The sequence below is a fragment of the Polyangium fumosum genome (assembly GCF_005144585.1).
In the GTDB taxonomy this organism is placed as follows: Bacteria; Myxococcota_A; Polyangia; order Polyangiales; family Polyangiaceae; genus Polyangium; species Polyangium fumosum.
Genome location: NZ_SSMQ01000080.1, coordinates 1 through 57,642, shown reverse-complemented (window position 1 = coordinate 57,642; position 57,642 = coordinate 1). Strand labels below are relative to the sequence as shown.

The window sequence follows — 57,642 nt, the reverse complement described above, 5'->3', positions numbered from 1 at the left end:
CTGCATCGTCATTGATTGGAGTTTGGAACATGCCCAGGGTAGCAACAGGCAACGTTTACGAGCGGCGCGGCAAGTGGTTCGCGCGGCTCACGATCGGAGCGAAGAAGCGGCAGAGCTTCATGCTCGATACCTGCAAGGACGAGGCAAGCGCGATGTCTCGCCTCGCCATTTTGGCGGAATTGGCCGCGAAGCTCCGCAAATGCGGACGCGACGACATCGCACCGGACATCATCAAGCGCGCTGCGGTGCGTGACGGGAAGGCGCTGGACGAGGTGCGCAAAGCCGTGGACATGATCGCGTCAGGGCAGGTGGTACAGAAGAACCGCACGCCGACGATCGAGGAAATCGGCAGGCGGTGGACGAGCGGCGAACTGGCGGATCTTCATCCCGACCGAGTCAAGCGACGACGAAGTGCAAGAACCAACAGGTACGTGCTCGACAGGTACGTCTATCCGATGGTCGGGGACGTGGCGATCGACAAGTTCACTCTCGACCACGCGGAAGCCGTGATGCGGAGCCTGCCCGCGAGTCTCGCGCCGAACTCGCGGCGCTCCGTCGCGCAACTCGTGTATCGGATCTGCTCGCTGGCGGTCCTTCCCCTGCGCCATATCGCCGTGCATCCGCTCCCGCGGGGATTCGTGCCGCGGTATCAGACAGGAAAAGCGAAGGGCTGGCTCTATCCCGACGAGGACGCGACGTTGCTGGGCTGCACGCAGGTTCCGCTTGAATGGCGGTTGTTTTACGGCTTCCTTCATCGGGAAGGGATGCGCCGCACGGAAGCCCTCCACACGAGGTGGTCCGACATTGACCTGGACCTCGGAGTGATCGTGCTCGACGTGAACAAGACGGACGAGCCCCGCGCGTGGGCATTGTCGCCTGGGGTCGTCGCTGCGTTGCGCGCCTGGAGAGATCACTGCGCGGCGAGAGGCGTGCGCGTGTCAGGAGACGCGCCCGTCTTCGTGTACGACGAAGGAAGCCAGAAGGGACAGCGGCTTGCCATGAGCGACACTGCCGGCCGGTTCCGCGGACATCTGGAGCTGGCAGGCGTTCGCCGGCCGGAGCTGTTCGCGCGGACGGAGACGAGGATGCGGATCCGGCTGCACGACACGCGGGCGACATTCGTCACGCTGGCGCTCGCGAACGGACGGACGGAGGCGTGGGTGCAGGACCGAACGGGGCACAAGTCAAGCGACATGATCAACCGCTACCGACGTGCCGCACGCACGGCGGCCGAGCTCGGGCTCAAGGAGTGCCGTCCGCTCCATGAGGCGATTCCCGAGCTGGCTCCCCGGATGGGCGCCGAGCAGGCCCGTACGAAGGAAAGGGCGGCGGAAAGGGCACCACGCTCGCGGCGGGGGACCCCTCTGTCTGTCGAGATCCAGCCAAGATCCGCGGGGTTGGCGACCCCGGGTCAGGATGATCAGAACTGTTCCCCGAGGCGAGCTCGCTTCGCGATCTCGCAGAGCATCGAACCGTTCGATGCTCTAGCAACCCGAGCCCGACGGGCGCCGCGAGGCCCGGCGCGCGATCCGGGCCTCAGGAATCGAAGATGACGAGCGTCGCGGCGTCTCATGTCCGAGCTGCCTCGCACCCTCAGCGACGTGCTCGACGCGAAGCGGCCCACCCGGCTGCACGAACCTCGCGCACCCGCCGTGAGAGCCGCCGCTCGCTGCCGTTCCCGAGGAGGCCGCCGAGGCCGTCCTTCAAGAAGGGCGGCCATGAAGGCCTACGGAGGATCCCTATCGGCAAAAGCCGTCGAGGCCAGGCGCCCAACCAATCGTAAAACTTGGGAACAAGCACCGCATCCGTGCCCCGAAAATTTCGGAGGATGAGGCTGCCTTCGTCCTTGACGAAACAGGCGACGGCTCGATGAATCGAATGCACCTACGAATTCGCGAAATGAATCGCGCATTTCAAAGGAAGGCATCCACATGGCCACGCACAAGAGCATTTTCCAGATCAAAGAGGTCTCGACCAAGGTGAACGCTGCGGCAGGGACGCAGAAGACACTCGACTGGGAATCCTGCAAGTGCGAGTGTAAATGCAAGTCGTTCAACAGTTGAAAGGGAGCTAGCGTAGCGTCGTGAGGGGAGCGGCTGCGCCCTGGACCTGCCGCACAATGCGTTGCGCGACACCATGAGGATGCAGCCGCTCGTTCCTCCTCCGAACTGGAAGAGGTGGCTCGTGAGCCTGAGCGAGATGCAGCATTACCTCGTCCGCCTGTACACGGACGATTGTTTTCGGATGTTGGCCCAGATCGCTCCAGAAAAGACGCTCCCCATGTACGCGCTCTCGCCTGAAGAGAGCCGGGCTGTCACGGAGATCGACCGCGACATGCTCGAAACGTTCGCAGCCTCTTTGAAGGGAAAGCGACTCGAGCGGGTCCTGGAGAACTACGCGCTCTCTGGCCGCCTCGTCCCCGCTGCAATGGATCGTTATACCGATCGATTTTACCAGCTCTTCCCGGCGAGACCTCATGCCTCCACGCAGGAGTACCTCGTCGACTTTGGCACGTTTCTGGAAGAGGCGCTCCGGGGGGACGAGGATGTCCCGACATACGCCGCGGAGCTCGCCCGGTATGAGCGCCTCTTTTGCGCAGCCGGGTTCCCCCCGACGCGAGCGGACGAGGACGTCGAGGACGCAGGGGCGCCCGCCGGCGACATTCCAATGGCCGCCTGCCCCGCCGTGAAGAGCGGCGTTTATTTTGGCGAATTCGAGTACAACATCACGGACATCGTCGCCTCGCTGCGACACGATGAGCTCCCCAGCCGCATCGAAGAGGCCCCGGGTTGGATCGTATTCCAACATCTGGCAGGGTCTTCCTCTCCGCGCGTCTTCGAGGTGAACCAGGCTCTGGGGAGCCTGCTCGACCTGTGCGACGGCGTGAGGACCGTACGAAGCATCGTCGCTGCGCTCGAACATCAGCTTGCCATCGAAGGCCTCACGGAGGATCTGATTCAGGCGCTGGGACACATGGCGTCGATGGGGATTCTCAGGAGCTAAAGCAATGTCGCAGTCCTCCACGCATGCGATCCCCCACCTCGGCTCCGGCCTCGGATTTCGGCGCCGCATGAAATCAGACATCCTGGCGCATCGGAGCTCCATCGATTTCATCGAGGTCACGACGGAGCATTTCATGACGCCGCGCCAGCTCGACGAGCTCGCGGCGCTCCGTGTCCTCCTGCCCTGCGTGCCGCACGGGCTCCAGCTCTCGGTCGGTTCGACGGCGCCGCCTACGACGGAATACCTGCGGTGTATCAAGAGAGTTCTCGAAGTGACCGGCGCTCCCTACTACAGCGATCATCTAGCGGTCACCTCCGCACCAGGCATCGATCTCGGACACCTCTCGCCGGTCGCGCTCACCCGAAAGAGCCTCGAGAGCGTCGTGCGCAACATCTCGACCGTACAGGACCATACGGGCAAGCTGTTGATTGTCGAGAATATAACCTATTTCTTCGACATCCCTGGAGGCGAGCTCTCCCAGGCGGATCTCTTGAACGAAATCGTGGAGCGCACGGGTTGCGGGCTCCTCCTCGATGCGACCAACCTGTACACCAACGCGACCAACCATGGTTATGATCCCATTCACTTCCTCGAACAGATACCACTCGACAGGGTCATCCAGGTGCACATGGCCGGCGGCGTTCGGGCGGACGGGCTGCTCTTCGATTCGCACTCCCATGCGGTCGAAGAGGGGAGCTGGGACGTGCTTCGGGCGCTCGCGCTGCGGACCGACATCAAGGGCGTGATCATCGAGCGGGACGACAACTACCCGCCGATAGAGGAGCTGCTCCTGGAGGTGACCCAGGCGCGGGATATCCTGGAGACGGCGCGCAAGCAGAGAGAGGCGGCCTCGCGGCTCGAGTCTCCAAGGCCCAATGTTCCACGCGACGCCATGGAGGGAGTCCCATGAGCGAAACGCTGCGCAGCGTTTTCCCTCCAGTTTACTGGAGCTTCCTGCCCTCGTTCTTCACCAAGCCTGCGCCCCGGGAAGACAAGGCCACGTGCGACCGCTGTGCCATGGCCTCGCCCGCTGAGGGCGGCCATGCCTTGCCAGGCGCCATCCATTTTCGTCCCGATGTCAAATGCTGCAGCTTTCACCCCAGGCTCCCCAACTATCTCGTCGGCGCGATCCTGTCTGACGACAGCCCTGACATGGACGAGGGCCGCCGCCGCATCCGCGCCAAGATCGCCGCGCGCTCCGGCGTGACGCCGCAATGGATCTCGCCTCCCGAAAAGACGCAGCTCCTGCTGAAGGCCACCCGCCGCACGAGCTTTGGCCGATCGCTCGTGCTGCGCTGTCCCTATTACGAGGTCGAGAGCGGCCTTTGCACCGTATGGCGGCACCGTGATTCGATTTGCTCCACCTTCTTCTGCCGTTATTCGGCAGGCGCGGATGGCGCGAATTTCTGGACGGCCATGCGCAGCTACCTCTCTCACGTGGAGCGCAGGCTCGCCGAGCACGCCCTCCAGCGCGTCGCGCCGCAACTCCGCGAGCCCGAGGCGACGCCCGGCGAGCTCACCCTGGAGGACCTCGAAGACCGGCCGCCTGCCCACTATTCCGTGTGCTGGAGCGAGTGGGAAGGACGCGAGGAGGAGCTCTATCTCCGCTGCCACGAGCACGTCGCCGCCATCGACCGCCATGAATTCGAGGCCATTGCAAACAATGGCGATGGCCGAGCTCTGCTCGACGAAGCGGTCCGAGCTTACCGGCAGGCCACGGCGCCGACCTTGCCCGACCGCCTCGTGATGAACGCAGCTATGGTCTGCATCCCCGGGGACGGCGGCATGTACGTGAGGAGCCACAGCCGCTATGAAACCCTCTTTCTACCGCTGGAGCTTCAAGAGGTCCTCTGCGACTTCCGGGGCGACCAGACCGTCGCGGAGAACCAGGCTCGGCTGGCGCACGACAAGGGCGTACGTCTCCCCGACGACCTCCTCCTCACGCTCTACCAGGCCCGGATCCTCGTCGCACCATCCCCCTGACTCGAGCAGGCGGTTTCGCGTCGGCGAGCCTGGAATCGTAGCCCCACAGCGTGATGTGCGCCGTGGCGGGCTCGTCGAGCGTCAGGGGCTCGTGCGCCAGCGTGAGGGTCGTCCCCTGCGTGGTTCCCATTCCCTCCGTCCCCTCCGTCCCCTCCGTTCCCCCGCACCCGAACAGCGCCAGACCAGCGAGGATCCATGCTTGATATGTTCTCATTCGCGTGCCCCTTTCTCTTCTTCGCGGCCGGCGTCGTCGGCCGGCGGCTGAACGTTCAACTTCGCCACCACGGCCCTCCTTTGCGAGCGAGACATTCTCGCCAGCGGGCGACCGTCGTGGATCAACGCGATCGCCTCCTCGACCGTGCTCGTGATGCCCCTACGGCACAGAAGAAGCGCGACGAAGGAAGCCGTGCGGCCATGCCCCTGAGCACAGTGCACCAGCACCACGGTATCGGGGCCGATCTCCACGCGGGGCATGTCGTGCACCAGCGGCATGCCGTCGAGATTCGGGAGCGCTTCGTATCGATGGGCGAAACGGTACCAGCGCGGCAGCTCGGCCGCGAGGTCCACCACGACGTCGAACCTCGACAAGTCTGGCCCGAGGAGCGGCCAACGACCGAGGTGGATGTTCGTCCCTTCGAGCCGGCTCACCCGCGGCTCCCGAGAAAAGACCGCGAGGACGATCCAGGTCGTCCAGGTAAAGAACAACCACGGGAGGTTCAGCGTCGTCCAAAACCAGGAGATGCGTCCGTCGCTCGACTTCCCGAGGACCAGATGCGGGCGATTTCTCGCGTACGCGTAGGCGAGCACGACACAGGAGAGGGCGGGCCACAGCAGGAGATGACGCGCGGGATGCGCGAGCAGCGCCACGCATACGCCTTGCGCGAGAGCCAGCAGGAGGAAGAAAAAGACGTACTTCATCGCGCCGCTCGGGACGTCCGGCGAACGAGACGGGGATTCAGTGACGAGCACCCGCCGGAGTGAAATGGGCGCCGGCGCCAGTCGCCTTCAGACCGCCGCCCTTGTCGTGAAACGCCCATTTTCCATGGCTGGATGTGCCGCTCATCCGTTCGGCGGCATCTGGGGAGGAAACGCGTCGTACTGAGGGGCATCTCCCCCGATGTGATCCCAGGGCGCCTTCGAACCGACGAAGATATGCATCTCGATCTGAACGCCGGGATCTCCATCCACGCTGCCGAGCGTCACGCCGTGCACCTTCGCTCCGGACATGCCGCACAGCGTACTTCCGCAGGTCCGGCAGAAGCCCATGCCCCATCCCGGCGTCGTTTCATAGGAGGTGAGATTGTCTTCCCCGCTGAGCCACGAGAAGGACCCCGGCACGACTTCAGCATAAGCAGACCCCGTCCCGCTGAATGCTTTTCTGCAACGCGAGCAATGGCAACAGCGCCCGGGTCCAAGCGGAGCATCGATCTGGTATCGAACTTTTCCGCAGAAACAACCACCGGTGAGCGACATGATCTTCTCTTTGGTTTCCGGCGCCCAACGCACGGATGAGCCGCAGCGCGAAGCACCGCGCGCAGCAGTGCCACGTTAGACAATTGTCATGGTAGCAGCGTCCTCTATCTCGCCGAATGTTCGGCCATCTTGGGCCTTCCAATCCTTACGTCCGTTTCTGGACTGACCCGTGACGAATGCCGCGGCGTAGGATGGCGAGTTGAACAGCATATTCTTCTGCACGACCATGGTCGTGCCGTTGCTCGCGAGATCGCCAGTGGCCGTGGCAGTTTCCCAGAGCTCACGCACGACGCCGGGCATACTAGCTGCCGGGGCAGCAGCAACCTCGGACCCCTTGAGGAGCAAGAATCCTTCATCAACCAATCGTCCCCGAGCATTGTAGGACTTGCCGCTCATGAAAAACTGCACCGATGACAGCGGGGGCGGCTTGGCTTGAAGCCCTTGGATTGCAAGTCGAGAAGTGTCTTCGATCGGCTCCAGCACCGGGTATCCAAGCGTGCCAAGGACGAGGCGCAAGTACTCGAGGAACTCCTCCATCGCAGCGAGGTCGGCGCGAGGCAAGCTTGGTGCTGACGAGCCGTCGACGTTCTCCACCTGGAAGCGACGGACTGCGACGGCCTGCTGGATCAGCCGAGCCTCCAGGAACTTCACATGGGACTTCGTAAGGTTCTCGTCCTTGCTGGAGAATACGACGAGCTCATTCCAGAACTCCTTCTCCTTCAGGTGAGCTTTCAACCGGACGAGGACATTCTCCGCCTCACCGATGTACGTGAGCCCCTCACGAGATCCAGTCGGTCGCGAGAGCAGAAAGTAGACACCTGGCCTCGACACCTCTGCCCAATGTTGGAGTTCCGAAAACCGCGCGCGCGGGCAGGCAATGGCTTGACCGGTCCAATTCACGATTTCTGCGTGGCGGATACCTGTCGAAATTCCATCGGCCAGGTAAATTCGTACACTCTTCCCGTGTGTCATAGGGCATCAGTTGCACGCTGCTGGAATAGGCGCGTTTACAAGGGGCACTCGAATTTCAGCGAGCCACGCATCTTCTATTTCAGGCACCAATTGGTCGACAAACTTGTCGCAGACGCGCCTTGCCGCCAGGTATTCCACTTTCATTGCCTGCGGGGCGGCCTTGGCATTATGGTCAAGCGCACCGCAGCACCGCGAGGCGCGGCTCACCCAATGCTCCGAACGTCGCTGGCGTGAGGGCTCGTCTTTGGAAGCAGATGGTGGAAGTGCGGATGCGGCCGGTGGACTCGACGGGGGCACATCCTGCGTCGCCAGAGTTGATTGACCACCCCTCCCGCTGGGTAGCCCCCTGCGGCCTGATGTGTCGATCGCCAGGCCGCCCGCGTGTCCGCCAAAAGGCTTGACACGCGGGCCCTCGCCCTCCCTCACTCCTCCGCCGCCGCCTCCGCCATCCCCACCGACGGCTTCCTCGCCGAAAGCCCCGCGTCCCGGATGAGCGCCGTGTCCTCGTCCGCCTCCGGGTTCGGCGTCGTGAGCAGCTTGTCCCCGTAGAAGATCGAGTTCGCTCCCACGTAGAGGCACATCATCTGCGCCTCGCGCGACAGGTCCGTTCGGCCCGCCGACAGACGCACCATGCTCTTCGGGAACACGATCCGCGCCGTCGCGATCATCCGGACGAACTCCACCGGATCGAGCGGCGGCAGGCTCTCGAGCGGCGTGCCCGCCACCCGCACGAGCGCGTTGATCGGCACGCTCTCCGGGTGCGGCGTGAGGCGCGCGAGTTCGACCAGCATCGCCGCGCGATCCCGCACCGACTCGCCCATCCCGATGATCCCGCCCGAGCACACCGTGATCCCCGCCTTGCGCACGTTGCGCAGCGTCACGAGCCGCTGGTCGTACGTGCGCGTCGAGATGATCGAGCGGTAGTGCTCGCGCGACGTGTCGAGGTTGTGGTTGTACGCGTCGAGCCCCGCGTCCTTCAGCTTCTTCGCCTGCTCTTCCGTGAGCATCCCGAGCGTCACGCACGCCTCGAGCCCGCGCTCCTTCACGCCGCGCACCATGTCGAGCACCCGGTCGAACGCCGGGCCGTCCTTCACCTCGCGCCACGCCGCGCCCATGCAAAAGCGCGTCGAGCCCGCGGCCTTCGCGCGGTCGGCCGCTTCGAGCACCCCGTCGACGTCGAGCATCTTCTCCGGCGACGTGCTCGTGTCGTGGTGCGACGACTGCGGGCAGTACGCGCAGTCCTCGGGGCAGCCGCCCGTCTTCACGCTGAGCAGCGTGCAGAGCTGCACCTCCCCATCGACGTGGTGCGCCCGGTGCACACCACGCGCGCGGTCCATCAAAGCAAAAAACGGCAGGTCGTGAATCGCGACGACCTCGTCCACGGTCCAGTCGTGGCGGATGGGAGCGGCAAAGGGGTGAGCCTCGGTCATGGCCGGCCGGTGTAGCCGACAAAGGCCCGCGCGAAAAGCCATCACCCCCGCCCGCCCGAGCGCGCCCCCTCGCGCGCCCGGAGACTGGCATCGATCTGGCACGTTCTTCTCGGCAAAAACCGCAGAGGAGTGCCCCATGTCCCTCGATCGCTACCGCCGCCCCCGGTTGATCGTCCTCCACCCCCGCTCCACGACCTACGAGGCCGCCCGTGCCATGGCCGACAACCACGTCGGCGCCGTCCTGGTCGTCGAGGACCAGCGCCTCGTCGGCATCGCGACCGACCGCGACCTCGCCCTCGACGTCGTGGCGGCCGGCCTCGACCCGCGCACGACGCCCCTGCGCGACGTCATGAGCGACGAGGTCACCCCCGTGGACATCGACGACACGATCGAAGACGTCGTGCGCGTCATGCGCGAGCACGCCTGCCGCCGCGTCCCCGTGCTCGAAGCGGGCCGGCCCGTCGGCATCGTCACGCTCGACGACCTCGTCCTCGAACGCGCCGTCGACCTCGACACCGCCCGCTCGATCATCACCACGCAGCTCGAAATTGCCGCGCGCTTCAAGCCTGCAGGCGCGACGAGCCCGGCCGGCGTGACGCCGGGCCGCGGCGGCGAACGCGCGCGCCAGCGCCGCGCCGCGCGCGCGGAAAACACGTACGGGCGCCTCCTGCACGCCTGCATGCGCCAGACGGGCCTCTCCACGCGCGAGCAGGCCGAGCGCGCGCTGCTCATCGTGCTCTCGAACCTGTGCAGCCGCCTCACGGAGGACGAAGCGCAGCACCTGCTCGCGCAGCTCCCGTCGAAGCTCGTCCCGCAGCTCGACGCGACGCTCGGCGGCTCGAACAAGGGCATCACGCCCGACACGATCGAGGCGGAGCTGCGCCGCGCGCTCCAGCTCTCGCCCGAGGCCGCGACGGACGTGCTCTACGCGACGTGCGAGGTCATCGCCGACAGCGTCTCCGCGGGCGAGATCGAGGACGTCCGCTCGGAGCTGCCCGCCGCGATGAAGGATCTGTTCCCGCCGATGCCGTATCGCCGCGCCGGCTAGAACACTCCCCCTCGGGACTAGAGCTGCGTCGCGGCGCGCGCGACGTCCGCATGCACGAGCCCCTCCGCGACGAGGCGCTCGACGTGCATCGCGAACGTCTGCATCCCGGAGGGCGTCACGCCCTTCTCCATCAGCTCACGCAGCGACGGGTTGCCCTCCGGACGCTCGATCGCGCCGCGCACCGCGCCCGTCGCGACGAGCACCTCCGACGCGAGCACGAGCCCACCTCCTTCGCGTCGCGGGAGCAGGCGTTGCGCCACGATCCCCTGCAAACACGCGCTCAGCCGCTCGCGCGTCTCCTCTGGCGTCGGGCCCATCGCGAGGAGCCGCCTCACGGTCCGGCCCACGTCCGGCGTGGGCAGCGACGAGAGCACGAGGTGCCCGGTCTCGGCCGCTTGCAGCACGGCCTCCAGCGTCGCCGCATCGCGGATCTCGCCGACGAGCAGCACGTTCGGATCCTGCCGGAGGGCCGCGCGAACGCCCGACGCGAACGACTCCGTGTCGCTGCCGACCTCACGCTGGCTCACGGTCGCGCGCCCACCGTCGTGCACGAACTCGATCGGATCCTCGACGGTGACCACGTGCCGCGGGTGCGCCTCGACGATGTGCGCGAGCATCGACGCGAGCGTCGTGGTCTTGCCTTGCCCCGCGGCGCCCACGACGAGCACGAGCCCGCGGCTCTTGTCGGCGAACCCGCGCGCCGCGGGCGGCACGCCGAGCGCCTCGAACGAAGGGATCTTCGCGGGGATCAGCCGCAGGACGAGGGCGATCGTCCCGCGCTGCAGGTAGACGTGGACGCGGAAGCGCCCGAGGCCTTCGGCCTCGTAGGAGACATCGACCTCGCGGAGCGATCCGAGCGCGCCGAGGACCGCGGGCCGCCGGGCGAGCACGAGCCGCGCGACGGCCTCGGTGTCCTCGGGCTTGAGGGGCTCGGCGCGGAAGTAGACGATGTCTCCGTGCACCCGGGCCCCGGGCGGCTGCCCCACGCGCAGGTGGATGTCGCTCGCCTGGGCCGCTTGCGCCTTGGCCAGGATCTGGTGGAGGAACGCCTCGCTCGCGTAGGGAGTGGTCACGGGGGCGTCACGGTAACGCAAGTCGGGCGAAGCCTCACCCCCGCCGCCGCCTCCCCCAAAGCAGCGCCATCCCCGAAAGGAGCGCGCCCATCCAGGCCGCGCCCGTCGTTCGTCCGGGCCCGACCGCGCACGCAATGCCGGCGGCGTTTTCCTGGCCGACATCCGCTCCCGCTCCCGCTTCCGCTCCCGCTTCCGCTTCCGCCTCCGCTTCCGCCTCCGCCTCCGCTCCCGCCTCTTCCTTGCCCCCGCCGAGCCCTGCCCCCTCGTACGCGCCGATATCGATCGCGCCTGCCGGGACCCGACCGAGCTGCCCTGCGTTCGCCACGACCTTCTTCGCCGGCGGCACAAACAGCGGCGTCACGAGCGGCGAAGGGAAGGGAAACCCGGCCGGGCTCGCCGGAGCGGCCGCGCCTGCATCAAGCAAAGGGCTGTCCGCCGCGGGGCGCAGATCGAACGCCGCGAGGTCCGCGAATTTCGGATTCGTGCCCTGGATCGTCCCCTGCCATTGCGTCGGCACCGTGCTCCCCTGCGGCACCCAGTTCTTCTGGCCGCCGATCACCACCTTGCCCGCCGCCCATTCCACGTCCGTGAGCTTCAGGATCGACACCGCGCCTCCCCCGACCCGATAAAACGCGTTGTTGTGCATCTCGATGCTCTCGATGCCCCAGAAGATCTCCACCACCGGCTTCGATCCCTGCGCGAGGAGGAACGTGTTGTTCACGAAGCGGTAGCGGCCGTTCGTGGAGCCGCCCGTCGCGTCGCTCCCGATCCGCACCGTGTAAAACGTCCCCGTCTTGCGGAAGACGTTCCCCACGATGTCGCCGTCCTCGCGCGCCACGTCCTCGGCCTCGCCGTCGGGCGCCACGAGCTCGAGCTCCCGGTAATACGCGCCCTCGATCCAGTTGTAATAAATCTCGTTCCGCTCGGCCCGGCTCTTCACCGCGTGCCCGCCCAGGCCGTCATGTACGTAGCAATGCTGCATCCGGAACACCGCGCCCGGGTGCGCGTGCTCGTCCGTGTCCATGTAAATGGGGTGGCGCTTGTCGCCTGCCCCCGCCTTGTACACCTCGACGTATTCGAGCGTCAGCGAGCCGGAGCCGTCCATCGCCCCGAGGATGCCGTGCGAGGGACAATCGTGGACCGCCGTGTCCCGGATCGTGATGTCGTGCCCGCGGTGGAACACGCAACGCGAGCTGCCCCCCACCACCTCGAAGCCCTCGATCACGTAATGGTCGGCCCCGACCTCCAGCGTGTTCGTCCCGCCCGAGAGCACCGGGCGTTTGCCGTTCACGCGCACGCCCCGGATCGTGATCTTGTTCGAATTCGTCCCCGACTTCGTGAGCTTCACGTCGCCCGCGTACGTCGTGTTCCCAGAGACCTCCACCACGTCGCCCGGCTGCAGCAGCGACGCCACGGCTTTCACGCTCGTATAGGGTTTGCCCGGCCCGACCTGATACGTCGTGGCGAATGCGCTCGACGAGACCAGGAGCGTCGCTCCGAAAACCCCCGCCACGGCCCCGCGGCGAAGGGTCCATCCGTTTGTCATGCACGGAGCTTCACCCGGCAAACCCGGTCCACTCAAGCGGGACCCGCCTCGATATCGGGCGCGAAGCTGCCAGAAATGTGCTTACCCGCCCGAATGGAAAGCCCGGTCGGCGCGCCAAACCCTGGCGCTCCCGGTCTTCCAGGGTTTTCGGGTCAGGGCGGATCGAGATCGCCGGGGATCTTCGCCGGGTCGAGGATCTTCTTTTCGGCGAGCGCCCGCGCGGCCGAGACCGCGAGCGCCCGGTGCTCGCGCGGCAGCGCTGGGTTCGCCGCGATCGAGAGCAGGGCCGCGCCCGCCTCCGACGCGCCCTCCGGATCGAGCGGCTCCCGCGCCGTCGCGGGCCGACCCGCCACGCCGAGGACGGCTTCGAGCGTGGGCCCGCGCTCCTCGTCCGTCGCCGCGAGCGCCCGCTTGCCGAGCGCGCCGAGCGCGAGATCCGCGTCGTCCGCGAGCGGCAAGGCGAGCAGCGCCGTCTTCAGGATCGCCCCTCCATCCCCGAGCGCCTCCACGAGCCCCGCCGCGCCGAGCGCGTCCGCGAGCGCCTGAAGCCCCGCCGGATCGTCATCCATCGCCCGCTGCCATCGCGGCTCGTCGAGCCGCGGGCTCCTCCGCGGCGGCGCGTTCGCCGATGCCGGCGCGCCCGCGGCCGCCTCGGTCGACCCCGACGAACCACCCGACGGCGAGGAGACCTCCGACGGCGCGGAGCCGCGGCTGCACGCGGCGAGGGTCGCCACGAAAAGCACGGTCCACGGTCTCTTCGGGCGCGTGATCGAGTCCGGCATGGCCCGGCGGCTTACCGCGCCTCGGAGGTCCTGCCAAGCGCCACGGACGAGAGGCCGGTCAGCCCCGCCCGCGCTTCGGTGAATACACTTCGCGGCTCCGCGCGTCGGCGATCCCGAGGAGCGTATCGCCGTCGAATCGCGCGATGTACCCGACGGGCAGCGCCAGCACGTCGAGCAGCCGCTCGCGGCCGAGCCGCACGAGCCCGCAGCTCATGAACCCGGCGAGCTCCTCGGGGGACGGTTTTTCCTTGGCCTCCGCGCGGCCCATGTACCAGCCGGAGTCCCCGCCCTTCGCGGTCCCCGTCCGATGCAAGTACACCGCCGGGGCGTGCAGGGCTGCCCGATCCGCGACGATCTTGTCGTCGAAGCGGCACCCCTCCGGCTTGATCCCGAGCATCTTCACGAGCCCCACCTGCCGCGCCACGACCCGGAGCGACGCGGTCACGTCCGGCCGGAACCGCCGCGGATCCTCGTCGAAGTCGGGCTCGCACACGAGGAGCTGACCCTCACGCCGTTCGAGCCGGTAGGCGGCCCAGCCGAACACGACCACCGCGCCTTCGAGCCCCGGCTTTCGCCCGGCGAGCGGGCCGAACCCCCGCTCGATCATCGTGCGTGCTTCGAGCGCCTGCTCCGACGCACACCGGGCCACGACCGTCGTGCCCCCGATCCCTGCCGAGACCTCGATAGAACGTCCCACCGACTGCCCTCCGCGCCCCTTCGGGCGGGCGCGAGTCTGCGCCTCTCGCCCACCGCTCTGCAAGCCCGGCGAAGCCTCGATCGGCCCTACGTTCGCCGCCGCGTCCGCTCGATCGTCCTCTCCAGAACAGGCGCGCGCGTGGCAAGGTGCGGCCGCGGGAATGCTCTATCCGATCGTCCTCACGCTCCACTCGTGGCTCCGCTGGATCGTCCTCGGGCTCGGCCTCGCCGCCGCCGTCGCGTCAGCCCGCGCGCGCGCGCGTTCCGGCCCGTACAAGCACTTCCACGACCGCCTCGGCCTCTTCTTCGTCGCCGCGCTCGACCTCCAGATCACGCTCGGCCTCGTGATGTACCTGTGGCTGAGCCCCATGACGCACCTCGCCTTCCAGGATCCGGCGGGCGCGATGCGCTCCTCGGCGCTCCGGTTTTTCCTCGTGGAGCACGCCTTCTCGATGGTGCTCGCGCTCGCCTGCGCGCACGTGGGCCGCGTGCGCGTGCGTCGAAGCACGAGCGACGCCGACAAGCACAAGCGCGCAGCGTGGGGCGCGGGCCTCGCGGTCGTGTGCCTCCTCGTCGGGATCCCCTGGCCGTTCATGCCTTATGCCCGCCCGCTCGCGCGGCTCTCCGTAGAGCAGGAGGCGCCGCGGCAGGCGCTCACGGGCGCGGCGCTCGAAGAAACGCGCAAGCTCTACGATCTCCGGTGCGCCCCCTGCCATGGGGTGAACGGGCGCGGCGACGGCCCGGCCGCGGTGAACCTCGTCCCGCGGCCGCGTGATTTCGGCGATCCGGAATGGCAAACGGCCACGAAGGACGAATCGATCGAGCGCATCGTCCGCGAGGGCGGCCGCGCCGTGGGCAAGAGCATGATGATGCCCTCGAACACCGATCTCACGGACGCCGACGTGCAGGCGCTCCGGGCCTACGTCCGCCGCATGGCCCGCTAGAACATCGATCGGTTTGACAACCGCTCGATGTTCTAGCTCTTTTGTCCCGAGAGGGACGCCTCGCGTCCCCCTCTCGCCCAGGCAAAGCCCGGTCGATTCACCCCCCGAGGCGAGCTCGCTTCGCGATCTCGCAGAGCGCCGAACGGGTCGGCGCTCTAGTCCCGCCCGATCAGGCCGGCTCCGCCACTTCTTCCGGCGGTGCGTCCTTCGGGTACGGCACCATCTTGCCGGCCTGCGGGTCCCAGAGCTTCAGCGAGAAGCATTGCACGATGTCGCGCGGCGACAGGCTCGTCTGCGGCTCGACCTGGAGCTCGGGGATCGCGGCCATCGCCTCGCGCAGCCGGTAGAACGGGATCGCCGCGTTCAGGTGGTGCACGTGGTGGTACCCGATGTCCCCCGTGAAATAACTCATGAGCGGCCCGCAGCGCATGAAGCTCGACGACTCCACGGCCGCGCGCGCGAACGTCCAGGTTTGCCGCGGCTGCATGTGCACGCCCGGGAAGTTGTGCTGCGCATAAAAGAGATACGAGCCGAGCGCGCAGGCGATGAAGAGCGGGCCCACGAGGACGAGCAGCGTCATCTCCCAGCCGAAGAAATACGTGATCGTCGCGACGAGCGCCGCGTGCAGCACGAGCGCCGCCGCCGAATCCCAGTTCTCCTTCGGATTGCGCAGGAACGCCGAGATGCACATCCCGGCGAGGAAGATCGTCACGTAACCGAAGAGGATCGTCAGCGGGTGGCGGGCGAGCGCATACGCGATCCGCTTGCTGCGCGGCGCCCGCTTCCACATCTCCACCGTCATCACCGGGTACGAGCCGATCTGCGCGCCCACGATCTTCGCCGTGTGCGCGTGGTGGTAGTTGTGCGTCTGCCGCCAGACCCGCGGCGGCGTCAGCACGAGCGCGCCGTAGAGGCCGAAGATCACGCTGCCCACCTTGGACTTGCGCAGGAGCGCGCCGTGATGGAAGTCGTGCGCCAGGATGAACGCGCGCACGATCACGAGGCCCTCGATCACGCTGCCGACGATCCGGAGCGGCTTGTACGGCGCGGCCGCGGCCACGGCCGTCGCGAGCGCGAGGACCCCGAACGTCGAGGCGACGTGATAAATGCTGCGGGCCCGATTCTCGGAGGCAAAGGGCCGCGTGACGGCGACGAGCTCGTTTCCCTGCATGGTCCGAAAGGTGACCCGTGGATCCGGGCGAAGAAGAAGCTTCGGTGCGCGTGCTCTTATCCAACCTCGCGCGCCGAGGCAAGGTCCGCAAGGGCTTCTTGGCTGCGCAAAAAGCTACGCGCCGAGCCTCTTGGCTCCCGGACGCGGCTCGGCTAGCCCCATGCACACCATGCGCTCTGCCCTCCTCGCCCTCTCCGCCGCGGCGCTCCTCGGCTGCGCCACGCCGGCGATCCCGAACGCGCAGGCCCCGGTCGCCGTCGCCACCGCGTCCCCCCAAACGCTCCGCGCGCGTTGCGCCGAGGGCGATGGGCCGAGCTGCACCGAGCTCGGGACCCGGATCGAACGAGGCGACCTCGTCGACCGCGAGACGGCCGCCTCGTTCTACGAAAAGGGCTGCGATCACGGCAGCGCGGTCGCGTGCAACAACCTCGGGTGGCTCTTCCACAATGGCAAAGGCGTGCCCGTCGACCTGCGGCGCGCGGCACACTTCTATGACATCGGATGCGACCTCCGCGACGGCCGGGCCTGCACGAACATGGGCAACCTCTACGAGCACGGGCTCGGCGTGCTGGCGGATACCTTCCAGGCGGCCCAGTACTATATTTATGCGTGTAAGCTCGGGTTCGCCGTCGGTTGCCGCAACGAGGGCCTGATCCGCGAAACGAATTACGGGCGCATCGGCGAGGACTCGGCCTCGGCCCGCGACGTTTACGAGCGCGGCTGCAACCTCGGCGACACCGGCTCGTGCGTGAACCTCGGCAACCTCCTTCGCCAGGGGCGCGGCGGCCCGGTCGACTTCAACCGCGCGCGCGAGTTCTTCACGCGAGCCTGCCAGCGTGGCGATCTGCTCGGCTGCAACAACCTCGGATTCCTCTATGACAAGGGGCTCGGCGTCGCGCAGGACATGTGCAAAGCCGTCGCCGCGTACGAGCGCGCCTGCAAGGGCGAATTGCCGCTCGGATGCACGAACCTCGGCCACGCCTACGAAAAAGGCGCCTGCCTGCCCAAGGACACGCGCCGCGCGCTCGCCCTGCACACCCGCGCCTGCGACCAGGACGAACCTCTCGGCTGCAACAACTTCGCCGTCTACCTGGAGCGCGGCGAGGAGATGCCGCAGGACGTCAGCCGGGCGCTCGAGCTCTACCGCTTCGCCTGCGACAAGAAGGAGCCGCTCGCCTGCCACAACCTCGCCCGCATCTACGAGCAGGGAGATCTCTTCCCCGCCCCGCAGGACCTCGGCCTCGCCGCGAAGTACCACCGGATCGCCTGCGACAGGGCCCATGGCAAGTCCTGCGCGGCCCTCGCCCGGATGCACCACGAGAGCCTGGGCGGCCTCCGTCCGGACCCGGCGTGGGAGCGCGACCTGCGCGCGCGCGCCTGCCAGCAGGGGTACCTCGAAGCCTGCTCGCTGACGGGCACCACGCTGCCGGAAAATCCGACGCCGCCGTGAACCCGCCCCCGTCCCCCTTGCTTTCCTCCCCCACCGCTGGTGCATCTTTGTAGGCGGTGCACAAATCAGGTGACGTGATCGGCGGTCGTTTCGTGCTGGAGGGGCGGCCCATCCTCGGAGGGATGGGCATCGTCTGGCCCGCCTACGACAAGGACGCGCGGACGCGCGTCGCGCTCAAGTTCGTCGCGGAACCCCGGGACGGCTCCACGCCCAAAGAGAGCATGCTCCGGAGGTTTCGCTGCGAGATCGAGATCCTCTTCCGGCACCTGCGAAACCACCCGCACATCGTCCGTTACGTCGACCACGGGGTGATCGACCACGAGCCCTGGCTCGCCACGGAGTGGCTCGACGGCCGGGGCCTCGACAAGGTGCTCGAAAATGGGCCGCTGAGCATCGAGGACACGCTCAGGCTCGGCCATCGCGTCGCGCAGGCCCTCGGCGCCGCGCATGCGGCGGACGTCGTGCACCGCGACATCAAGCCCTCGAACATCTACCTCGTGGGCTCCGACGTCGAGCGGGTGAAGGTGATCGATTTCGGCATCGCGCTCCTCGCGGGCGGCCACATGACGTCGACCGGCGTGGTCATCGGGACCGTGGGCTACATGTCGCCCGAGCAGATCGACTACGGCGGGAACGTGAACGCGGCGGCGGATATCTTTTGCCTCGGCGCCGTGCTCTTCGAATGCCTCACGGGCCGCAGGGCCTTCGAGGGCGGCCCGCAGCACGTCGTGCTCGCGAAGATCCTGATGGCAGAAGTGCCGCGCGTCGGAGAACTCCGCCCCGAGGTGCCGTTCGCGCTCTCGGAGCTCATCGCCCGCATGCTCTCGAAGGACCCTTCGCAGCGGCCGCAGAACGGCGCCACCGTCGCGAACACGCTCGAAGGCATCGCCAAAAAAGCCTCGACGAGGCCGCCGGAGCGACGCACGAACCCGGTCATCACGACGTACCCGCCCGCCTCGCCGAGCGACCCCTGGGCCCTCAGGTTCACGCCGATCCCGCCGGCGCCGCCCGTCCCCGCGAGCGAGCGGATGAGCCCGCTGGAAAAACAGCTCCACTTCGTGGTCGCGGCGAAGCCCGTCCCCGACGTCGACGACCTCCTCGCCGACAAACCCCCGCGCGGATTGCCGCCCGAGGTCGTCGCCGCGATCCGCGCCGAGATCGATCCGAAGAAAAACGAGCAGCTCCACGAGCTGCCGGGCGTCGCGTTGCTCATCAAGATCCAGGGCCGGGGCAACCCCGCCGAGATCGCCGGCCGCGCGGCGAGGCTCGCGCTCGAGATCGCGGGGCTCGCGAAGGGCTCGCGCGTGGCCATCTTCGCGGCGTACGCCGAGGCGAACGACAAGGCGCCCGTGGGCAAGATGCTCGACGGCGTCTTCCACTTGCTCGACATGCCCACCCTCGACGGGGGCAAGGGGCCGCGGCCCGTGCGCGTCAACGACGTCGCGTGCGCCTTCCTCGACGCGCGCTTCGAGGTGACGAGTTACCTCGGCGAGTTCTGGCTGCGCAGCGAGCGCGAGACCACGCGCGCCGTGCGCACGTTGCTCGGCAAGAAGAGCCCCTACATCGGGCGCGACGAGGAGCTCGGCACCGTCCGCAAGTACGTCGAGCAGGCGCTCCAGGGCCGGAGGCCGCGGGCCGTGCTCGTGCTCGGCGAGCCGGGCGCAGGCAAGTCGCGCCTCCGCTTCGAGCTCGTCGAGCGCCTCTCCGTCGAGAAGCCGAACCTCAGCGTCGTCCTCGGCCGCGGCGATCCGCTCCGCGCCGGCTCGGCCTTCTCCATCGTCGGCTCGGCGCTGCGCAGCGCCGCCGGGATCTCGGCCGGCGAGCCGACCGACGCGAGCCAGGAGAAGCTCCGCGCGCTCGTCGGGACCTACCTCGGCGGGAGCGACAAACGGCGCGTGGCGGAGTTTCTCGGGGAGGTCGTGGGCCTGCATTTCCCCGACGAGGGGCGCACCGAGCTCCGGGCCGCGCGCAGCGACGCGGTCCTCATGGCCGATCACATCAAGGAAGCGTTCCTCGATTTCGTCCGCGCCCTCACGGACAAGACGCCCTTCCTGCTCGTGCTCGAAGAGCTCGAATGGAGCGACGCCGCGTCGCTGAAGCTCGTGGACGCCGCGCTCGATGCGCTGCGGGATCAGAACTTCGCGGTGCTCGCGCTTTCACGGCCCGACGTCCGCGAGCGGCTGCCCGGCCTCTGGGAAGGCCGCGAGGTGCAAGACGTCCGGCTCCACCCGCTCCACAAGGACGACGCCGCGCGGATCGTCCGGAGCGCGCTCGGACCGCAGACGCCGCGCGCCGTGGTCGACCGGATCGTCGAGCTCGGGGCCGGCAACGCGTTTTACCTGGAAGAGCTCATCCGCGCGGTGAACGAAGGCCGCGGCGGCGCCCTGCCCGAGTCGGTGCTCGGCATGGTGGACGCGCGGATCGATTCGAAGTCGCTCGACGACGAGGCGCGGCGGGTCCTGCGCGCCGCGAGCATCTTCGGCGAGGCGGCGTGGGAGGGGGCGCTCGGGCCGCTCATCTTCGGGCACGGCGAACCCACGGGTTCGCTCGGCAAGACGCTCGACAAACTCTGCGATTGCGAGCTGCTCACGCGGAGGCGGCAGAGCCGCTTCGCGGGCGAGACCGAGTACGCCTTCCGCCACCCGCTCCTGCGCGAGGCGGCGTACGCGCGCCTGACGGACGACGATCTCAAGCTCGGCCACAAGCGCGCGGCCGAGTGGTTGCTCGCGGCGGGCGAGAACGATGCGAGCGTGCTCGCCCTCCACTTCGACCGCGCCGGCGACAGCCCCCGCGCGGTCGCGTTTTACGTACGCGCGGCCGAGCAGGCCCTCTCGGGCGGCGCCCTCGAAGCGGCGATCGATCTCGCCAAGCGGGGCCTCGCGCTCGGCGCCGACGGCGAGGCCGCCGCCGAGCTCTGGGCCATCGCCACGGACGCGCAGAGCTGGCGATCGAGCCACGCCCGCGCCTACGAGGCCGCCCGCTGCGCCTTCCTCTTCGCGAAGCCGGGCAGCCGCCACCACGCCCGCGCCCTCGGCGGCGCGATCCGCTCCGCGCTCGCCCAGGGCGACGCGCAAGGCACGGCCGAGCTCTTCCACAAGCTCCTCGACGAGCGCCCCGCGCCCGACGCGGTCCTCGCGCTCTCGTGGGCCTTCAGCGCCACGATCGACGCGCTGCTCGATCACGAGCCGGCCGCGGCCCTGCCCTACCTCGAGCGCATGCGACAGGTGACGGCCGCCGCCGCCGAACGAGAGCCCGTCGTCGCCGCGTGGATGCTGCACGCCCACGCCCACTGGACACGCGCGGTCGAGCAGGACCCATGGGCCGCGCTCGGGCTCGATCGCGAGAGCGTCCTGCGCTTCAAGACGATCGGCGACCGCCGCTACCTCCCTTATGCGCGCATCCACGTCGGCCTCGATCTCCTGCTGCTCGGCGCGCACGAGCAAGCGGACAAGGCGCTCCAGGAGGGACTCGATCAGGAGCCCGAGGGCAGCCTGACCTCGATCGTGGGCAGCACGTTCGAGGCCCTGCGCAGCCTGGAGCGCGGCGCGTTCGTCCCGGCGCGCGACATGGCCGAGGACGTGGCCGCCCTGGCGGAGTCCCGGGGCGAGCGCCTCGCGGCGCGGCGGGCGCGCTTGCTCGCGGCGCGCGCGAGCATCGCGCTCGGCGAGCTCGACAAGGCCGATCGGATGCTCGGCGCGCTCCGGGCCGCCTCCACCCCGCCGGGCGCGCTCTACGGCGTGCGCGCGGCGTTTTTCCTCGCCTCGAAGAAGCCGGACCACACGCTCACGCTCCTCGATCGCGCGCTCGCCTTGCGCCCTTCCCGCGGCGCGCACCCGGCCCCGGCGCCGCCCGAGCTCACGCTCCTCCGCGTCGAGGCGCAGCTCCTCCTCGGCGCGCACCACGAAGCGCGCGCGACGCTCGCCGCGGCCCGCGCCGACATCCACAAGCGCGCGGCGACCCTCCTCGACGACGAGCTACGGCAATCGTTCCTCAAGGGGCGCGCCGCGAACGCCCGCTTGCTTCAGCTCTGCAAGGAGTGGCTCGCGGACGACCCGGGCGACGACCCGAGCCGTCGCCTGATCATCCGCCCCACGCCGTGACACACGCGGCCTCGGCCACGTCGCAGAACTCGCGCTGGATCTGCCCGAGCGTCGCGTCCTGCGCGAGCAGATCCGGATCGAGCTCTTTGTAGAGCCGATCCACGACGGGCACGGCCGCCTCGGCGGCTTCGAGCACCCGCGTCGTCACCTCGGTCTTCGGCTCCGTCGCGGCCACGAGCAGATCCCGCGCCGGATCCACGAAGACCGGCCCCACGTGCGCGATCGACTTTTCCAGCGTCGCCAGCACCTCGCCCACGTGTCGCTCCACGCCGGCCCGCCGCTCGCGCGCGAGCTGCCGCAGCGCCTCCTCGCGGCCCTGCGTCGCGGCCGTCTCCGCGCTCTGCACCATCGTGGTCACGTGCTGCCGCTCCACGCCGATCTGCTTCATGCGGTTGAGCACGCGGACGGCCTCGTCCTTTTGCCGCCGCATCTCGGCCTTGAGCGCCTCCATCCGCTCGGCCACGCCGAGCTTCGCCTGCTGGAGCGAGCCAAGCGCCTTGCGCGCGTCGTCCGCCGACACCGCCCGCGACGGCCGCGACGCCCCGAGCTTCGTCCCGATCTCCCGGATCGTGAGCTCCAGCGTCGCGGCCTTGCTCTGCGCCTCCCCGATCTGCCGCTCCAGCAGCGCTTGCTTCTGCTGCTCCGTCTGCACCTCGACCGACACGCTCGAGTGATCGATCTGGAACTGCTGCAGCGTCGCGAGCCGCTGCCCGTACGTCGCCTGCTGCTGGGCCTTCTGCTCCTCCATCGCGGCGACCTTCGCGCGCCACTCGTCCTTGCCGAAGAGCACGGGCTCGTCCTTGCGCGTCTCCACGAGCTGCGCTTCGAGCGCCCCGAGGTCGGCGTGCCTCCGCCGCAGCTCGTCTTCGAGCAGCTTGATCGCCGCCTCGATCTGCCGCTGCCGCGAGAGCACCGCGCCCGCGCTCTCGACCCGCGACGCCCGCTGCGCCGCGAGCCCTTCGAGCTCGACCCGCGTCAGCTCCGCCTGCTCCGCGGCCACCGCGAGATCCAGGATCGCGTGGGCCGTCGTGATCTCCTGCCCGATCTCGGCGTCCTTCATCTGCGCCGCGGCCATCTCGCCTTCGAGCCGCGCCGCGGCCGTGGACACGGCGTCCCGCGCCCGGCCGAGCTGGATCTCCTCCTCGGCGAGGGACGTGACGCTCGCGCGCGCCTGCGTCAGCTCCACCGATCCGGCCGGCGGCACCGTGACGAGCTCCGGCGGCAGATCCTTCGTGATCGGCAGCGTATCGGGCCACGACGCCGTCGGCTCGGCGTTCACGAACGCGTAGAGGTTCTGGATCGCCTTGCGCAGGAAAGGCAGGCACGTCTGGTAGACGTGATCGAGCTTCGCCGCGTACTTGCGGTACTCCTCGGCCGCGGTCTCGGCGTTCGAGAGATCCGGGAACGGCACGGTGCGCACGGCGTCGATCGTCTGCTTCGCGCGGATCACCACGGTCTCGGCGAGCGGACCAAACGCCGCCATCTTCTCGGCCCGCTCGGCGGCGGCGCGCGCCTCTTCTTCCGCGCGCAGACGCGCCGCCGCGGTGCGCGCCGCGTTCGGCAGCTCCCGCAGATCGGAGAGCCTGCGCCGGTGCCCGAGGATCTCGTTCCGCGCGGATGCGACGAGCCGCTGCACACGCGAGAGGTTCTGGTTGTCCTCGCCCTGGAAGCCGAACCTGCCGGCGACCTCGTAGATATCGTTCAGATCCGAGAGGTCTTTCTCGTCGACCGGCCGCCAAAGCGCGGCGATCGCGTCCGCGGACGGCTCGGGATCTTCCAGCGCGGCGAGGAGCGGCGCGTAAGCGACGGGCGCGAGCGGCTCGGCGAGCGGACCGAGCGCGTCCTTCGCCGTGAGGTGCAGGCGCGTCAGGTTCTGCCAGGCCGCGCCGATCTGGTTCACGACCGTCTGGTAGAACCGGACGTAACTCGACAAACGCGCGAGATCGTAGGCCACGGTCTAGGCTCCTGCTTTCTGGGGCGGTGCGTTTCCGCCGAAGAGCTCCTCGAGCGCCTCGATGTCCGCGCGCGCCCGCTCCTTCTCCGCTTCGATCGCGGCGAACTTGTGCGGCCAGATCCGCGCGCACTCGCTGCGCACCCACCGCCGGAGCGACTGCTCCCCTTCACGATCGAGCCACGAGTCGTGCACCGTACGCACCGCCTCCTCGTGGTACTTCTGCAGGCCCCGCGGGTGCTTCGCCAGCGCTTCGAGGAAGTCGCAGATCCGCTCCACGTCCACGCGCACCCGCGACAGCATCTTCGACCAGTCGCGCCCGTGCCCCGTCGCCGCGGGCGCCGCCGCCGCGCCGGAGTTCGTCTGCGGAGGTTTCGTGCTGCCGGCCGGCGCCGCGCCGGCTTGCGGGGCCGGCTGCGGCCTCGCCACGGGCATCGCCGCGCCCACCGTGGGAAACCCGCCGATCGCAGGCGCCGGCGCAGCCGCGGGCGCCGCGCCCGCCGCCGCGCTCCCGTCGGGCTCTCCGAACCCGAGCTTCGCTTTCACCGAGCCGATGACGCCGCTCGCGGCCGCGGCCGCGCCCGTCGCCGTCCCTTGCGCCTTGTCGGCGATCCCCATCCCGAAGAACTGCTCGAGCCCGCGCATCTCGCGCTCGCGGATCTCGCGATCGTAAGGGTCCGTCGCGTCGAGGATGTCCACGATCTGCCGCGCGAAGTACCGCGAGAGCACCTCGAACGCGACGTCGGCCTTGGCCATCTCCTGGTTCTGGTAACGAACCACGCTCTCCGAGACGTGCCCCGACCGGCCGAGCGCGTCGATCCGCTCGATCAGCGTCTTGCCCGGCGCGAGCAGCACCTCCAGCCGCCCGCCCTCGTAGGTCGCCTCGATGAACATCTCGTGCAGCATCCGCTCCACGCTCTCGCGCGCCGTGTTGCGGAAATCCTCGCCGAGCCCCGCGATCCGCGACGCCACGCGCTCGCGCATCTGCTTGCGCATCTCGATCTCGACGGCGGTCTCGTTCATGAGCCCCGGGCTCGGCATCTGCCGCCGCTTCGCCTCCGCCTCCTCGGGCGTGAGCCGCGCGAGCAGATCACTCCGGATCTGATCGATGCGAACGTCCGCGCGCGCGGCCCGGGCCGATCGCTGCGTGTCGCTCATCTCGAAGTCCATGAAGCCCGACATGCGCTTGCGGATCTCGGGCAAGAGCCCCGTCGGATCCTCGCCCGACTGGATGTGCTCGTAGTGCAGATCGAAGACCTGCTCGGCGCGCCTGTCGAACTCCCGATCGCTGAGCCCGTCCTTCACGGTCACGAGCACGCCGCGGAGCAGCGCCTCGACCTCGCCGAACTCCGCGTTGATCGCCTGTGTGACCTTGCGATCGAGCGCCTCGACGTCGGTCGACAGGTACCGCTCCACCGCGTCCTTCAGCTTGTCGAGCCCGTTCACGGGCGTCGTCGCGCTGAAGAAGTCCATGAGCTGGCGCGCCACCGGGTGCTGCGTGTCGACGCCCTGGTGCACCCACACCTTCGAGTACGGGAAGATGCGATCGACGCCCTGCTCGCGGAAGTTCCGCGCCGCGAGCGACCAGTGCCAGTTCCCGTTCTCGTCGGCGTGATCGAAGAGGTCCACCTTCGTCAGCACCACGAAGATCCGGTCCTTCAGCGAGATGCTCCGGTCGGCCGTCTGCGCCATGCGGAGCAGCTCGACCTCGTTGCGCACGAGCGAGGGCCGGGTGATGTCCTTGACGAAGATCGTGACGTCGACCTCGTTCGCGAGCGCCTCCTCGGTGTCGCGCCGCGCCTTGTCCGAGGGCGCGTCGATGCCGGGCAGATCCATCAGCTCGACGCCGGGCATCGCGCCCTCGACGGGGATCGTGACCGTGACGATCTTCACGGCCCGCACGCCGGGATAAGGCCTGTTGCCGTTCTTCGTGTCCTTCAGCGCGATGTAGGGCCGGATCTGCTCGGCGAGCGCGTCGAGGCTACTCGCCGTGATCTTCTCGGGCGGCCGACCGAGCCGCGCCTTGATCTCGGACAGGCTCGCGCTGATCTCCACGAGCTCGGCGAGCGCCGTCTGCTCGCGCCGACCTGCGCGATCCGGATCGTCGACGTCGTAGCCTTCGCGTGTCTTGAAGCTCGCCTTGAGCCGAAGGATCTCGCTCTGGTTCAGGCCTTGCCAGCGCTCGACGCTGCCGGGCTCCAGCGCGTCGAAGTAGCTCTGGATGCGGGCCTTGAAATCGGCCTCGTTGTAGTAGGTGACGGTCGCGGCGAACTGCCCGGCCTCGCCCGGCTCGATGACGGTGGTGCTCCAGGTGCAGCGCTCGGCCTCGCTCGGCAGGAGTTTTTCACTTTTCAGCCACGCGGACAGGAACGCGCTCTTGCCCTGCTTCTCGAGGCCGACGACGCCGATCTTCACGACGCCCTTGGCGAGCCGCTTCTCCCGATCGAGCGCGCGGCCGCGCAGATCCTCGAGCTTGCCGCGGATCTGACGGAGCTGGCGGGCGTTGTCGCTTTCGGGCTGGAAGTAACTCGCGAAGCGGTCGCAGAGCTGGCGGTACCGGAGGACCTTGTCGGCGATCCGGCGTAGCTCACGAGCGTTTTCCTTGCGGCCTTCAGGGCTCCACATGGCCGACATGGCAAGCCATGCGGGCGGAGGGTGTCAACAGGGAAGCGGTCGCGGGGGCGAAAGCGCGCGGGATCCGCGCTGCGACCTACAAGCAGATGGCGTACTTGCTGTCACCCTGACAGCTCTCGTCGGGCCCGCACTGGCTCTTGCTGGGGTCGCATTGCTTGTAACAGAAGCCGAAGGGGCCATTCAGGAACCCGGCCTGACAGCGCGGCCAGACGCCGGGCTCGCCGCGGCTGCACTCGAGGAAACTCGCGCAGTCGTTCGGGTAGGTTCGCGCGCAATCGGCGTTCACGCCGAGGAGATCGTCGCAGTTCGCCTTGCCGGTGACCTGCTTGTGGCACTGGCAAGCCCTGTCGGCGAGGGCCTTGTCGAACGAGGCGTCGAGCGGTGATTTCGCGCCTTCGAAGACGCCGACCACGACGGGCCGAGCGCTGCCGCGGGGCCACGACACGCCGAGCGTGTGGCTCTTGTCGGTCCAGGAGAAATCGGCGGCGAGATCGATCCCCTCGACGAAGGGGACGACGAGGCTCGTGACGCCGGCGCCGACGTAGGTGAACGCCTCGCCGTGGCCGCCCTTCTTGACGACGACGTTCGTGGGGGTGCCGCCGGTGTCGTTCTTGCCGCGGCAGGAGACACGCAGATACTCGCGGACGACCTTCGTCTCACAGCTCAAGGCCGAAGAGCCCTTGACCGTGACCTCTTTTTGCTGGCTGTCCCACTCGGCGCGCGTGGGGATGGCCGAGCGACCCGCGGGCAGAGCCGTCGCGATTGCGGCCGGGGTGGCGGCTGCCGCGGGGGCCGTGGCGACGGCGGCCGTCGTCGCGGGCTTCGCCTCGGGCGCGTTTTTCTGCGGCTCCGCGGCCGGCTCGGATTTGCTGCAAGCGCCAAGCGCGAGGGCGAGGGTGGCAGCGGCAAAAGGCAAGGCCTTCGAAGCGTGCATGATTCCTCCATGTCGTGAGGCGTCACGCAGGAGACTATACGAAGACGAGAATGCCTGTACATGGCCGCCGCCTTCGACGGCCCCCCGGCGCCGCCACGGGCATGGTTGATCACGGGCCCCTGCTCCGACGCGCGCTCGACCCCATGGCTTACGGCATCGCCCCCTCCGATGAGGTGCGCATGGCGTGAAACGGGGAGGGAGCGGTCTTCAGAGCTTGCCGGGGTTCGTCGCGCATTCCGCCTTGGCGGGGGTCTTTCTGTTCTTCTTGAGGTACTCGGCGACCTTGTCGTTTTTCGTCTCCCGCGCGGCGGCTACGTGGTCCTCGAGCGTGACGTAGAAGCTGGTGACGTTGTCGAGGAAGAACTGCTTCGCGGCCTTGTAGATCGGCTCGTTCTCCTTGTGCAGTTCGTTCAGGAGCGTCACGCCCCAGGCCTTGTCCTCGACCTTGGCGAGCGGCTCGCCGGTGATCGGATCGGTCCGTTTCTTCACGTAGTTCGGGTAATCGAGGAAGGCCGCGCGCGCGGCCTCGTAGATCTTCCGGGCGCAGCCGACTTTTTCTGTTTCCGGCATCTTGCCATTCGGGTCGACGCTGGCGGCACACGTCTGGCTCTCGGTCGCGAGGTACTCCGTCGTATTACCTATACCTTTACCGTTACGTAGCACCCTCTCGAAAGCGTAGAGGTCCTTGTCGAGGGCGATGCGGAAGGGAGACGCGGAGACGACCGAGGTCGGCGTGCGCGGGAAGGGCTGCTCGACGATCCTTCTGTGCGGATCCGACGGCTCGTTGGTCCAGATTCCCTTCGGCGGAGGCTCGTGCAGGCGCTCGATCGCCTTGCCGAAGCCGAAGTCGGTATTGCCGTAGACGGTGCGGCGTATCTTCTGTTGCGCCATCATCCCGCTGCACATCGCGCAGGGCTCGAGCGAGGTGTAGATCATGTGGCAGCTCAGGTCCTTGGTCTTGGCGTATTCGAGGTAGCTCCACATGATGCGCGTCTCTCCATGCTGCGTACCATTGCAGGTGATGGCGTTGCTGTTGCGCTCCCACCAGACCGGCCGCCAATTCTGGTCGACAAGGACGCCGCCGATGTTGTGCCCGCGCACCGACGCGCCGCCCGCGCTGCTCGCGGCCTGCGACTGCCAGTCGTTCACGACGACGGCGTAGGCCAAGAGCTGATGGATCTCGTCGCGCTGGGCGAGGATCTGCCTGCGCTCCTCGTCGGACGCAGCGTTGAATTTGTCGAATTTTTGGGCGCATTTGGCATCGTCGGTGCCCAGCGGCGACGAGGCTTTGAGCTGCGGGACGTTGGGATCGGGCTTGTCGTCGCCTGGAGCGCCGGCGCGCCCGGCCGCGGGCCCCTCGCCCGTGGGCGCGTTCGACGGCGCGGGCTGTGACGCAGGTGCATCCGATGGTGCAACCAGAGCCGTCCCCGCCCCCACGCGCGGCGGCGCTCCCGACAGGGGTGGCGGTTGAGATGAACAAGCTACGAGGGTGACGAGCGCAACAGAGAGAAAGGAACGCATAGTCTGACAAGTTACATGTTCGTCGCGAGCGGTTGCAAGCGTGGTAAGCTCGGGGCCGCCACGTTCGCGGAGCGCGCGGGCGCGGCCCTCTCGAACCTCGCGGCGCTCCAGGCCGAGGACCCGCTCCGCTTGGCCTTCCTCGACAAGCTGAAGCTGGAGCTCGAAGAGTTCATCGAAGCCGACAAGAAAGAGGACCAGCCCCGCCTCGAGCTCCAGAGCGGCAGCGACAAGACGGCCCTGTTCACGATCCCGTGGCGCAAGACGAGCAAGGCCACGCGCGACGCCACACCCGCGTCCCCCGCGACCGAAACCACCCCCTGAAAGCCCCGCGCACGCGCGGACGGCGACTCCAGCGTCGGAGAATACCCCCGCGATGGTGCAGGCCCCTCCGCGAGCGCCCGAGGCACACACCCGCGATGGTGCAGGAGCCTCCGCGACCGCCTGCGTGCGCGCCCGCAGCGCCACGAAGCCGTCCGCAATCGGCTTTCCACGCGATCCACGATGGTGCGGAGAGCGCCTCTGCCGCCCGAGCGCGCCTCTGCGCCATCCCTCGCCCCCCCGCGAGCCGGTCGCGGGCCACGCCGCACCATCGCAGGTGGATCTTCCGTCGACTGCGTGCAGTCCGGCGCGACATCGGGGCACGGGGCCGCGTATTTGTCCGCATCTTCCCCCGATCCACGGGTGCAGGCTCAGAGCCCGAACACCTCCCGCTCCAAAAACTCGTTCAAGAACACCCCCTCCGGATCGAATCGCGCCCGCTGCACCAGGAAATCCCCCATCCGATCGAACCGATGCCGCCAGGTGGCCGGCGCGAGCAAGAGCTTCCCCCAGTGCGGTCGCATCGCTGGAATCGCTTCGATCAGCCGGTCATGCACCTCGTGGCGAAACCGATCGAAGTCGGGCGTCCCTCGCACCGTGGCCACCTCGATGAAGCAGCTCGTACGGCCCTCGCACGCCGCCAGGTACGAATCACTCGGCCCCGTGAACCGCGCCAGGAGCCCGAGGTTCACCGGGTATCGCCCCCTCGCCCGGGAATCCTCCAGCGCGACCCGGAGGATCTGGAACGCCCGCCCAGCCGATTCGATCGGCACCGAACACGAGAAGTCCAGGCAACGCGGATACCGATCGATGTGGTGCCACTCCCGGGTCGCGTCTCGCACCCACGCGCCCTCGGCGAACATCACCACCCGGCCGAACCGCATCAGCCGGGGCGCCAGATCCGGACGCAATCGCTCGATCCCGGGCAACAGCACCTCACCGGCGAGGACCCCCGTCCGCATCCGCAAGGGATGCAGCACGCCGCTGGGCCATAACGCCGGCGTCTCGGGCGACGTCGTCCGCTCGAGCCCCCGCACCAGCACGTCCGCCTCGCCCGGCATCCACATCAGCTCGGCGAACTCGTAGGTGCTCGTCAGATCGGAGAGCTCCGCAATCACACGATCGAGCGGGTGATACCGCTGCTCCACCTTCACGCGGAACGCCCGCTCGCAGCGCAACGTGACCGCATGGACCACGCCCAGCGCGCCGAGGCTCACCCGCGCGGCGCGCAGCGCGGACAGGTCCGTCCGGTCGATCTCCACCACCTCGCCCCGCGCGGTGATCAATGAAAGCGACTCGATACCATCGGAAAAACATCCCGCGCTGAGCCGTGTCCCGTGGGATCCCGTCGCGGCGGCCCCGCCCACCGTTACGAGATCGAACATCGGCGGGCTGATCAGCGAGAAGCCTTGGGCGCGCAAGAAACGCGTGAGCGCCCGGATCGTGATGCCCGCCTCGACCCGGACCGTGGGCGGATCCCCGCCCAGGTCGAGCGAGAGGCAACGATCCAGGCGCCGCATGTGGATCAAGGTGTCCCGCGTCGGCACCAGCGGGCTCCACGAATACCCTCCGCCACAGAGCCGCACCCGACCTCGGGACGCCCCCTGTTTCACCGCGCGCGCGAGCTCCGCGAGGCTCTCCGGCTCCACCACCCGCGCCGTGCAGCGCAGGTTCCCGCTCCAGTTTTCCCATGACGTTTGCATAGGATCCTAGAAATGGACGCTGCCCGGGACCAGGCTGGGGAGGAGGTACCGATACGGCCGGGGACGGCGCCGGTTGCGCTCTTCGATCTCCACCTCGATCGCCAAAAGGTCCCGCTGGAACCGCTGGATCGCGGCCCGCGCCGGGAGCGAGCGCCCGAGGCGAGACGACCGGTAGTCCCCGAAGCGGCTGGCGCGGTGGACGGCGATGGCGCTGTAATGAACCTGCGTCGCCGCCGGGGTGAGGGGTGGGAACAGGGATTCGAAGGAGAGGGGCGCGCCATCACGAGGGGGCGGGCGATAGATGGCGGCGGGGAACCCCTCGATCAACGAATAGAAGTCGGGCTGCGCATAATGCAGCGCCGAATGCTTGGGGCCCGCGGTGAAGAGCGCCTGCGTCAGGACCTCGACCAGCGCCTCCCGTGTGCACAACCGGCCGTCTTCCGTCACCCGGCCCAGGTCGCCGCCCTCGGGCGCCAAAAGCTCGGCGAACCAGGCTTGCAGTTCGTGATCATCCGCCACATCGGCGTCGCCGCGGTAAAACAGCTCTACGTACGAGGCCACGAAACGCCGAATTGCCGCGACGTGCAGGCGCGCATCGTCGCGATACGGGTAGTCGAGGGGGGATGCGGCGACCCCGCGCCGGGTGAGATCACGCTCCAGCTCCAGGTCGTAGAACGTGCGGCTGGTCCGCGCCTCCACCAGCACGGCGCGCATCTCGGCCAGCGTGCCGCCGTAGATGGTGCCGAAATGGCTGGAGGTATCGCGCAGGAGATCATTGCCGTCGGCGTTGACCTGGAGCGTCCAGCGCAAATGCGGTTCGAGCAGAACATGCACCGGATGCTCGGCGGCAAGGCTTCGCGGCGTCGCCATCGCGAAGGCCTCGATGATCGTATGGACCTGGCCGAGGTGGCTCCCGAAGATATGCACGTTCATCTCGGCGGCCTGGGCGTAGAGCTTCGCCATTTCCCAGGCAGCCCCGTCGCCGGGGCGATACAGGGGGTTCGGCGCGGGCGCGTCCGGGCCGTCGAGCTGAAGGCCGATGGGGTGGAGATCGCAGAGGGTACCTTTTTCGGGGCGCATCTGGAAGAGCACCCGGGGCGCGGCCATGTAGCGATCACGCCAACGCGAATCGCGGGGCCGACGCGGGTGCAGGGCGCGCCGGAGCAACGAAAAGTCGACGGCAAACAGCCGGCCGGCCTCGACCTCGGGCACGAGCGGCTGGGCGAATGCAGCATCGGACGAAAAAAGGGCCGTGAGGTGGGCGGGGTCCAGGACACGCTCGATCAACACGGGACAGGGGCCGTCCAGGCGCTGCCGGGCGAAGGCGTCGTCGAGCGCATCGGCGGCGTCGACCCAGCGCGGCCGCGGGACGCCCAGCGAGAGCAAACGAAACCGATCCGCGTCGCGCAGCAGGCCAAGCGCCTCCGCGGCGCGGCCGAGGCCGGTTTGCAGGGCCCTTCGCGTCAGCGAAGGCAGGAGGACGGGCAAAAGCTTGAGCACCCACCCCGGGCTGTACCATTCGCGGAGCGGGAAACGTTTCGCGGTCGGGACGGGGTACAGCCAGTGCGTCTCGGGATCACGCGGCTCGTATTCGTAGAGCCGCCGCGTCCGCGCGAGGCGCTCCTTTCGCGCCTCGCCGTCGGTCGCGTGCTGCGGAAGGCCGATGCAATCCGAGGAGGACATACATCGATTCTGCGGGACCCCGCGTGGCCTCGTCGACCAAATCCTGCCGCCGCGATCGCCATGGCGTCGGGCGTGTTTCGGGGGTCGGTCGAGGCATCACGCGGGGACCGAGCGAGCTCGTCAGGGCGCGGCGCCGGGGCTCTCCGCCCGCGCCGCCTCCGGCGTCTTTCGCTTTTTGCGGAATCGCATGTTGAGCAGCTCCACCCCGAGCGCGAAGGCCATGGCGAAGTAGATGTAGCCCTTCGGAATCTTCTGCCCCATCCCCTCGGCGACGAGCATCACGCCGATCAGCAGCAGGAACGCGAGCGCGAGCAGCTTCACCGACGGGTGCGCGAGGACGAACCTCGAGATCCCCTTCGCGAACGCCAGCATCACGCCGACGGAGACCATGACCGCGGTCACCATGACCCACATCTGCTCGGGCGGGATCATGCCCACCGCCGTGATCACGGAGTCGAGCGAGAAGACCACGTCGAGGGCCAGGATCTGCACGATCACGAGCCCCACGCTCACCGCCTTGCCACCGCTTCCGTGCGCCTCCTCCTCGTCCTTCTCGACCTTCGCGTAGATCTCGTTCGTCGACTTGGCCATCAGGAACAGGCCGCCGATGAGCAGGATCAGGCTCTTGCCCGAGATCGCCGCGCCGAGGACGGGCAGCGTGAAGAGCGGCCGCGTGAGGCCCATCAGGAAGCTTATCGTGAAGAGCAAGCCGATCCGCATCACGAGCGCGAGCAGGAGCCCCATCCGCCCCACGCTGTCCCTCTTGTCCGCCGGCAAGCGCGCCGTGAGGATCGAGATGAACACGACGTTGTCGATGCCGAGCACGATCTCCATCGCGCAGAGCGAGATCAGCGCAACCCAAGTCTCCGGATCCTGGATCCCCGAAAACATCCTCTCACACGTCCCTTTCCTGCCTCATGGCGGGCGACACGGACTCGTTTCTACACCAACCATCGGCGGCGCGCGCCGGGGTTCTCGGTTCTAGGGCGCGCTTCGGCGAAGGGAAGAGCGCGCGCCCACGTCCCTCCCCTGCCGCAACGGTGCCGCCCCACGTGAGGCGCTACACGATCGCGCCTAGCTCGGGTAGGCTGGAACCATGCTTTCTGTTTCCGAACCGACCCTCGTGCAGAGGTCCGAGCTCGTCGCGCGGCGCCGCCAAGCCCCTTCGGCGCCGTTCGCCCACCTCGGGCTCAGCACGCGCGACCAGAGGATCCTCGCGCTGACGCGGCGGCGGCTCGAAGGTGCGCCCTTGGATTTCCAGGAAGCCCTGCGCGCGCTCGAAGCGTCGGTCGAGGAGCTGATCCCGGCGGGGCGCGTGTATCTGCTCGGCGCCACCGAGAGCGGCCCGATCGTCGGATCCCTTATCTCGGGCGTCGGGATCGTCCCCGCGGAGGCGGGTCCCCTCCTCGTTCGTGTGGACCGGGAGGGTCGGATCTCGACGCTGGGGAGCCTCTCGCCATGAGAGGTACGTTCCCGTATTTCGATCCCGAACTGTGCGAGTATGGCCCTGCGACCGGGGCGATCCGGCGGATCCTCCACGAATGGCTATCCGTGGATTGGTTCGAGCCGCCGCACCACGATTCCGACGTGGAGCGCGCCGTGGAGCTTTTGCGCGAACACCACACCCTGGTGAGGTCGTACCAGCCGGCGCTGCTCTCCGAGCGTTTCGAGGTGCGTCCGGTCATCGGCGACGACGCCCACTTCTCGACATTGTGCGAGCAAGCAAGCGCATCCATGGGGACATGGGACTGGAAGTACGGGGTGCTCAAGCACCTCTCGCGCCGGCACATGGAAGCGCAGGGCTGGGATCGCAAGGCGCATGCGCGGCAGCTCGTGTGGAAAGACGGCCCTCGCCCCTGCACCGGCGACCTCATCGTGAAGATCGCCGACATCGTGGTGTGGAACGCGTACGTCGCGGTGGACCTACACGCCGCGCTGCCCCCCGACCGCGTCAAGGCGGCACAGTGGTATCTCGGATATGCAAACGTGGACTTCGTCGATTGCCTCGAATGGCAGCTCGCCGAGAACCATGACCACCTCGACACAAATCCCTTTTTCCCGCTGGTGCAATGTTATGGCGCCGGCGCCTACCCGTTCAGCCTGAGCGCCACCTCGTACGTGCTGCACGCATTCGCCCGCCCCGCGTAAAGGCCAAGCTTCGCGACGAAGATGTCCAGGCTGCTCGCGCGTGCCCTGGAGACGAGACGAGCCAGCGCAGCGTCATTGATCGTGGCGCGCCTGCGCCGGCCGTGAGAAGACAAGGGCATGGAGGTATCGACCCCTCGGGCGACGGCGGTCGCGGACGTGCCTTCCCGGACCCACGTGGGCGCGCTCGGCGTCGTGACCACGATCTTTTTCATGTGGGGCTTCATGACCTGCATGAACGACATCCTCATCCCGCACCTGAAGAACGTGTTCCACCTCGGGTATGCCGAGGGCGCGCTCGTGCAATTCTCATTTTTCTCGGCCTATTTCCTGATGTCGCTGCCGGCCGGCAAGCTCGTCGCGCGCATCGGCTACAAACGAGGCCTCCCGCTCGGCCTCGCGACCGCCGGCGTCGGCGCGCTCCTGTTTTATCCGGCCGCCAGTTTGCCCTCGTATCCATTTTTCCTGGCCGCGCTCTTCGTGCTCGCGACCGGCATCACGATCCTCCAGGTCACCGCGAATCCCTACGTCGCCGTGCTCGGCCCGCCGGCCACCGCGTCGAGCCGCCTGAACCTCACGCAGGCCTTCAACTCGCTCGGCACCACCGTGGCGCCCTATTTCGGCGGATACTTCATCCTCGGCGCCGTGAAACACGCGGACAACCCGCTCGCCGAGGCGCACGCCGTCCGCATGCCTTACCTCGGCCTCGCGGCCATGCTCTTCGTGCTCGCCTTCGCGCTCGCGATCCTCAAGCTCCCGACGATCACGGCGGTCGAGGGCGAGGAGGCGAAACGCGGCTCGTTCCTCGACGCGCTCCGTTTTCCGCATTTGCGACGCGCCGCCCTCGGCATTTTCCTGTACGTCGGCGCCGAAGTCTCGATTGGCAGCTTTCTCGTCAATTTCTTCGGTCTCGCCGCGATCGGGGCGATGACCGAAGCGCAGGCGGCCAAATACGTATCCCTCTACTGGGGCGGGGCGATGGTGGGCCGCTTCATCGGCTCGGCGATCCTGCGCAAGCACGATCCGGGGCGGGTGCTCGGGGCGAGCGCGATCGTCGCGGCGCTGCTCGTGGCATGCACCGTCTTGCTCGACGGGCCCGTGGCGATGGGGACCATTCTCGTGGTCGGCCTCTTCAACTCCATCATGTTCCCGACCATCTTCACGCTGGGCATCGAGGGCCTCGGCAAGCTCACGAGCCAGGGGTCGAGCATCCTCGTCATGTCGATCGTCGGCGGCGCGATCGTCCCCGTGCTCTTCGGCCGGCTCGCCGACGCGATCGGCATTCACCAGGCCTTCCTCCTGCCCGCGCTTTGCTACCTCTACATCGTCCACTTCGGCTTTCGTGGATCCCGCCGCGTGGCCCTGCCCGCGTGAGGCTGATGCGCCGCGCCGGGGCGCTGCCCCGGTCCCCGCGGGGGGCGGACAGCCCCTGCTGGGGCCTGGGGCAAAGCCCCAGCTCCGCGCCGAACGGGTCGGCGCTCCAGCGGGCTTTCGGGGGGGCCCTGCCCTGCGCGGCGGGGGCCGCGGCCGGGGCAGGACTCATCCCCTCATTTCGGCGCCTTCGAGGCGTCATACTTGATACGCACGCTCTTGCACATCGCGATAACATCGGCCTCGCGCTCCTTCGTGCCATTGCAGAGGAAGGAGCAACCCATCGAGCGATCGGCGGCCTCTTCCCCGTGTCCCCCGATGGCGTGGAGGGGAGACATTGGCGTATCGCGCGGCGCAATCACGAGGTTCACGCCTCCCTCGGTCCCCTGGTACGTCGGCGTCTTCTTGTGCCACAGCGCGAGTTGCCCGACGAGCCCCTCGAGCTTGTAGAGCGCCGCGCCGGAGAAGCCTTGGAGGCCAAACGAGGCGCCCTCGTACGTGACGCTCACGGCGTCGCTCGTTTTCTCCTTCAAGGCCTCGGGCGTGTCGAAATCGAACGTGCACTCATTCTTGGTGAACGTCACGTGCACGAGCTTTCCAGCGGCAGGCGCCGCCGACGACGCCCCCTTCGCCTGCTGCGCGTCTTCCCCCTTGCTGCACCCACAAACGACGAGCATCCCGATCCACAGGATCTTCCCACCGAACCGAATCATCTTCGCCCAAACCTCCGCATACGGCACGCGCCGGCTGGCGCGGTGGGTACAGGAACGAAGCGACGCGGTCAACGAGAACGTATGGCCGCCTCGTGCGGGCTCACCCCGTCGCCACACGCACCCGCGGGAACACCAGCATTCCTTCGGTCCCCGCCCGGCGCAGCCCCGGCAACATGCACTCCACCACGTTGCCCTCCTCCGCCGGATCACTCGTCGTCGCCGCCTTCTCCATCGACGACGCCGAGAACCGCGTCCCCGCCGTGGGCGTGACGAGCTCGCACCCCGCCGCGGACGCGAGCGCCGCGAGCGGCGCGCGCTCGCGCTCCAGCAAGGGCGCGTGCGCGATCGCGCGGCCGCGCTCCTTGAACGCGCCGACCAGCACGCCCTCGAGCCCCTTCGCCTTGAGCGCCGCATAAAGCGCCGGGCTCGCCGAAAGGTCACGCCCGAGCGCCGCGCAGAGCGCGCTCTCCATCATCGTCCCGCTCACGTCGGCGCACGCCACGACGAACCGCTTCTCCGCCGAGAACTGCTCCTCCAGCGCCGAAGCGACCGCCGCCCCCGCGCGCACCTCGGCTTCGAGCAACTCGACCCGCCCGCGCGACGCCTCGAACTGCGCCGCGATCCCATCCCGCTCCGATCGCAGCGCCGCGAGCTCCCGCGCGAGCGTGTCCCGCTCCGATCGCAGCGCCGCGAGCTCCTGCGCCATCCCGTCGAGCGAAGCGCGCAGCGTGGCGAGCTCGCGCTCGGCCGCCTCCGTGCCCCGCGCGCCCTCGCGCTCGGCCGCCTCCACGCGTGACGATACGAGCGCCTCGTAGCGCATCACGATCGCCTCGATCTCGGCGCGCAGCGCCGCGGAAAACGTCTCTTTCATGGCGAGCTCACCGCATGTACTTCGCGAGGTTCAAGGTCGTCACGAGCGGGTCCTGCCCGCCCTGCTGCAAGGCCAGCGTGAGCTCGTCCGGTCCCGAGACGCACACGAAGAGCCGGCCCACGATCCCGGCGGCGAGGCCCGTCGGGATCATCGACACGCGCGGATCGTTCGACGTCATCTTCCCGGGCGCGTACTCCTGCGCCACGCGCAGCGGCGTCTTCGTGTCCCACTTGCCGAAGTCCACGTAATGCGGCCCGAACACGGCCGGATCCGAGACCGGCGTGCCCATCTGCACGAGCGCCACGAACTTCGGCGGGAAGCCACGCAGATCGCCCACGAAGTAGGAAAACCCCTGCGCCCGCCGCACGAGGTGCACCTCGCGGTTCGCGATCTTCAGCGCGCCGAGCGCGACGGCCGTCTTCGGCGTCACGCCCACGATCGTCACGCCGCGCTCGGTGCGCTGCGGCGTCTCGTAGAGCACCACCTGCTGGAACGGATCGCTGCTGCCCGGCCGCCAGACCTTGAGCCCCGGGATCCCGAGCTCGTCCGCGAGCGCCTGCTCCACGAACGCGCTGCGCGAGGAGTTGCCAGCAAGCAAGATCGTCACGCCCTGCTCGCGCCAGTCCCCTTCGCCAGTCGACGTGGGGGGCTCCGCCCGGCCAGCCGGGCTCTGCCCCCCAACCCCCGCGCCCCACGGCGCAATCGCGAGCATGCTCTTCATGAGCTTCACGCCGTCACGGATGCGCGTCTGCAGGTGCTCCTTCAGCTTCGCGTGCAACGCCGGCACGTCCGTGGCCATCGATTCGAGCCGCACCTCGCTCCCGTCGAGGCGCGCGGCGGAGAGATCCGCGGCGCGGCGCGGCTCGTTCTCCGGCGCGAACTTCACCGCTTCGAGGCCGAGCTCGCGCTCGAAGCGGAAGCGGTTCTGCCGCCCGGCGAGGCTGCGCTTGTAGAGGTGCGGCTTGTTCGCGAGGTTGTTCGGAGGCACCGTCTGCGGCCGCATCATCGGCACCTCCTTGTCCTCCATCTCGGGCAGGTGCTTGTCGTGCTGGTGCGTGAGCCACACGAGCTCGTGCGTGAGGTAGTCGCCGCCGAGGTGATCGTCGCCGCTCACCTGGAGCGTCTCGATCACGGTCCGGCTGCCGAGCTCCTCGGCCTCCTGCTCGGTCGCGGGCCGGAAACGGCCACAGGCGATGTCGAGCGTGCCGCCGCCGAAATCGAAAACCGCGAAGCGCATCTCGCCAAACTTCGAGATCACCGGCTCGAGCTCGGCGTACGTCGCGAGCTCGGGACAAACCTCGGCGGCGAACGCCTCCGGCTCGCTCGCGCTCATCTCCACGACGATCTCCTCGGCCGGGATCCCCTCCGGGATGCCGAGCAAGATCCCGCGGCGGATCTCTTCTTCGAGCAGCTTGCGCGCGCGCTCATCGAACTTCGCCGGGTGCGTGAGCCAGTAGCGCAGGTACACGTCCTGCCCCGGGCGGTTGATCGCGCGCGAGAGCAGGTAGGCGTACGCGCGCACGAGGATGCGGACGCGGTTCTCGTCGAGCAGGAAGTCGCGGCGGCGCTCGCGATCGCGGAGCTGCGGCGACTGATCGAGGCTGAGCACGCGCTCGGGCAGGCTCTTGAGCTCGCCCACGACCGCGTTCGGCGAATCCGTCATGGCCTCGCGCGCCGCGTGGCTGCCTCGCACGACGCGCAGCAGGTTCGGGAAACGCGCGTCGCCCGCCGCGGCGCGCTCGACCTCGGCCCACAGGCGCTCGTGATCCTCGACGAGCAGGTACGTCGGGTTCTCCGCCGATTTCGAGGCCGGCGCGCTGCCGCTGCCGAGGCGGAGCAGCGAGCGGTAGCCCTTCTGGTAGAGCGCCGCGACGGTCGCGGTCGTGCCGAAATCGATGCCCACGGCCGAGAGGCGCTGGAACGATTTCAGGAGCGGCCGCGGGTCGCGCAAGCGCACCGGCAGCGCCGCGTGCCACGTGCACACGCCCGTGTGCTCGCCGTACGTGAGCGCGTGCTCGACCGTCAGATCGAGCGGCACGTCCTTGCCCTCCTCGGGGATCGGCAGGAGGTCCGGATGCGAGGAATCCAGGACGAGCTCGGTGTACGTGCGCCGCCCGCCCGCGCGCCGCGTCGCGTCCTCGACCACCACGGCGGGCGCGTCGTCGTCGCGCTGGAAGCGGTGCACGACGTGCGAGGGCTTCGTGTCGATGACGAAGGGCTCACCTTCGAGCTTCGTCTGTCCTGCGCTCGGGGGCTCCGCTCGGGCGAGCCGAGCTTCGCCCCCGAACCCCCAGTCCGCGAAGAGCCGAAGGCGCCACTTGCCCGTGCCGATCCAGAGCCCTTCCTCGGGGTTTTGCAGATCGAAGAGGCGCCGCTCGGGCGCGTCGACGAGGACCGAGTCCGTCGATTCAAGAAGATCCAGCGCCGAGAGCAGCGGCCCGTAGCCCGGAATGCCGACGAAGAGCGCCCGCGCGAGCGTCACCTTCCGCCCTCCCGCGAGCGAGCTCTGCGGCGACAGGATCAGCCGGAGCGCGCAGCGTTTGCCTGCGTGCGGCGCGAGCAGCGCGAGCGGCACGACGAACTCGACGGAGAACGGCGAGAGCGGCCCTGCGCCCGCTTCTGCGGGGGTGGATCCGATCGACGCGGCGATGGCGGTCCCGGCCTTCGCGCCCTCGATCTCGAGCGCCGCGAAGAACGGGCTGTCCGTCAGGCCGGAGACGCGGACGCGGAGCTCGGCGCTTTGCATCCAGCCTTCGAAGAGCGGGAGCGCCTGATCCCACGCCGCCGTCACCGGGCGCGGCGGGCGGATTTCCATGCGCACGCCGTTCGGCAGGGCGCGCTGGACCACCGTGGAAATGACGTCGATGCGGACGCGGGGCGAGGGGGTCGCGCGCTCGGGCGCGGGGGTCTGCGTGGCGGTGTCGTTCATGGTCGGCCCGAAAGCCGCGCGATGCTACCACCACCTCCCCGCGCCGCGATACGAAAGGACCGCTACCGCCTCGGCGCAGGCGGCGCCGATTGCACGGCCCTGCCACGCGAAGGCGGCGCCGAGGGCAGACGTGTTCCTCCCGGCGCGGGGCTGTGGATCACGTCGGGCGGAGGCGGCTCGCTCCTGCGGTAGGTCTCCCCGCGCGGGGCCGGCGGCGCGACTTGCACGGGCGGCGCGACTTGCGTCGGCCTGTCCAGGTGCGCGGGCGGCGCGACTTGCACGGGCGGCGCGACCTCGGCGGGCGTTCGCAAAGCCGGAGGCGCTACCTGCACGGGCGTCCGGTACGCGGGATACGTACGATAGGCCGGGGTGCGATAGGCAGGGCTCGTGCGGTAGGCCGGATAGGCGGGATATTGCACGGCCGGCGGCGCGACCTGGACCGGCATGGATCTCCGGTACTGGTAGAGATCCCAGGGCTCGTCCTGGAAGACCACCCAGCCGCCGCCCATTGGATAATACCAGGACGAACCGACGAGATAGGCGTAGTTCCCGTTCCAGTAGTAGCTCGGGTAATCGTAAATGTCGTACGGGACGCCACCCGCGCCGACGACGGAGTATCCGTACACCGAGCCATAGCCGAGCGGCACCGTGGCCCCGATCGTCGCCCCGCCGCAGCCCGCGACGAACACGAGGGCCACGCACAGCGCCGCGAGGCGCGCGAAAAGACCCATTCGACGGCTCCTGCCCGGCGTCGCCCACCTGGTTCCCATTTGCACAGCCGAACCTCGCTCCGTCCTGGCTGGGGCAAGCGGGATGCCAGCCATTACCGTTCGGCGGGACGGACGCCCGCCGCGAGCACCTTCCGTTTCTCGTCGAGCCACGCCCGCGCGGTCGCCTCGTCGGGCGCATGCCATACCCAGCGATTGCGACTGCCGCGGAGCCAGCTCGCCCGGTCCATCATCTGCGAGAGCACGCGCACCGTGAAACTCCCGCCGTGGATCGCGAGCGCGCGCGGCGGCAGCCGGTGCCCGTTCGAAGTGAGCGCGTGCCGCGCCGCCGGCGAGATCGCTCCGACGTACGTCAGATCCATGCGCAGGAGCACAAAGGGGCGATCTCGCGCCCAGGTGACGAGCGCCTCCATCATCGCGGCCGCGATCGCGCCGTCGAAGTCCCCACGCGGCTTGATCACGACCGTGTCCGGCGGCTCGATGATCATCTCGCTAACGCCGTACGTCGTCCGGGTCTGCATGCCGCTCGACGCTAGAATACAGGATTTGACCCTCACGCGCCCCCGGGTTAGCCATGGTTCCATGAAGCTTCGTGCACCTCTCCTCCTTGCATTCACCTGCGCGGCGCTCGCCCCTGCGTCGTCCGCGTCCGCGCAACAGCTCCGCTTCACCGCGACGGTGCCGGGCGGAATCGCTGGCACGGGCAACGCGCTCGGCCTGAGCAAGGCCACCAATGCGAACGGCCCGGGAGAGCGCGACTCCATCGGCACGTTCACCTCCCTCGGCAATACGGTCGACGAGCCCCCCACGGACCCGCAGAACCCCTGGCCGATGGGCACCACAGCGGACTGGAAGATGAATGGGTCGAGCGCCGTGCTCACGCTCCCCGAGGCCGAGGTGCTCTACGCGGAGCTGCTCTGGGGCGGCAGCTACGACTATGGTGGGGAGAACGTCACGTCGATGCTCGAGACCGCCGTCACCATCGCGGCAAACGGCGCGACGATGATGGTCACGCCCGACCCCGCGACGGCGCTCACGATGAACGAGACGGCCGCCTCGGGCTTCGCGGTCCGTTATTACATGCGCTCGGCGGACGTGACGGATTTCGTCAAGCAGGCGGGCAAGGGCACGTACGAGGTCTCCGGCGTCCCGGCCACGCAGACGACCGCGATCAACAACTTGAGCGCCGCGGGCTGGACGCTCGTCGTCGCCTACCGCGACGAGGGCGTCCCCATGCGCAACCTCAGCATCTTCGTGGGCGGCTCGTTCGTCGATGAGAACACGACCCAGGACTACACGGTGAGCGGCTTCTGCGCGCCGCCGGCGGGCGTCGTCGAGGGCGCCGTCATCGTGAGCGCGATCGAGGGCGACGCGAACTTCGTCGGCGATCAGCTCCGCATCGCGCCCACGGCGGCCGGGCCGTTCAAGAACCTTTCGGGGCCGAACAATCCCTCGGACAATTTCTTCAGCTCGCAGATCAACGACGGAGACGGCAACCTCGACACGCAGGGCACGTTCGGCGATCGGAACCAGGACGCGGCCGGCGGCAAGAACGTGAGCGGCGGCCGCCAGGGCTGGGACGTGACCACGGTGCCCTTGAGCTCGGTGGACGAGCAGCTCCAGAATGGGCAGAGCTCGGCCGTCATCCGCACGCTCACGACGGGCGACTCGTATGCCCCGATCCTCGCGGCGTTCTCCATCGACGTGAATGCGCCGAATTTCAAGGGCGTGGCGAGCAGCGTCATCGACGCGCCGAGCTCGGTCTCGCTCGGCGACACCTTCACGGTCACGGCGATCCTCGCAAACAACGGCGACGTCGCGGCCGAGCAGATCGACTTTTCGCTCCCGCTGGATGCGAGCCTCGGCATCGTGTCGTTCGCGGTCGACGGCACCCCCGGTGACGCCTCTGGCAACCCCGTTGACGGCGCGAAGCTCACGGCCGGCGTGCCGGTCGGGGATCTGCCGGCCGGCAAGACGAAATCGGTGACGCTCGACCTCGAAGTGAAGAGCGCGCCGCAGCTCGCGGGTTACTTCCTCAAGGCGAAGTGGGGCTACGGCTTCGAGGTTTGCCCCAACAAACCGCTCGTGACGGAGTCGTTCTCGCAATCGAAGCTCGTCCAGTACGCGGGCGGCGGCGGCGCGGGCGGCGCAGGGGGCGCAGGCGGCGCGGGCGGCGCGGGCGGCGCAGGGGGCGCAGGCGGTGACGCGGGTGGTGACGCAGGTGGTGCCGGCGGTGCGGGCGGCGCGGCCGCGGGCGGCAGCGACGGCGGTGTCGGCGAGTCCGGGAGCTGCGATTGCTCCGTGCCGGGACAAACGGCTCCTGCGGGCGGCGCGACCGCGGCGTTCGGGCTCCTCGCGCTCGCTGCGCTCCGGGGCGCGCGGCGCCGCGGCCGATAGTCCTCGCCGGACCGCCTCCGCGGGTTGGCATATCGATTGCCACACCATCCAGGTTTGCCGTGGGTCGAATGACCGGCCCACGGCGCCCGCGGAGGACATATGCGGTCTCGCCCTTCCCGTACCTCGCTCGCTTTCGTCGCGCCTTCCTTCCTCCTCGTCGCGTCCGGCCTCGTCGGTTGCGTCGACGCGGTGACGCCCGTCGCATGCGAAGGGCCGGACTGCCCCTCCGAACCCTGGATCGCTCGGCTCGCGGCGTCCCCCATTGAAAAGATCGACCTCCTGCTCGCGCTCGACAATTCGCGCTCGATGGCCGACAAACAAGCCCTGCTCGCGAGCGCGGTGCCCGACCTCGTCCTCGGCCTCGTGAACCCGCCTTGCGTGGATGACAAAGGCATCACGGCCATGCAGCAGCCGGAGCATCCTCTCGATCTTTGCCCGGCGGGCACCCGGCGCGTGATGCCTCCCGTGCTCGACATCCATATCGGCGTGCTCAGCTCGAGCCTCGGCGGCCACGGCGCAGACAGTTGCCCCGACCTCGTGCCCGACGAAAAAGCGTGCGCGGGCAAGGCGAACACGACGAACAACGACAAAGGCCACCTTGTCGCGCGCCTCGATCCCTGCGGCGATGCCGCGGCGCCGACCCATGAAAACCGGGGTTTTCTGGCCTGGGATCCGACGCAATCGCTCACGCCGGCCGGTGAACACGACCTCGTCGCGCTCGGCGGGTCCTTGCGGGACATGGTGGCCGGCGTTGGGCCGCTCGGCTGCGAATACGAATCGCAGCTCGAAAGCGTGTACCGTTTCCTCGTCGATCCCGAGCCCTACGCGTCGATCTCCGTCATCAACCACCGCGCGACGCCCGAGGGCGAGGACACGGCGCTCCTCCAGCAACGCGCGGCCTTCCTGCGGCCCGACTCGATGCTCGCGATCGTGATGCTCTCCGACGAGAACGATTGCTCCATCAAGGAATACGGGCAGTTTTATTACGTCGGAATGGGAAAACAGGACGACGGGACGGACGTGCGGCTTCCGCGCGCGCGGAAGGAATGCGCGCTCGATCCGCGCGATCCGTGTTGCAAATCCTGCGGCCAGGACCCGGGCAGTTGCCCCGCAGATCCCACGTGTGAAGGCCCCGACGGCAACCCCGCGCGGCTCACGCCCGAGGAGGACGACCCCAACCTCCGGTGCTGGGATCAGAAACGCCGCTTCGGCATTGATTTCCTCTATCCGGTCGATCGATACGTGCAGGCCTTCACGTCGCCCGAAATCCAGGACCGCGCGGGGAACATCGTCCCGAACCCCCTCTTCACGGACCCCGATCCAAATGACGACACCCGACAAACCCGCGAACCACGTCATGTCTTCCTCGCCGGGATCGTCGGCGTGCCCTGGCAGGACGTCGCCCGGGATCCGTCGGACCTCGGAAAGGGCTTGAAGGACGCGGCGGAGCTCGCGGCGCCGATCGACGCGACCGGCGCCACGACCTGGAACGTGATCCTCGGGGACCCCACGATCCCCCTGCAGCCGCTCGATCCGCTGATGATCGAGTCCGTCGCGAAGCGCGCGGGGACGAACCCGATCACGGGCGACGTCCTGGTCGACGCCAATGCGCCAGCGGAAAACCCGATCAACGGGCACGAGCGGACGATCGCCGGCGACGACCTGCAATACGCGTGCATTTTCCCTCTGCCGGCGGGGCAGGAGCGCGACTGCACCGACGAAAACCTCGCCGCTTGTGATTGCAAGGCGACCGAGAACGACAGTCCCCTCTGCGCGGGCAATCCGGCGAGCGGCGGCGCGCCCACGTTGCAGGTCCGCGCGAAGGCGTATCCCAGCCTCCGGCAGCTCGCGGTGCTGCGAGGCCTCGAAGAGCAGGCCGTCGTGGCCTCGGTTTGTCCGGCCAGCATCGAGACGACGGGTGGGCCCAGCGCCGGGTATCGCCCGGCCCTCGCGGCGCTCCGCGAGCAAATGACGACGAGCTTCGACGAGGCCTGCCTGCCCCGGAGCCTCGAAACCGACGAGGAAGGCGGCCTGCCGTGCGTGCTGATCGAGGCGCGGAACGTGCAAGGCGGCATGTGCACGTGTGATTCGACGAAGGGACGGCTCGCCATCCCGCCGGAGCACGCCTCGCTCCTCCCCCGCATCCAGAGCGATCCCCTCGCGGCGAGCGCGCAGTGGGATTGCTTCTGCATGGTCATGCAGGCCGAGGAGGGCACGGCACGGACGGCTTGCCAGGAGGACGTCTCCGATCCGCCGCTCGCCCAGGGGAATCCCGTCCACCGATGGTGTTACGTCGACGCCACGGCATCGCCGCCCGTGGGAAACCCGGAGCTCGTCTCGGCCTGCCCGGAAACCCAAAAAAGGCGAATCCGCATCACCGGCGACGAGGCGTTCACCTCCCCTGCCACCATGTTCTTGTCCTGCCCCGCGTATTGAGTCGGCCTTGAGCCGCCGCGCGGGCCCTGATACGGTCCGCCTGTGCGGATCTTCTCGCTCCTCGTCGCCACGATTCCCCTCGTCCTCCTCGCCGGGTGCGGCGCGGCGCAGGAGCACGCCGCGCCCGCGCCGATGGGGCCGCCGCACGCGGAGGAGGCCGCGTGCAGCCCGCTCCCGGACGAACCCGCGCGCCAGCGCGCCGTGGCGATGCCCGCCGCCGAGCGCGAGGCGCTGGAGAAGCGGCTCGAAGAAGGGCCCGTCGCCGTGAAGCTCGAAGGGTGCAAGCTCGTGGTCGTCCCGGCGTGCGAGCTCCGCGCCTCGGCGCAGTACACGGCCGCGCCCGAGGAGGGTTCGTTCACCTTGTCGAGCGAGGCGGACGTCACGCGCGAGGTGCCGCTCGGCAAGGGCCGGCTCGGCGTCGTCATGGGCGGCGGCCGCGTGGTCCACGTGAAGGTGGCGCAGGCGGGGCGATTCACGTTCGTCGGCGCGACCGCGAGCCCTGAGGCCACGCAAGCGTGCAAAGAGGCGACGCACGTCGTCCGCGCCTACACGGTCGGCGCCTTCGAGGTGGCCGAGGCGTCCGGCGCGACGGTGGAAAAGGCCGGCGACGCGGCGGCCTGCGCAAAGGGCGAGGCGAATGCGACGACGCCGCCCGCGGGCTGCGGCGCGCTCGTATCGATGGACCTCGTGGCGCTGCGCCTGGGAGACGACGACGCCCGCAGGATCGAGCTCCAGAGGCCGCCGAAGCCGATCCCGCGAGGGGAGGCCAAGCCCGAAGACGCCGAGGGTTTCGTCGGCGGCGTCGACAGCGACGCGCCGGCGCGGGGCGCGACGCCCGGGAAAGACGGGGGCAAACCGAAAAAACACTGCCCTCCCCACGACCCGCTCTGCGCGTATTGACGCGCCCGCGCGTCAATACGCTCACTTGGCCGGGGGGAGCTTCTTCCGCACCTCGGCCGCGCGCTTGAAGGGCGCCAGATCGGCGTCCGCCCGCGGCCAGAACGCGGCGAGCGCGTCGAGCGTCGAGCGCGCCTCCGCGTGCGCGCCCCGCTTTTGCTGGAGCTCCGCGAGCCGGACGAGGCCGTCGGCGACGTAGGGCCCGCAGAGCAGGTGCATGTCGAACACGCGTTTCGCGCATTTCTCGCGCTCGCCGAGGATCTTTTCGTATACGCGCTCGGCCTCCTCGAGCTTGCCGCGCAGCTCGAAGGTGCGGGCCTGGAGGTGCCTCCGGCGAAACTGGGGGAACTTGCCGCGCGCCTCGGGCGCGTCCGGGATGACGACGTCCTCCTTCCGCGCGACGGCGACGGCATACCCGAGCTCTTCATTGCCACCGGCCGCGAGGCGCTTCAATTCGGCGAGCTCGGTCTCGGCGCGGGCGACGTCGCCTTTTTCCAGCGCGAGCATGCCCTTCAGGCCCTTCAGCATGATCTTGGCCCGCTCCTCGTCGGTCTTCGCGAGGCCGAAGCCCTCCCATATCCGCGAGAGCTTCGCGAATTTCGCCTCGGCCTGGTCGAAGCGGCCGAGCACCACGTCGGCATAGGCCGGCAAGAGCACGCAGCGGACGAGGGTGCCTTGTTTGCCTTTCTCCACGGCGAACGTGACGGCCTCTTCGATCAAGGCGTCCGCCTCCCGCGCGCGCCCTTCGCGCAGGAGCACGAGCGGGTGGGTGCACATGAAGGCCAGCCGATCCTCGACGTTTTTCGTGTCGAGCAGGGTTTGCCGCTCGCGGGCAAAGAGCGCCTCGTCCTCGGCTTTCCCCGTGGTCAAGAGCGCGAACGCGTACGTCACGTGCGCGGCGAACGGACCCCGTCGGGCGATCGCCTGTTCGAGATCGACCCTCGCGGCGGCGGTATCGCCCATGCGCATCCGCACCATCCCGCGCAGCGCGATAATCCACGGGGAAGCGCCCTGCAAATCGAACGCTTTGCCCGCCTCGGAGAGCGCATCGGGGAACTTCCCCGCATCCATGTAATGCGTCGCGGCGAGGACGTGGGTGAGCGCGTGCCGACCGTCGATCGCGCGCGCCGCCTCGAATCGCGCGATGCCCTCGGGCACCGTGCCATAGGGCATGAAGTAATACGCGACGAGCAGGTGCCCGAGGAAAAACTTCGGGTGCTTGGCCTTGAACGTCTCCCATGCCGCGAGGCCCTTCGCGGCGTCCTCGTCCGACATGCCGAGGATCGCGATGAGCTCCGCGTCGCGGCCGGTGGTCCCACGAGCGGCCGCGACCGCCTCGTCGAACTCCCGGGTCGAGTCCTCGTAATGGTTCTGCAGGGCGGCCGTCATGCCGAGCCCCACGTGCGGCCACGGCTCGCGCGGCGCCTTGTCGCGCACCGAGAGCAGCGCCGCCTCCGCGCCGTACACGTCCGCCTTGAGCAGGCTCTCGATCGCCCGCCGGAACTCCGCCTGCACGGCCGGGTCCTGCGAGATCCTCGGGATGTCCTCCTCGTCGGCCGCGGCCACGGCCGCGCTCGCCACGGCGCCCTTGGGCGGGTTCGTCCCCGAAGAGCCCTTCGTACCGAGCCAAACCCCGGCCCCGCCGAGCGACAATGCCAGGGCCCCGATCGCCGGGAAAAGCCACGCGGGCCGCGAGGCCTTTGGGACCACAACGGGTTTCTCCTGGCTCACGGCCGCCACGACCTCGCCCGCAGCGGCTTTTTCCTCCGCCTCCCCTTCCCCTTCGGTCGGGCGCGGCGCGGGCGTCTTGCGGATCGACGGCCCGGGCGGGCGGTTGTCCCCACCGCCCACGAGCGCCGCGACGTCCGCGTCGAGCGAGGGGAACGCGGCCGCGAGCGCCTTGCTCTTCACCACCTCGCCGCTCGCGTAATCGAGGTACTCGGCCGCGTTGCGATATCCATTGAAGAAGAGCGCGCGCTCCCGCTCCTCGCCGCCCTCGAAGAGCACCCACGGGTGGAGCGACGCGAAATGGCCGTCCTTGCGCAGGTACACCCGGCCCGGCCGCACGTCCTCCGCCGCCTGCGCCTCGCCCTCGCGCTCGGAGGCGAGGCCTTCGAGCCGCACGATTTGCGCCTTTCGGTCGCCCCCGGCGCCGATCTCCACCTTCTCCACGAACACGAGCACGCTGTCCGTCGGGAAAAACACGCCGGCGCGCCACGCGGGCTCGATCGCTTCGAGGAAGACCCGCGCCGCCTCTTGATTGAAGGCGTCGTTCCGCGTCGAGCCGTGTCCGATGACCTTGTTGCGGTACGCCGGCAGGAGCGCGAGGAGCTTCTGCGCGTTCGTCGATTTCGGCGCCTGCCGCTGGTCGGTCCCGACCTCCGCGAGCAGCGCGTGCAGCGCGAGGAGCGCCGGATCCGTGAGGCTCCCCGGCCGCGGCGGCATGGCCTTCACCCAGTGGCCCGTGGAGGGCATGCCGAGCGCGCTCACGTCCGCGGGCGGCTCGGCCGCCACCGTGAGGCGGATGCTCGCCTCCCAGGCGTAATACGACGCGAGGTGTTTCCTTGTCGGATCCGTGGCGTTGCGCGCGCGTCGGACGAGCGCCGCAATCGGCAGCGGCAGGGGCGGGGCGGCCATCGCCCGCCACGCTAGCACGGCAGGCCGCGCGCACGGAACGCGCTTTCGCGCGCGCGTGGGCGTGGGCGTGGGCGTGGGCGTGGGCGTGGACCGACCCGTCGTTCGGCCTTCCGCATCCAAGCCCGTCCGGGTTACGATGATTGCCTTCGAGGCCTTGCCATGAAACGACGCGCGGATCCGCGCGAGGAACTCCGGGCGCCGCGCCTCCTGCGGCAGCCCTTTTATTGCGAAGAGAACGTCTGGCAGCTTTGCCAGGAGCCGGCGCTCGTGGACAGGAAGCGCGACGTGGTGTTCGTCTCGAACGCCGAGCGCGCCTGCCCGATGTGGTCCCAGAAGGCTGGCCGGGGCAAACCCATCGTCTGGGATTACCACGTCGTCCTCTTGACCTGGGATCCCCTGGAGATCTGGGACGTGGACTGCACCCTCGGCACACCCCTGCCCGCGATCACGTGGCTAGAGCAGTGCTTCCACCCCAGCGTTCCGGCGCCGTACCTGCCCTCGTTCCGCGTCGTAGAGGCCGATCTCTTCACCCGGACGTTCGCCTCGGACCGCTCGCACATGCGCCTGCCGGACGGTACGTTCCAGAAGCCCCCGCCGCCCTGGCCGAGGATTGGTGCGTCAGACTCCCCCTCGAACCTGATGTCGTTCGTCGACGTGACGCGCCCGTTCCTCGGCGAGGTGCTCTCGCTCGCAGCCTTCGCCGCGCGCGTAAGCGGATCGCGGCCCGGGTGAGGCGCGGCTAGCCAAGGGCCGCGGTGTCGGTATATGCTCCGCGTCGAGCAGCTCGGTCCCCGCCAGACACCGATGGGAACAGACGATCGTGACGACGGACGACGAGATTGGCCGCCCCCGAGCGCGGGGCCGCCGAGCGACGCCGGTCTACGCGAGGCCGTGACCATGCTGCGCCGCCTGCGCGCCGGGGATCTCGTGTTCCCGAGCCGCGAGCGCGGCGGGCTCATCGGCGAGATCCTCCGCGAGATCGAGGCCCTCGGGAGCAAGGTCCTCTCGGAGCGCAAGACCGAGGACGAGCGGATCGCCACGCTGACGAACGTGGTCGTGCAGCTCGCCGCGCTGAACTTCGAGGCGCGCGCCGCCATCAGCCCGGGACACGACAAACTCGACGGGATCGCCGCGGGCCTGAACATGCTGCGCGAGGAGCTGCAAAGCTCGACGGTCTCGCGCGCGTACCTCGACAGCGTCTTCGCCTCGATGGCGGACGCGCTCGTCGTGGTCGACGCATCAGGCCTCGTCCGGACCGTGAACCGCGCGACGACGGAGCTGCTCGGCTTCACCGATCGGGAGCTCGTCGGCAAGCCCGTGAGCACGCTCTTCCTGGAGGAGCTCGATCCCGCGCAAATCCTCGCGCTCCACGGGCACGAGATGCAGTGCTTGACGAAGTCGGGCGCGGTCCTCGAGGCCTCGGTGTCGTCCTCGCCGCTCCAGAGCGGCAGCACGAGCGAGGGGTTCGTGTGCGTGCTCCGCGACATCACGGACCGGAAGCGCGCCGAGGAAGAGCGCATGCGCCTCGAGGAGGCGATCCGCGCGAAGAACGATCTCATCCGGACGATGAGCACGCCGCTCATCCCGATCACCGACGAGATCGTGGTCATGCCGCTCGTGGGCACGCTCGACCGAGAGCGGGCGGATCAGGTGCTCGAATCCCTCTTGCGAGGCATCGCGGCGATCCAGCCGCGCGTCGCGATCCTCGACATCACGGCGGTGCCCGTGGTGGACGCGGACGTGGCGAGCGCGCTCGTCCGCGCGGCGCACGCGGCGCGCCTGCTCGGCGTGGACGTGGTCCTCACGGGCCTGCGCGCCGAAGTGGCGAAGACCCTCGTCGACATGGGGCTCGATTTGCCCGGTGTCAGGACGTGCAGCACGCTGAAGAGCGGCATTGCGCTCTCGATGAACCGCAAGGCACAGAAGGCCGAGGCTCCCAGGAGAAGTTCATAATGGTTTCGAGCGACGTTCCGGTCGAGATAGAGACGCGAGGGGCCGTGCTATCGTACGATCCGCGCGGGTTCGTCAAAAAGGTGACGAAGGACGGCGCGGAATACACGCTGCAAGACGCCGAGGAGGATTTCGAGGCGGCCAAAAAGCTCGGCGGCGGCGAGCCGCGTCCCCTGCTCGTGGACGAGCGGGGCCTGCGCGGCGCCGATCACTCCGTACGCAAGTTCTGGGTGAGCCCCGACGTCCCGGCCGTCTGCAAATGCGTCGCGGTGATCACGGGCAGCTCGCCGGTCAGCAACATGATCGGCAACTTCGTGATCACGGTCTCGAAGCCCGCCGTGCCGACGAAGCTCTTCGCCTCGGAGCAGGCCGCGATGCCGTGGATCGAGTGGTTCCTCGACGACGAGCACGACAGCCCCCCGCCGTCGATCCGATTCCGCTGAGCAAGTCCGGCCGAGGTCTCCCCCGGCCGTCCGTCATTCCGCCCGCCGCGCCTCCGCCGCGCGTTTTCGGGCCATCGCGACACAAGCCTCTCGTTTCGTGAAAACTGCCGGCCACGGCTGGTCCGGGATGGATTCGAAGGGAACGGCGGTCGCCGCCGGGCGCGAGGAAGACCGACGTGCTCAGCCGGAATCCACGAGAATCGCCCGCACGAGCTTGCCGAAGCGATCCACGAAGAAGCCGGCAACCCCGAGGAAGCCGAGCGAGAGCAATACCAGGCGCACGGCGAGGGGTCGCGAAAATGTCTGTCGTTTCCAGAAGGCCTTGATGCGCCCGGGCAAACGCACGGCGAGCTCGACGAGCGAGGCCCGTGGTTTTCCCGCGGCGGCGCGATTGCGCCCGGCGCGCCGGTACAGGAACGAGCCGACACCCGCGAAGAGGGCGAGCACGAAGGCGAACTTCAGCGGCAGCAGGAGATACGCCCGGACAAATGGGACGCGGGCGCGGACGACGGTGCCGGGTCCGACCCAGTACCGCACGTGCAATTTCTCGGTGCTCGCGGCGATGAGCTCGGTCCACGTGGGCGCGACGGCGGGGGCCGCGCGCTCCTCGCCTTCTCCCGTCTCGTTCCAGCGCACCGCGCGCTTCAAATGGGGCGGCTTGTGCCAGCTCGCCGCGCCCGCGTAGACCTCGGCGGGGACGTCGGTCCGGAGGTCCATGTATTCGTTGTGGGCCGGCAAATGAAGCCGCCACCGCCACGCCGCGGCGCCGAGGTCGAGCGTGGGGAGCGCGAGCTCCGGGGCGCCGAAGAGGCCGAGCGGGGGCAGGCTCGATTCGAGGACGATGTCGAGCGTGATGGGCTCCTCGTGATCGGCCCCGCGCGAGCGTTGCAACGGTAGGAGGAGTTTTCCGTCTTCGCTGCGGCTCGGCCGCGCGGGCTCGCCGCCCTGGCGGACGGCGCGAACCTCGGTGTTCGGGGGCAATCCGAGCGCGAGGCTCGGGCGCGAGGCATTGCGCAGGACGACACGGAGATCCGTGACGAGCTTGCCTTCGGCCGCGAGGACGCTCGTGGCCTCGACGACGTCGATCGCGCCCTCTTCGAGCTCCTGTTCGGGCAAACGCTCGACGGAGAGGCCGAGCGCGGGCGACGCCGCGTGATACCGATACGCTTCGAGGATCGGGCTCACCGCGCTCGCGCGCGCCTCGGTCGGAAGCTCGGGGACGGCGACGGCGACGAGGCCTTCGCGCGAGGTCGCGCGGATGCGGAGCTTGCCCGGGACCTCGACGGCGAGCCATCCGTGCTCGCGCTCGACGCCGATGCAATGCGGGAGGCGGACCATCGCGCGATTCTTGTCGGGGCCGCCGCGCAGGCGAAGGCGGAGCGAGAGCTCGTACGTGCCCTCGATCGGGAAGGCGGTCTCGCCGCGGAGGAGGATTCCGTCGTCTTTGCGTTCGGTCGTGGAATGGAAGGCGCCTTCGCCCTCGGCGGAGACGACCTCGACGCCCTCGGGCAGCGCGACCTCGAACGATTGCATGGCGCCGCGGAGAATGGTGTAGCGGACGACCGTGAAGAGCTCGACGGCGCGCTCGTCGATGCTGAGGAGCGAGACGGTCTCGGCGACGGCGCGCGCGGCGCCCGGGGCCGGGGCGCCGCCGACGTCCCGGAAGCCGACGACGCGGATCTCGGTCGTCGGCGCGAGCGTGGCGCGCGCGGTCGTGCCGCCGCGCTCGGCGCGGACCTCGCTCACGACGGCGCCGTCGAAGCGAGGCGAGAGGCCCTCCGAGGGGAGGCGAATGGCGACGCGGGTGCTCGGCGTGCGCGCGGATCGAAATGCGTATTCGATGGATCCACGGCCGCCGCGCGGGCCCACGAGCAAGGAGAGCTCGACCGTCACGACGCCTTTTTGATCCGTGACCCAAACGTGGTATCCGGGCCTGCGCGTGACGCCGATGGGCTCGCCGTTCGCGGTGGCCGAGACGAGCGCGACGTCGTCGCCCACGAGCGGCACGAATTTGAGGCCGTCGCCGGCGAGCGTGACGACGAGTTTTTCCCGCAGCGCGAGCACGCCGCCTTCGACCTCGCCTTCGTACGACGCGGCGCCGAGGACCACGGGCGCCCCCGCGAACGTCGCGCGGTTTTTCCGGACACGCGCGGCGCGGCGGGCGAGCTCGCTGTATTCGGCGAGCGGAACCGTGGCCGTGCCGCCCTCCGCGGCGGGCGCGGCTTCGGTCCCCTCGGCCTTCGCCTCGCCCTCGGCCTTGGCCTTGGGGGGCGCGTTGAGCTTCATCACCTCATCGAATTGCGAAGTGGGGGCCTCGGGCTTTTTTGATTCGCCCGCCCCCCCCTCGCTCCCCTTCCCTTCCTCGTTGCCCTCGCCTTCGGAGCCTTGGGCCTCTTCCGACGCCTGTTCTTCCTCGCCCTCCTCGGCCGCGGCGTGTGTGGCCACGAAGGACGAGAGCACGAGCAGGAGGAGCGCGAAAAACGCAGCGGTTCGATTACGTTGCATGACGAGACCTCCGCCGCTCCGCGAGGATCCGCAGGCGGAACCACGCGGCGGACAAGGACAGGAGCGCGGCCAGGGAGAGGAGCATCGGGTGCGCGGCGAGCTCGCCGAGGAGCCAGGAAAAACCCGCGGCGGCGATGAGCCTGCGGGCGGTGATCATCCGGGCGAAGAGCCAAGGCGCGCGGGCGAAGGCGCGCGCGAGGCGGCGGACGCGGGGCCAAGCGCGGCGCGCGAGTACGATGAAAAGCGCGAAATCGAGGCCCCACAAGATGCGGCGGTGAATGCTGGGGACGAAATGGGCGAGGCAGAGGAGGAGCACGAGCGTGGCGACGAGCGCGAGGAGAGGCGCGCGTCCCCGGCGCCGGAGCGCGAAGACCGCCGCGACGAACGCCGCCGCGAGCGCGCCGTGCCGGACCCAGGAGAGCAGGCCGTTCGACGCGTACACGACAGTGATCTCAGGGATCTCGCGGCCGACGAGGATCCGGCGGAAGCGGTAGCGCTCGCCGACGAGGGGGAACTCGGTCAGCGCGGCAAAAGGCTCACCGCCGCCCGTGGCCTCGTCGTTGTAGATGGCGCGGCGCTTCTGGAGGATGTTCTCGTATCCGCCCGCCGACGCGGTCGAGACGCCGAGCGCCGATTGCAAGTACCATTGCAGCCGGCGAAACGGGTCGTATTTGATGCGGGACGCCTGGCGGAGGTTGCCCCGGAATTCGAGCGGCTCGTGCGAGGACGGGAAATAGACGTGCCAGACGGCCTTCGTGGTGTCGACGTCGAGGCCCGGGAGGCGGAGTTTCTCCATTCCAAACGCGCCGAGCGCGTGGAGCGGGCGCTCGTAGGCGACCTCGATGACGAAAAAGGCCTCCTTCGTGGCCTCGGCCGCGGGGGGAATTTCGAGGCGCGTGCCTGCGACGAGGGAGCCGTTCTCCGGGATGACGGCGCGGTTCTTCGCAGAGATCCGCTGCCAGGCGGAGGGGTCGGCGTAATAGAGGTTCGCGACGTCGCTCAGGGTCTCGCCGGCGCGCACGGTGTGGATACGCGTCTGGTCGGCGGCGAGGCGTTCACTCTGGCGGAGCGGCAAAAGGAGGCGCTGGCCGAGCAGGGCGGGACGCACCTCGCGGCCGTCGATGAACGAGCGCAACGGACGCGCGCCCTCGGGCAAGGCGAGCTCGACGTATTGCCGGCCGTCATTGCGAATGCGGAGCGCGACCTTCGTGCGTTCGGTGCCGTCGCCGAGGACGACCGTGGAGGCCGAGAGCTCGTCCACGACCGTGCGCGCGAGCTCGAGCTCGGGCAAAGGCGAGGCCGAGAGGACGATGCGCGGCGGTTTGTCGAAGCGATAACCGAAGAGCACGGGGCCCGTGCCGAGCGCCTGGAGCTCCTCGGGGATCTCGCGCGGGGCGAGGCGCTCGGCGGCCTCGACGCTGCGCGGATCCAGGCGCAATCCAGGCGGACCGAGCACGCCGAGCGAGCCCACGGTGGGAATGGGCGCGCTCGGCAGGGGCATCACGAGCTCGATGGGCGCCTGCGGCTGGTTCGCGAGCTGAAAATCGACACGAATCCGCGCCTCGTCGGTGACGAGGTGGCGGAGAAGGACGACGAGGACGCGGCCCTCCTTTTCGGTCGCGAGCGGATGCCATTGCAGGACAGCGTCGCCCTCGACACGAAGGACCTCCACGCCGGGCGGCAAGGAGAGGCGGATCGTGTCGGTCTCGCCTTCGAGGACGTGGAGATCGATCCGGCTCTGGCCGGTGACGAGGGCCTCGCTGACGCGGAAGAGCGTGTGCTCGCGGGCCTCGATGCGGGCCTCGCCGCGGGGCTCGCTCGACTTGCTCTGTTTCCAGGACAATCGAAGCTCGCCGCTGCCATCGAGGTGGCCCGTGACGACGGTATCGCCGCCTTGCTCGGTAAACGAGGCGAGCGCGCCGCCGGCGAGGGTCGGCGTGATGCCACGCTCGGCAATGCGGGCCTCGAGCGCGACGGGGCCGCCCTCGGGGAGCCTGAGGTCGAGCGTGCGGGTGAACCGCTCGGTCTCGCGGCCCCAGTGGAAATCGACGGTGAGCTCATGACGGCCGGCGCGATCGAGCGGGAGGGCATATCGCTCGCCGTCTTCGAGCAACGCAGCCGGCTCGCCGTCGAGCGTGACCTCGCCGAGGACGGCGCGATGATCGAGGACAGGGACGCGGACCGAGCCGCCGGGCAGGACGTCGAAGCGGGCGACGAGGCGGCCCGTCCAGAGGCCTTTGCGGAAGCGGCCTTCGATACGCCGCGCGACCCAGGAGACGCCCTCGGCGGCAGGATGTGGAGGCGCGGGGGCGGCGACGTCGTCTTCGAGGGCTCGCCACCGTGATAACGGAAGGGTTACGGTGCCTTTGGATTCTTTTGCTTCCGGCGGCGCAGCGGCAGCAAAGGCGCCGAGGCCGAGGACGAAAAGAAACACCGCAAGCAGAAGGATGGCGTCACGCGGGCGTCGCATGGGGGCGCGAAACGCCAAACGCGGAAGGCGCATTCCAGGGACGAACCCGGCGTCCTTTCGGGTCGAAGCCGCGGAGCTGGGGCTTTGCCCCAGGCCCCACCGGGGCTGTCCGCCCCTGGACCCGGACCAGCCAGGGGCTGGACCCAAGATCGATGAACTGCGCAATGCGCAGTTCATCGAACAGGCCCGGTCAAGACCGGCAGCGACGTTGCCAACCGAGACAGGCGCGCGGCCATCCAGCGGGCCGGTGGCAGGACCATGGGGGGGTTCGCTGGCGTCGGTTCGATGAGCTGCGCGATACGCAGTTCAGCGATGAGGCCGTGTCTTCAAGCCTGGGGGCCGAGCCCAAGGGCGACGGGGACGTGTGTGCGAGAGATGGGAGCATGGTCCGAAGAGACGACGTCAAGTCTCCGGAGACACGAGGTCGTGCCTTGGAGACACGAGGTCGTGCCTTGGAGGTACGAGGTCGTGCCTTGGAGGTACGAGGCCGTGCCTTGGAGGAACGGGGACGTGTCTCTGGGGCGTGCCGTCGACCCTCCGGAGGTACGAGGCCGTGCCTTGGAGGAACGGGGACGTGTCTCTGGGGCGTGCCGTCGACCCTCCGGAGGTGTGCAACCGGAATCTTGGGTGACACTTCAGACCGGGACCTCGGGTGACACTTTTTCGCTTCTCGAGGGGTCGACCCATCCGCTCGGGTGGCGCAGACCGGTGCCTCGGGTACGTAGACCGGGACCC

At 68.9% G+C, this 57,642-nt stretch carries 42 protein-coding genes; 18 read left to right on the top strand and 24 right to left on the bottom strand.

The genetic code is table 11. The features are described from left to right. The 4 genes from E8A74_RS44000 to E8A74_RS43985 all read left to right on the top strand — a co-directional run. A partial coding sequence (locus E8A74_RS44000) for a tyrosine-type recombinase/integrase (RefSeq protein WP_211365601.1) occupies window positions 1–1,553 on the top strand: 1,553 nt, incomplete at its 5' end. A 631-nt stretch (window positions 1,554–2,184) separates the two neighbouring features. Then, window positions 2,185–3,003: a hypothetical protein gene (locus E8A74_RS43995; protein ID WP_136935149.1), complete on the top strand. Its 819-nt coding sequence runs from the start codon at window positions 2,185–2,187 to the stop codon at window positions 3,001–3,003. A gap of 4 nt (window positions 3,004–3,007) precedes the next feature. Beyond that, complete coding sequence (locus tag E8A74_RS43990; protein ID WP_136935148.1) at window positions 3,008–3,913, top strand: MbnB/TglH/ChrH family RiPP precursor modification enzyme; 906 nt, start codon at window positions 3,008–3,010, stop codon at window positions 3,911–3,913. After that, window positions 3,910–4,986 (top strand): hypothetical protein, encoded by a 1,077-nt coding sequence (locus E8A74_RS43985; protein WP_136935147.1) that lies wholly within the window; start codon window positions 3,910–3,912, stop codon window positions 4,984–4,986. The genes E8A74_RS43990 and E8A74_RS43985 overlap by 4 nt, the downstream gene beginning before the upstream one ends. Window positions 4,987–5,196: 210 nt before the next feature. Here the strand turns inward: E8A74_RS43985 and E8A74_RS43980 are convergent, their stop codons facing one another. The 4 genes from E8A74_RS43980 to bioB all read right to left on the bottom strand — a co-directional run bounded on the left by E8A74_RS43980 (window position 5,197) and on the right by bioB (window position 8,861). After that, window positions 5,197–5,904, bottom strand: coding sequence for a phosphatase domain-containing protein (locus E8A74_RS43980; protein WP_136935146.1), 708 nt, complete (start codon window positions 5,902–5,904; stop codon window positions 5,197–5,199). A gap of 141 nt (window positions 5,905–6,045) precedes the next feature. After that, entirely contained in the window at window positions 6,046–6,459 is a 414-nt protein-coding gene (locus tag E8A74_RS43975; RefSeq protein WP_136935145.1) for a GFA family protein, read from the bottom strand. 75 nt (window positions 6,460–6,534) lie between these two features. Further along, entirely contained in the window at window positions 6,535–7,194 is a 660-nt protein-coding gene (locus E8A74_RS43970) for a GIY-YIG nuclease family protein (protein WP_170229841.1), read from the bottom strand. 659 nt (window positions 7,195–7,853) lie between these two features. Then, window positions 7,854–8,861 carry a biotin synthase BioB gene (bioB, locus tag E8A74_RS43965; protein WP_136935143.1) on the bottom strand — a complete coding sequence of 336 codons (1,008 nt, stop codon included), beginning with the start codon at window positions 8,859–8,861 and terminating at the stop codon, window positions 7,854–7,856. 136 nt (window positions 8,862–8,997) lie between these two features. On the opposite strand from bioB, the gene E8A74_RS43960 reads away from it, so the two are divergent. Continuing rightward, window positions 8,998–9,909 carry a CBS domain-containing protein gene (locus E8A74_RS43960; RefSeq protein ID WP_136935142.1) on the top strand — a complete coding sequence of 304 codons (912 nt, stop codon included), beginning with the start codon at window positions 8,998–9,000 and terminating at the stop codon, window positions 9,907–9,909. 17 nt (window positions 9,910–9,926) lie between these two features. On the opposite strand, the gene E8A74_RS43955 is transcribed toward E8A74_RS43960, so the two are convergent. The 4 genes from E8A74_RS43955 to E8A74_RS43940 form a co-directional block, all read right to left on the bottom strand. Next, the gene (locus tag E8A74_RS43955) at window positions 9,927–10,982 is read right to left on the bottom strand and encodes a type IV pilus twitching motility protein PilT (RefSeq protein ID WP_136935141.1); all 1,056 of its coding nucleotides are present in this window, start codon (window positions 10,980–10,982) and stop codon (window positions 9,927–9,929) included. Window positions 10,983–11,016: 34 nt separating this feature from the next. Beyond that, the gene (locus tag E8A74_RS43950; RefSeq protein WP_136935140.1) at window positions 11,017–12,528 is read right to left on the bottom strand and encodes a hypothetical protein; all 1,512 of its coding nucleotides are present in this window, start codon (window positions 12,526–12,528) and stop codon (window positions 11,017–11,019) included. A gap of 152 nt (window positions 12,529–12,680) precedes the next feature. Further along, entirely contained in the window at window positions 12,681–13,310 is a 630-nt protein-coding gene (locus tag E8A74_RS43945) for a thiamine biosynthesis protein (protein WP_136935139.1), read from the bottom strand. 58 nt (window positions 13,311–13,368) lie between these two features. Beyond that, on the bottom strand, window positions 13,369–14,007 hold the full coding sequence (locus E8A74_RS43940; protein ID WP_136935138.1) for an immunity protein Imm33 domain-containing protein: 639 nt from the start codon (window positions 14,005–14,007) through the stop codon (window positions 13,369–13,371). Between the two features lie 160 nt (window positions 14,008–14,167). Between E8A74_RS43940 and E8A74_RS43935 the strand changes: the two genes are divergently transcribed. Next, entirely contained in the window at window positions 14,168–14,950 is a 783-nt protein-coding gene (locus E8A74_RS43935; RefSeq protein ID WP_136935137.1) for a c-type cytochrome, read from the top strand. A gap of 169 nt (window positions 14,951–15,119) precedes the next feature. On the opposite strand, the gene E8A74_RS43930 is transcribed toward E8A74_RS43935, so the two are convergent. Further along, a complete protein-coding gene (locus tag E8A74_RS43930; RefSeq protein WP_136935136.1) occupies window positions 15,120–16,121 on the bottom strand; it encodes a fatty acid desaturase family protein in 1,002 nt (333 codons plus the stop codon). 169 nt (window positions 16,122–16,290) lie between these two features. Here E8A74_RS43930 and E8A74_RS43925 point away from each other — a divergent pair, with 169 nt between their 5' ends. Together E8A74_RS43925 and E8A74_RS43920 are read left to right on the top strand one after the other, a co-directional pair. Then, complete coding sequence (locus tag E8A74_RS43925) at window positions 16,291–17,571, top strand: SEL1-like repeat protein (protein WP_170229840.1); 1,281 nt, start codon at window positions 16,291–16,293, stop codon at window positions 17,569–17,571. A 74-nt stretch (window positions 17,572–17,645) separates the two neighbouring features. Further along, a complete protein-coding gene (locus E8A74_RS43920) occupies window positions 17,646–21,671 on the top strand; it encodes a serine/threonine-protein kinase (protein ID WP_170229839.1) in 4,026 nt (1,341 codons plus the stop codon). Here E8A74_RS43920 and E8A74_RS43915 read toward each other — a convergent pair. From E8A74_RS43915 to E8A74_RS43900, 4 genes are all read right to left on the bottom strand, one after another. After that, the gene (locus E8A74_RS43915; protein ID WP_136935133.1) at window positions 21,652–23,625 is read right to left on the bottom strand and encodes a coiled-coil domain-containing protein; all 1,974 of its coding nucleotides are present in this window, start codon (window positions 23,623–23,625) and stop codon (window positions 21,652–21,654) included. The two genes, E8A74_RS43920 and E8A74_RS43915, sit on opposite strands and share 20 nt — an antisense overlap. 3 nt (window positions 23,626–23,628) lie before the next feature. Continuing rightward, a complete protein-coding gene (locus tag E8A74_RS43910) occupies window positions 23,629–26,247 on the bottom strand; it encodes a dynamin family protein (RefSeq protein ID WP_170229838.1) in 2,619 nt (872 codons plus the stop codon). 85 nt (window positions 26,248–26,332) lie between these two features. Further along, on the bottom strand, window positions 26,333–27,190 hold the full coding sequence (locus E8A74_RS54355; protein ID WP_211365599.1) for a hypothetical protein: 858 nt from the start codon (window positions 27,188–27,190) through the stop codon (window positions 26,333–26,335). Between the two features lie 207 nt (window positions 27,191–27,397). Next, the gene (locus E8A74_RS43900; RefSeq protein ID WP_170229837.1) at window positions 27,398–28,627 is read right to left on the bottom strand and encodes a cytidine/deoxycytidylate deaminase family protein; all 1,230 of its coding nucleotides are present in this window, start codon (window positions 28,625–28,627) and stop codon (window positions 27,398–27,400) included. 99 nt (window positions 28,628–28,726) lie between these two features. Between E8A74_RS43900 and E8A74_RS43895 the strand changes: the two genes are divergently transcribed. Beyond that, the gene (locus tag E8A74_RS43895; RefSeq protein ID WP_136935130.1) at window positions 28,727–29,032 is read left to right on the top strand and encodes a hypothetical protein; all 306 of its coding nucleotides are present in this window, start codon (window positions 28,727–28,729) and stop codon (window positions 29,030–29,032) included. Window positions 29,033–29,400: 368 nt separating this feature from the next. Here E8A74_RS43895 and E8A74_RS43890 read toward each other — a convergent pair whose 3' ends face one another. The 3 genes from E8A74_RS43890 to E8A74_RS43880 all read right to left on the bottom strand — a co-directional run bounded on the left by E8A74_RS43890 (window position 29,401) and on the right by E8A74_RS43880 (window position 33,306). Further along, window positions 29,401–30,732: a D-arabinono-1,4-lactone oxidase gene (locus tag E8A74_RS43890; RefSeq protein WP_136935129.1), complete on the bottom strand. Its 1,332-nt coding sequence runs from the start codon at window positions 30,730–30,732 to the stop codon at window positions 29,401–29,403. A gap of 6 nt (window positions 30,733–30,738) precedes the next feature. After that, window positions 30,739–32,415: a lipoxygenase family protein gene (locus E8A74_RS43885; protein WP_136935128.1), complete on the bottom strand. Its 1,677-nt coding sequence runs from the start codon at window positions 32,413–32,415 to the stop codon at window positions 30,739–30,741. 120 nt (window positions 32,416–32,535) lie between these two features. Then, a complete protein-coding gene (locus tag E8A74_RS43880) occupies window positions 32,536–33,306 on the bottom strand; it encodes a TerC family protein (RefSeq protein WP_136935127.1) in 771 nt (256 codons plus the stop codon). A 205-nt stretch (window positions 33,307–33,511) separates the two neighbouring features. On the opposite strand from E8A74_RS43880, the gene E8A74_RS43875 reads away from it, so the two are divergent. From E8A74_RS43875 to E8A74_RS43865, 3 genes are all read left to right on the top strand, one after another. After that, window positions 33,512–33,877: a hypothetical protein gene (locus E8A74_RS43875; protein WP_136935126.1), complete on the top strand. Its 366-nt coding sequence runs from the start codon at window positions 33,512–33,514 to the stop codon at window positions 33,875–33,877. Further along, entirely contained in the window at window positions 33,874–34,563 is a 690-nt protein-coding gene (locus E8A74_RS43870; RefSeq protein WP_136935125.1) for a hypothetical protein, read from the top strand. The genes E8A74_RS43875 and E8A74_RS43870 overlap by 4 nt, the downstream gene beginning before the upstream one ends. 117 nt (window positions 34,564–34,680) lie before the next feature. Further along, window positions 34,681–35,934 carry a sugar MFS transporter gene (locus E8A74_RS43865; RefSeq protein WP_136935124.1) on the top strand — a complete coding sequence of 418 codons (1,254 nt, stop codon included), beginning with the start codon at window positions 34,681–34,683 and terminating at the stop codon, window positions 35,932–35,934. A gap of 173 nt (window positions 35,935–36,107) precedes the next feature. On the opposite strand, the gene E8A74_RS43860 is transcribed toward E8A74_RS43865, so the two are convergent. The 5 genes from E8A74_RS43860 to E8A74_RS43840 all read right to left on the bottom strand — a co-directional run bounded on the left by E8A74_RS43860 (window position 36,108) and on the right by E8A74_RS43840 (window position 41,693). Next, window positions 36,108–36,644, bottom strand: a complete 537-nt coding sequence (locus E8A74_RS43860) for a hypothetical protein (RefSeq protein WP_136935123.1) — start codon at window positions 36,642–36,644, stop codon at window positions 36,108–36,110. A 100-nt stretch (window positions 36,645–36,744) separates the two neighbouring features. Then, entirely contained in the window at window positions 36,745–37,515 is a 771-nt protein-coding gene (locus E8A74_RS43855) for a hypothetical protein (RefSeq protein WP_136935122.1), read from the bottom strand. Between the two features lie 7 nt (window positions 37,516–37,522). After that, window positions 37,523–40,444: an acetate and sugar kinases/Hsc70/actin family protein gene (locus tag E8A74_RS43850; RefSeq protein ID WP_136935121.1), complete on the bottom strand. Its 2,922-nt coding sequence runs from the start codon at window positions 40,442–40,444 to the stop codon at window positions 37,523–37,525. Window positions 40,445–40,506: 62 nt separating this feature from the next. Beyond that, on the bottom strand, window positions 40,507–41,175 hold the full coding sequence (locus E8A74_RS43845) for a hypothetical protein (RefSeq protein ID WP_136935120.1): 669 nt from the start codon (window positions 41,173–41,175) through the stop codon (window positions 40,507–40,509). A 92-nt stretch (window positions 41,176–41,267) separates the two neighbouring features. Then, window positions 41,268–41,693, bottom strand: a complete 426-nt coding sequence (locus E8A74_RS43840; protein ID WP_136935119.1) for a hypothetical protein — start codon at window positions 41,691–41,693, stop codon at window positions 41,268–41,270. 61 nt (window positions 41,694–41,754) lie between these two features. Here E8A74_RS43840 and E8A74_RS43835 point away from each other — a divergent pair, with 61 nt between their 5' ends. The 3 genes from E8A74_RS43835 (at window position 41,755) to E8A74_RS43825 (ending at window position 46,905) form a co-directional block, all read left to right on the top strand. Further along, window positions 41,755–43,569 (top strand): MYXO-CTERM sorting domain-containing protein, encoded by a 1,815-nt coding sequence (locus E8A74_RS43835; protein ID WP_136935118.1) that lies wholly within the window; start codon window positions 41,755–41,757, stop codon window positions 43,567–43,569. Between the two features lie 99 nt (window positions 43,570–43,668). After that, a complete protein-coding gene (locus tag E8A74_RS43830; protein ID WP_136935117.1) occupies window positions 43,669–46,005 on the top strand; it encodes a hypothetical protein in 2,337 nt (778 codons plus the stop codon). A 42-nt stretch (window positions 46,006–46,047) separates the two neighbouring features. Further along, entirely contained in the window at window positions 46,048–46,905 is an 858-nt protein-coding gene (locus E8A74_RS43825; protein ID WP_136935116.1) for a hypothetical protein, read from the top strand. A gap of 21 nt (window positions 46,906–46,926) precedes the next feature. On the opposite strand, the gene E8A74_RS43820 is transcribed toward E8A74_RS43825, so the two are convergent. Beyond that, a complete protein-coding gene (locus E8A74_RS43820) occupies window positions 46,927–49,539 on the bottom strand; it encodes a tetratricopeptide repeat protein (protein ID WP_136935115.1) in 2,613 nt (870 codons plus the stop codon). Between the two features lie 159 nt (window positions 49,540–49,698). Here E8A74_RS43820 and E8A74_RS43815 point away from each other — a divergent pair, with 159 nt between their 5' ends. The 3 genes from E8A74_RS43815 to E8A74_RS43805 all read left to right on the top strand — a co-directional run bounded on the left by E8A74_RS43815 (window position 49,699) and on the right by E8A74_RS43805 (window position 51,932). Then, window positions 49,699–50,271 carry a protein N-terminal glutamine amidohydrolase gene (locus tag E8A74_RS43815; RefSeq protein ID WP_136935114.1) on the top strand — a complete coding sequence of 191 codons (573 nt, stop codon included), beginning with the start codon at window positions 49,699–49,701 and terminating at the stop codon, window positions 50,269–50,271. Between the two features lie 72 nt (window positions 50,272–50,343). Then, a complete protein-coding gene (locus E8A74_RS43810) occupies window positions 50,344–51,492 on the top strand; it encodes a PAS domain S-box protein (RefSeq protein ID WP_170229836.1) in 1,149 nt (382 codons plus the stop codon). Between the two features lie 44 nt (window positions 51,493–51,536). Beyond that, entirely contained in the window at window positions 51,537–51,932 is a 396-nt protein-coding gene (locus E8A74_RS43805; protein WP_136935112.1) for a DUF7793 family protein, read from the top strand. Window positions 51,933–52,112: 180 nt separating this feature from the next. On the opposite strand, the gene E8A74_RS43800 is transcribed toward E8A74_RS43805, so the two are convergent. Together E8A74_RS43800 and E8A74_RS43795 are read right to left on the bottom strand one after the other, a co-directional pair. After that, window positions 52,113–54,437, bottom strand: a complete 2,325-nt coding sequence (locus E8A74_RS43800) for a hypothetical protein (RefSeq protein ID WP_136935111.1) — start codon at window positions 54,435–54,437, stop codon at window positions 52,113–52,115. After that, window positions 54,427–56,907 (bottom strand): LysM peptidoglycan-binding domain-containing protein, encoded by a 2,481-nt coding sequence (locus E8A74_RS43795; protein WP_136935110.1) that lies wholly within the window; start codon window positions 56,905–56,907, stop codon window positions 54,427–54,429. Before E8A74_RS43795 ends, E8A74_RS43800 begins: the two co-directional genes overlap by 11 nt. Window positions 56,908–57,642 lie beyond the last annotated feature (735 nt).

What these genes read in the sequence shown, in the direction of transcription:
- E8A74_RS43990 (WP_136935148.1), top strand. Translation starts at nt 3,008, where the DNA reads ATGTCGCAGTCCTCCACGCATGCGATCCCCCACCTCGGCTCCGGCCTC.
- E8A74_RS43985 (WP_136935147.1), top strand. Translation starts at nt 3,910, where the DNA reads ATGAGCGAAACGCTGCGCAGCGTTTTCCCTCCAGTTTACTGGAGCTTC.
- E8A74_RS43980 (WP_136935146.1), bottom strand. Translation starts at nt 5,904, where the DNA reads ATGAAGTACGTCTTTTTCTTCCTCCTGCTGGCTCTCGCGCAAGGCGTA.
- E8A74_RS43975 (WP_136935145.1), bottom strand. Translation starts at nt 6,459, where the DNA reads ATGTCGCTCACCGGTGGTTGTTTCTGCGGAAAAGTTCGATACCAGATC.
- bioB (WP_136935143.1), bottom strand. Translation starts at nt 8,861, where the DNA reads ATGACCGAGGCTCACCCCTTTGCCGCTCCCATCCGCCACGACTGGACC.
- E8A74_RS43960 (WP_136935142.1), top strand. Translation starts at nt 8,998, where the DNA reads ATGTCCCTCGATCGCTACCGCCGCCCCCGGTTGATCGTCCTCCACCCC.
- E8A74_RS43950 (WP_136935140.1), bottom strand. Translation starts at nt 12,528, where the DNA reads ATGACAAACGGATGGACCCTTCGCCGCGGGGCCGTGGCGGGGGTTTTC.
- E8A74_RS43945 (WP_136935139.1), bottom strand. Translation starts at nt 13,310, where the DNA reads ATGCCGGACTCGATCACGCGCCCGAAGAGACCGTGGACCGTGCTTTTC.
- E8A74_RS43935 (WP_136935137.1), top strand. Translation starts at nt 14,168, where the DNA reads ATGCTCTATCCGATCGTCCTCACGCTCCACTCGTGGCTCCGCTGGATC.
- E8A74_RS43930 (WP_136935136.1), bottom strand. Translation starts at nt 16,121, where the DNA reads ATGCAGGGAAACGAGCTCGTCGCCGTCACGCGGCCCTTTGCCTCCGAG.
- E8A74_RS43925 (WP_170229840.1), top strand. Translation starts at nt 16,291, where the DNA reads ATGCGCTCTGCCCTCCTCGCCCTCTCCGCCGCGGCGCTCCTCGGCTGC.
- E8A74_RS43910 (WP_170229838.1), bottom strand. Translation starts at nt 26,247, where the DNA reads ATGTGGAGCCCTGAAGGCCGCAAGGAAAACGCTCGTGAGCTACGCCGG.
- E8A74_RS54355 (WP_211365599.1), bottom strand. Translation starts at nt 27,190, where the DNA reads ATGCACGCTTCGAAGGCCTTGCCTTTTGCCGCTGCCACCCTCGCCCTC.
- E8A74_RS43895 (WP_136935130.1), top strand. Translation starts at nt 28,727, where the DNA reads ATGTTCGTCGCGAGCGGTTGCAAGCGTGGTAAGCTCGGGGCCGCCACG.
- E8A74_RS43890 (WP_136935129.1), bottom strand. Translation starts at nt 30,732, where the DNA reads ATGCAAACGTCATGGGAAAACTGGAGCGGGAACCTGCGCTGCACGGCG.
- E8A74_RS43885 (WP_136935128.1), bottom strand. Translation starts at nt 32,415, where the DNA reads ATGTCCTCCTCGGATTGCATCGGCCTTCCGCAGCACGCGACCGACGGC.
- E8A74_RS43880 (WP_136935127.1), bottom strand. Translation starts at nt 33,306, where the DNA reads ATGTTTTCGGGGATCCAGGATCCGGAGACTTGGGTTGCGCTGATCTCG.
- E8A74_RS43875 (WP_136935126.1), top strand. Translation starts at nt 33,512, where the DNA reads ATGCTTTCTGTTTCCGAACCGACCCTCGTGCAGAGGTCCGAGCTCGTC.
- E8A74_RS43870 (WP_136935125.1), top strand. Translation starts at nt 33,874, where the DNA reads ATGAGAGGTACGTTCCCGTATTTCGATCCCGAACTGTGCGAGTATGGC.
- E8A74_RS43865 (WP_136935124.1), top strand. Translation starts at nt 34,681, where the DNA reads ATGGAGGTATCGACCCCTCGGGCGACGGCGGTCGCGGACGTGCCTTCC.
- E8A74_RS43860 (WP_136935123.1), bottom strand. Translation starts at nt 36,644, where the DNA reads ATGATTCGGTTCGGTGGGAAGATCCTGTGGATCGGGATGCTCGTCGTT.
- E8A74_RS43855 (WP_136935122.1), bottom strand. Translation starts at nt 37,515, where the DNA reads ATGAAAGAGACGTTTTCCGCGGCGCTGCGCGCCGAGATCGAGGCGATC.
- E8A74_RS43850 (WP_136935121.1), bottom strand. Translation starts at nt 40,444, where the DNA reads ATGAACGACACCGCCACGCAGACCCCCGCGCCCGAGCGCGCGACCCCC.
- E8A74_RS43845 (WP_136935120.1), bottom strand. Translation starts at nt 41,175, where the DNA reads ATGGGTCTTTTCGCGCGCCTCGCGGCGCTGTGCGTGGCCCTCGTGTTC.
- E8A74_RS43840 (WP_136935119.1), bottom strand. Translation starts at nt 41,693, where the DNA reads ATGCAGACCCGGACGACGTACGGCGTTAGCGAGATGATCATCGAGCCG.
- E8A74_RS43835 (WP_136935118.1), top strand. Translation starts at nt 41,755, where the DNA reads ATGAAGCTTCGTGCACCTCTCCTCCTTGCATTCACCTGCGCGGCGCTC.
- E8A74_RS43830 (WP_136935117.1), top strand. Translation starts at nt 43,669, where the DNA reads ATGCGGTCTCGCCCTTCCCGTACCTCGCTCGCTTTCGTCGCGCCTTCC.
- E8A74_RS43820 (WP_136935115.1), bottom strand. Translation starts at nt 49,539, where the DNA reads ATGGCCGCCCCGCCCCTGCCGCTGCCGATTGCGGCGCTCGTCCGACGC.
- E8A74_RS43815 (WP_136935114.1), top strand. Translation starts at nt 49,699, where the DNA reads ATGAAACGACGCGCGGATCCGCGCGAGGAACTCCGGGCGCCGCGCCTC.
- E8A74_RS43810 (WP_170229836.1), top strand. Translation starts at nt 50,344, where the DNA reads ATGGGAACAGACGATCGTGACGACGGACGACGAGATTGGCCGCCCCCG.
- E8A74_RS43800 (WP_136935111.1), bottom strand. Translation starts at nt 54,437, where the DNA reads ATGCAACGTAATCGAACCGCTGCGTTTTTCGCGCTCCTCCTGCTCGTG.
- E8A74_RS43795 (WP_136935110.1), bottom strand. Translation starts at nt 56,907, where the DNA reads ATGCGACGCCCGCGTGACGCCATCCTTCTGCTTGCGGTGTTTCTTTTC.